Below are 55834 nucleotides of genomic sequence, written 5' to 3'. Positions count from 1 at the left end.
ATCAGTGGCGCCGAAGTCGACAGTGCGGGCCACAAATTGCTGACGGCCAGCGCCGCTCCCCACCGATTGGTAGTTGACTTGGATGTTGGGGTTTTTCTTGCCAAATTCTTGGGCCCACGTTTGGTAGAGGGGGGCCGGGAAGGTAGCTCCAGCGCCGTTGATGGTTATCGTCTTCTGCTGGGCAAACACTCGCTGCCAGCCGGCCTGACTTGCCGCAAAACTAGCAGCAACTGCCGACAAGGACTTGAGGAAAGAACGACGACCCAAGGAATGCGACATCGACATACAGAGATCTCTCCACTGAAGAGCGTGTCCTAGCCCAGGTCAAAAAGCTGCAACTGTGAAACCTAACTCCAAGAGTTCAGTCCACCGGGCCGAAGAAAGCACAGGATCTCGTTGAGACCGCAGCCTTTGCAACTCAGCCGTTAAATGTAACGTAAGGTCAACCCTTTTTTGGTTAACAAGAGGTTAAATTCAGGTTATTTCTAGGTTATTTCTAGGCCCAGCAGCCGAGGTCGCGACTGTCGGGCTTAGTCAGGGTAGAGACCCCAGGGGGAGGCTGGGGCTGGGCTGACATTGGTCGGGGGAATGCCTAGAATAGAGGACTGTCAAGAGAGTGGGTGCCTTCCTCCTATGGCAAAAGATGTGCAGGTGATGCTGCGCCAGGCGGTTCCTGGGCTCGGCAAGCCGGGAGAGGTGGTGAGTGTCAGGCCGGGCTATGCCCGCAACTACCTTTTCCCGCGGCAGATGGCGGTGCGGCTTACGCCTGGACTTCTCAAGGAGCAGCAGATGCGGCGGGAGCAGGAAGCAGCCCGCAAGCTGGCTGAGAAGCAACAGGCGGAAAACTACAAAAAGGCTTTGGAGACGATTGGCCGTTTTGTCATCCGCAAGAAGGTGGGCGAAAAAGACCTGCTCTTTGGACAGGTAACTGCCAGCGATATTGCCGAGGTGGTGCTGGCTACCAGTGGCCTCGATATCGACCGCCGCAATGTCCTACTCGATGAGGAGATCAAGAAAACTGGGGTTTACCTGGTGCAGGTGAAGTTACACCCCGAGGTTACCGCTACGCTGCGCATTCAGGTCACGCCTGAGTAGAAAAGAGGTTCTGGTTCAGACGGCTATGCCCACTTGGCCCGCTGCGCTAGGGTGTGCAGCCTAGCAGTCGGAGAGCGGGGGAGAGCTTGGTTTTTCTACCCTGGCTGGTGGTGATTAGCGATTACGACCTGACCGGTGGGGATCGGCTTCCGCCTCAGAACATAGAAGCTGAGGAGGAGATCTTGGGCGGCATCCTCCTTGACCCTGAGGCGATGGCGCGGGTGGCGGAGCTCTTGCGGCCTGAGATGTTCTACCTCTCCGCCCACCAGGAGATCTACCGGGCTGCTCTGCAGTTGTACAGCCAGGGCCAGCCCACTGACCTGACCACTGTTTCTGCCTGGTTGGCAGATCACCAGCTCTTGGAGCGGGTGGGAGGAACGGCGGCAATTCGCCGCCTAGTGGAGCAGACGGTTAGCAGTGTCAACATTGACCAGTATGCCCGTCTGGTGGTGGACAAATACATGCGCCGCCGGCTGATTCAAGTCAGCAACACCTTGGCGCGTCTGGCCTACGACACTAGCCAGCCTCTCCCTCAGCTCCTGGATCGAGCCGAGCAAGAGGTGTTCAGCCTCACCCAGGAACGGGTGCAGCGCAGCCTTGTTCCAGCCTCGGAAGTTTTGGTAAACATCTTCTCAGAGTTGGAGGAGAGGTTCCAGAGCGGGGCTCAGATCCCTGGGATCCCGACCAAATTCATTGACCTCGACAACCTGACCCAGGGCTTGCAGCGGTCGGATTTGGTCATCCTAGCCGGCCGTCCCTCGATGGGAAAGACCAGCCTGGCTCTTAACATTGCCCAAAATGTGGCTGCCTACGTCAAGCAACCGGTGGCCATCTTCAGCCTGGAGATGTCGCGGGAGCAACTGGTGCAGCGGCTCTTGGCCAGCGAGGCGCGCATTGATAGTAGCCGTCTGCGATCCGGGCGCATCAGCGAGAATGAGTGGCAACGCCTGGGGCAGGCGATTGGCTTTTTGTCGCAACTGCCTTTGTTTATCGACGACACGCCCAACTGCACGGTTACAGAAATTCGCTCTAAGGCGCGGCGTCTGCAGGTGGAGCAAGGAGGGACGTTGGGGTTGGTGTTGATCGACTACTTGCAGCTAATCCAGGGATCTGAGTCCGACAACCGGGTGCAGGAATTGTCGCGCATTACCCGCGGCCTCAAGGCGCTAGCCAAAGAGCTGATGGTGCCGGTGCTGGTGCTATCTCAGCTCAGCCGGGCAGTGGAGTCGCGCTCAGACAAGCGTCCGCAACTGGCAGATTTGCGGGAGTCGGGTTGTCTAGCCGGCGATACCCGCGTGAGGGACGTGGATCGCGGCAAGATCTGGCGGCTGGAGCAACTGGCAGCCCTGCCGCCTTCAGCAGAACTGCCGCGCCTGCTTAGCCTCAATGGGCGCGGGCGGCTGGTGCCCCAACAGCCAGTGAGGGTATTTTGCAGTGGGCGGCAGCCCACATGTCTTCTAAAAACCCGCCTCAACTTTTCCATTCGTGCCACTGGCAACCACCCTTTCCTAACTCGGGACGGCTGGAAAACCCTCGACGAGCTGCAACTGGAAGAGGAGGTGGCGGTGGTGGTGCAGGAGGGGTTGATCTGGGATCCCGTCGTCTTCATTAGCGAGCCGGGGGAGCCGCAACCGGTTTACGACATCGAGATGCCCCGCCACCACAACTTTGTGGCCAACGGCCTGCTGGTGCACAACAGCATCGAGCAGGATGCCGACGTGGTGATGATGATCTACCGGCCCGAGTACTACGATCCCAACACCAGCGATCGCGGAATTGCGGAGGTAATTGTTGCCAAACACCGCAACGGCCCCACGGGCACGGTGCGCCTTTTGTTTGAAAGCCAGTACACCCAGTTTCGCAACTTGGCGGATCCCTATCGGTGAGCGAAAGCCGCAGCAGAAGTAGATCGGGACTCCTTTCAAGGACAGGTCCGGGGTGCGAGGTGTTAGCCTGAGATTGCCCCCCTAGGGCAGGTTGCTGTTGCTGGCTACCTCCCTCTGCCTAAAGCCATATGTTCAAAAGCCTGTTGATCGCCACCGATTGCCGCGATGGACTGCAGCGTTTTGGCAAATGCCTAGAAGAGCTTTACCTGAATGGGATTGAGCGCGTTGCTTTTGTGCATAGCGTTGCTCGGCAGGACGACGACATTGGCCTTCCCGAAGACCTCACCCCCAAAGTGCAGGCGCAACAGGCTCGCTTACAAGAGGTGTTGAGCGCCGTTCCTGCAGGGCTGGAAGTCAAAGTCTTGGTGCAGGCGGGCAAGGCGGTGGATCTGATTTTAAGAGGGATCCAAACCTGCAGCTCCGACTTGCTAATCACAGGCATGGGGATCCACAATCTGCTCACCGAAAAACTGTTTGGAAGCACCACCTTGGAGCTGCTGCCGAAGCTGACCATCCCGGTAATGGTGATGCGTCCGCAACTCATCGCCGCCTTTACTCTGGAAGAATTGCGCCTGCGCAGCCGCCACCTATTTCGCTCCCTCCTAGTGCCTTTTGACTTTGAGGAGCCCCGCCGGCAGCTCCTCAGCCGTCTTGGCCAACTGCTGCCAGGAACTTCCCAGTGTCAGGCCATTACGCTGCTCTATGTGGTGGATCCCAGCGCCCGCCGCAACCAGGGATCGCCGGCAGAAGAGCTCAAGCGCAGGGCCGAGGCCGACTTGGCCCGGTTAGTCGAACCGCTGGCCGAGCAGGTAAAACCGGTGCAGTTGCGGGCCTTGGTGCGGGTGGGATCCCCGCTTCAGGAAATCCTGGCCACCGCTGCTGAGGAGGACATGACCGCCATTGCCACCGCCTCCCCACGGGTGGGGACCTTTTGGGAGTGGTCAATCCGTAGCCTCACCGGCGAGATTCTACGGCAAAGTTGGCATCCGGTGTTGTTTTTCCCGCGCGGTTCCTTAGCGTAGTAGAGCTGCCCAACCCCCCTTCTATGCCGCTTGACCAAACCTTGAAGGAACTGTTCCAGGCGGTGGCTCAGGGGAAGCTCTCTCCCGAGCAGGCCCTGCAAGCCTGTCGCTTCCTGCCTTTTGAGGCGGTAGGAGACTTCGCCCGTGTGGATCACCATCGCCTTCTGCGCACCGGCTTTCCCGAAGCCGTGTGGGGGCCGGGCAAAACTCCTGAGCAGATTGCCCAGATCCTGGAACGGCTCCACTGGCAGGGATCCCTAGCTTTGGCCACCCGCGTCGATCCCTCGGTCTATGCCCAAGTTCGCTGCCGCTTGCCCCAGGCCCAGTATTCTCCTGTAGCGCGCTTGTGCTGGATCCCTCCCCAAAAGGTGCATAGCTATCCCGGCCAGATTAGCGTGATCTCCGCTGGCACTGCCGACGTGCCAGTGGCTGAAGAGGCCGCTCTCACCGCCGAGCTCTCCGGGTTTCAGGTCAACCGCCTCTGGGATGTGGGAGTGGCCGGGATCCACCGCCTGCTGCACCACCGCGCCGCCCTGGAAGCCGATGTGCTCATTGTAGTGGCAGGCATGGAGGGGGCCTTGGCCAGCGTGGTGGCGGGCCTGGCCGATTGCCCGGTGATCGCCGTGCCCACCAGCATCGGCTACGGGGCCAGCTTCCAGGGCTTGGCTGCCCTGCTGACCATGCTCAACTCCTGTGCTCCTGGGGTGGGGGTAGTGAACATCGACAACGGCTTTGGGGCTGCGATTCTGGCCGGCCAGATCCTGCGCTGTGGCCAGCGGCTGGCGTCGCGATTGCCCTCGCCTGCATCCCCTGGAGAGGGAGAAGGTTAAGAAATGTAAAACAATCCTAAGCCAGACAGGCTATACTCAGGCCATGGCTAGGCCGGGATTTTGGCTGTCTCCGCTGGGAGGTTGTTTCCAAGAATTGAGGGGTGGGTTCTTTCCTCAGGTATCATTCTTGGGGCGCTCCCTAACGACCATAAAAACGACCATAAAAATGAAAGCAAATGAAAGGAGTTGTCGATTATAGGATAGCAGTCTGGGGTTGGCTGCACTGAACGAACGATTTTTTAGCCGGGGTACATGAAGCTTGCTGCTATGTCCATCGAGGCAATAAATACCGCTGTGGCTCTTGTTCAGGGGATCGTTCAGTCCTTCACTTGGACGGATCTCTTTTTGGTGGTGGCTCTGGTGTTTTTGGAAGCAGCCCTCTCTGCTGATAACGCCGTCGCCCTAGCTGCTTTGGTCAAGCATTTGCCCACCCCCCAGCAACAGAACCGGGCTTTGCGCTGGGGCATCATTGGCGCCTATGGTTTTCGCATCGCCATTGTGTTTGCAGCGGTTTGGCTGGTGGAGTATCCGCCCGCTCAGTTTCTTGGGGCCTGTTACTTGCTCTGGCTGGCCTGGCAGCATTTTCGCGGGGAAGAAGAAGGACCCGAGCAAGACATCACTCGCCAGGCCAATTTTTGGCAAACTCTGGTGATGGTAGAGCTGACGGATCTAGTCTTTTCTTTCGACAGCATCGCCGCTTCGGTGGGCGTCTCCCGCAAGGCTTGGGTGATCATCCTCGGCGGCATTCTCGGCATCACCCTGATGCGCTACATGGCCTCTTTGTTCTTGCGCTGGCTGGATGAGTTTTCCCGCCTGGAAGATGCTGCCTTTGCCATCATCGCCCTGGTGGGAAGCCTCATGCTGCTGGAGGTGTTTTTCCCCCAAATTGAGCTCCCGGAATGGGGGATGGTGCTGGCTGTGCTGCCTTTGTTTGTCTGGGGCTTTTCGCAGCGCCGCAGTCCTTCTCCTCCAGCCGTGGCCCAGCCAGATTCGACTCTGCCCAGTTCGACGGAAGGGATCCCTGCCGGCTTAGCCGCTCTTGCTGAGGTTGAGTCTGCCGCTGAGCTGGACTAAGGGAGCCCAGGGAGGAATTTCGGATCCCTGGGGCCGGTGAACGCCGGCAGGTTGTTCGGGCAACGGGAGGGCCTTGTAGACTAGTAGTGGAGGCAAGCCACCGGAGGAAGGTATCCTGATTCCGCAGTTTTGCCAGAAGTGGTGGGCAAAGTGCTGCCAGCAAGCCACTGCCACAAGCAGGGACAGCCAGCAGAAGCCGCCAGCAGGGGTAGAGAATGGTCAACCTCAGCCCCTTTCCTCTCCAGCCAAGGTAAACGATCCGATCCCTCTGGTAGAGCTGCGGCAGGTCTCTAAGCGCTTTGGGTCTACGGTGGTGCTGGATGGGATTGACCTCAAGGTGTACCGGGGCGATGCCCTAGGAGTGGTGGGGCCTTCCGGCACGGGCAAGTCGACCCTGTTGCGCATCATCGCGGGCCTAACGGAGCCCGACGCTGGCGAAGTGCTCTGGTGCGGTATTCCTTTGCCAGAGATTCAGGCCGGCCACTGCACTCCTCCTTTGCGGCTGGGCATGGTATTTCAGCAAGCGGCCCTGTTCGACTCCCTAACGGTGGAGGAAAACGTCGGGTTTTTGCTCTACGAGCACTCGCGGCTGCCGCGAGCCCGCATTCGGGAACTGGTAGCGGCCAAGCTGGAGGCAGTGGGGCTGGCGGGTAAGGGGAACAGCCTGCCGGAAGAGCTCTCTGGGGGGATGCGCAAACGGGCTAGCTTTGCGCGCGCCATCATAGAGGATCCCTCTCTGCCCCAAGACGAGCCGCAACTGCTACTTTACGACGAGCCCACAGCGGGCCTGGATCCCATTGCTTCCACCGTAATCGAAGACCTCATCCGGGATCTGCAACAGGTGAAAAAAGCTTGCGAGAGCTACATCGTCGTAACCCACCAGCACAGCACCATCTACCGTGCCACCGACCGCGTTGTGCTCTTGGCCCAGGGGCGAGTGCAGTGGGAGGGATCCGTGCAAGAGATTGAGACGAGCGACAACCCCTTTGTGCGGCAATTCTTCAGCGGTAGTGTAGAAGGGCCAATTCAAGTGGCAGGGCAGGTGTGATGCGTTCGCGAGCCATCCGAGAAGGGGCAGTGGGCCTGTTGATCTTGGCGGGGGCGCTGATCTTTGCCGGGCTGTTTCTGTGGATCTACAACCTGCGCTTTGGCAGCCGCGGCTTTCGGTTTACCGTTACCTATCCCGGCGTGGCCGGCCTGGCGGAGGGCTCTAGCGTGCGGCTGCGGGGGGTAGCTGTGGGCCGGGTGGAGCGCATCGTGCCTCAGGCAGCTCAGGTGGAGGTCCAGGTGGCCATCGACCAGCCCTTGATCATCCCCCGCGATGCTCTGTTTATTACCCAGCAAACAGGGTTGGTGGGGGAGACGGTGGTGGACATCTTGCCTAGGGGGAGTGTCGAGGGGGCAGTGGGATCCCCCCTAGCTGCCGATTGCGACCGCAGCCAAATCATCTGCGATGGCGATGTGGTGGAGGGCAAACCGGGGGTGGATTTTGGCCAGTTGCTGATTCGCCTGGAGCGGTTGCTTGCACGGGTTGACGATGATGAGGTTTTTAGCACCCTTAACGCCACCCTAGAAGGGATCACCCGCGTTGCCGACAGCGTGGCCAACCTCTCGGAAACCCTGGAAGAGCGGGTGGCAGCCCTGCGCACCGAAGATCTGGACTTGTTGCAATTCACCGAGGCGGCTAGAGCAGTGAGCCAAACTGCCGCAAGTCTCCAGGAGGCTGCCGACCAGTTCACGGCCCTGCTTCTAGAAAATCGCGCCTCGCTCCGGGCCGCCCTAGAGAATATCCAGCAGGTGAGCGCCGATCTGGAGGCGATGTCGAGCGCGGTTCGCCCGCTGCTTACCGATCCGCAACTGCAGGAGGAGGTGCGCCAGATCCTAGTAGGGGCACGAGTAACGGCGGAGAACGCGGCCAAGGCCACTGAGGATCTGCGGCAGCTTGCGGCTGCCCTAAGCGACCCGGGCACCCTAGCAACCTTGCGCCAAACCCTGGACTCCGCCCGCATCTCCTTTCAGAACGTGCAAAAGATCACGGCTGACATCGACGAGCTTACCGGGGATCCCCAGTTTCGCCGCGCCCTGCGAGAGCTGGTGTTGGGGCTGAGCAACTTGGTTTCCAGCGCCCCTTCCAACAACGGGATTCAGCCCGCTGCCGTCCAAGTCGCGCCCGTTTCTTTTACCCTCGCCCCTATGGGGCAGCAGCCGGTTCCCCAAGAGGAAGCCAAGATCCCTGCCGAGATCCGCTCCCCTAGCAGCGGCAAAAGCCATTGAAGGGATCCGGAAGCTGGGGTAGGCTTTGCGGATATTCGGGTTGAGGTGTGAGGAATGTGCGGCATTGTCGGCTATGTGGGCTTTCAGTGGGCAGCTCCCATCCTCTTGGAGGGCCTGCGCACCCTGGAGTATCGCGGCTACGATTCCGCCGGCATTGCCACCGTGGATCCAGAAGAGGGCTTGAGGATTGTGCGGGCCACCGGCAAGCTGCACAACCTGCTGGTGAAGCTCACGGCCAACATGCCCACGGCCAAGGTGGGGATTGGCCACACCCGCTGGGCCACCCACGGCGGTATCAGCGAAGAAAATGCCCACCCCCACTGCGACGCGCGCGGGCGCATCGTGGTCATCCAAAACGGCATTGTGGAGAACTACCTGGAGCTGAAGGAGCACCTGCTGCAGCGCGGGATCCCTTTTCGCTCCCAAACCGATACCGAGGTGATCGCCCACCTGCTGGGCCTGTACACGGAGGAGCTGGGCTGCTTTGAGGCAGCTTTTGCCAAAGTCATGGGACAACTGCGGGGAGGCAATGCCGTGGTGGCCTTGGATCGGGAGGCGCCGGATCGTCTGATTGCCGCCCGCCTGGGCAATGCCGGGGCTGTGGTGATTGGCGAAGGGGAAGGGGAAAATTTTGTGGCCTCGGATCTGCCCGCCATCGTCCGCCACACCCGCAGGGTGGTGTTTCTGGAAGATGGGGAGATGGCCATCCTCACCGACTCCAGCGTGCGCTACCTGCGCATTACCGGCGAAGAGCTGCGCAAGACTCCCATCACCGTAGCCTGGGATCCCGTCTCGGCGGCCAAGGGGGGCTACAAGCACTTCATGCAAAAGGAGATCTACGAGCAGCCGCGCACCACCACCGATACGCTGCGGGGGCGGGTGGATCTGGAAGGGGGGCGGGTGACGCTGGAGGGGCTGGCGCTAACAGAAGCGCAACTGGCCCAGATAGAGCAGATCCACGCCGTGGCCTGCGGCACCGCCTGGCACGCCTGCCTGGTGCTCAAGTATTTCATCGAGAGCCTGGCCCGCATCCCGGTGCAGGTGGACTATGCTTCCGAGTTTCGCTACCGCCAGCCGGTGCTGCGCCCCCACAGCCTGCTGGTGGCCCTCACCCAGTCCGGTGAGACGGTGGATACGCTGGCGGCCATGAGCGAGGCCCGCACTCAGGGGATCCCCACCCTGGCCATCGTCAACGCCATCGGATCCCAGGCCACTCGTCTGGCGGATGCCGGGGTGATCTACATCCACGCCGGGCCGGAGATCGCCGTCGCCTCCACCAAGGTGTTTACCGGCATGCTGGTGGCAGGATACCTGCTGGCCCTGCAACTGGCCCAGGCCAAAGGGATCCTCAGCCCGGCCCAGATCCGATCCCACCTGCAAGCTTTAATCGAGCTGCCGGGCAAGATCAGCCTGTTGTTGAAAGACGCCGCCCTCTACGAGCAGTTGGCGGAGCAGTACCACCACGTCACCGACATGCTCTACCTGGGCCGCTGGGTCAACGCCCCCATAGCCCTGGAGGGGGCCTTAAAAATGAAAGAGGTCAGCTACATCCACGCCGAGGGCTACCCAGCAGGGGAGATGAAGCATGGCCCCATTGCCCTCATCGACGAGCGCATGCCGGTGGTGTGTATTGCCACCCGCGATCCCGTCTACGAAAAAATGCTCTCCAACATCGAGCAGGTGCGGGCGCGGGGCGGGCGAGTCATTGCCCTGATCAATCCGGAAGATACCCAGGTCCGGGAAAAAGCCGACCACGTCATCGAGGTGCCCAGCACCACACCTCTGCTGTCGGCGGTTTTGAACGTCATCCCCCTGCAGCTGTTTGCCTACGCCATGGCGCTGCGCCGCGGGGCCGATGTGGATCAGCCCCGCAACCTGGCCAAGTCGGTAACCGTCGAGTAGCGTCTGCCAACCTTGTCACCGCCGGCCTCTGGCTTTTGCAAAATCGGGCAGATCACGTCCTCCTGGGCCGTCGGTTCCGCTGGGATCCGCCAATCGGAAAGGAGGCTTTCAATTTGGCCTTTTAGAGTTTGCAATTCGGCCATGCGCTCTTCGATTTGCCACAGCTTCTCCTGCAGGTGTTGGCGGATTTCTGGGCAGGGCTGCTCCCCCCGGTCGTACAACTGCAGGATCTGGCGAATTTCCTCCAAGCTCAGGCCCAGGCTTTGGCAGCGGCGAATGAAAGCCAGCCGCCCCAGCACTGCCGGATGGAAGAGGCGATAGCTGGACTCCGACCGCTGCACCGTTGGCTTCAGCAGGCCCAGCGACTCGTAGTAGCGCACCGTGCGCACCGGCAACCCCGCCGCCGCCGCCACCTGGCTAATTCTCAAGCTGCCCAATGCGCCATCGGCAACTGCAGGACTGAACATAGCACCACCAGCTCCCCAAGAGCTTCAGCTTAACAAAGCCAGCCCCGCAGCCGGATCCCCTGCCAAGAAAAGCGGGGATCCCTCAGCTTTTGTGGCCCATCTCGGCGGCTTGGATCAAGGCCCTGGCCCGCTGTTGATCCAACTTGGCCTGCAGGCGCTCTTGCTTGTCGCTGCTGGTGTTCAAAACTTGGCTCGCTTTGTCCAAGAGGGCCTGAGCTGCGGCCTTATCCACTTTTTCTCCCCGCTCGGCGCGGTTGACTAGAACGGTTACCTCGTTATTTTCCACTTCCGCAAACCCGCCCATCACGGCAATGGCCGACCACTTGCCACCGGCCTTGACCCGCATCACGCCGTTGCCGATGGCCGTCAAGAGAGGGGCGTGGTTGGTGAGGATGCCCAACTGACCTGAGGTAGCCGGGAGGATCACTTCCTCGGCGGGGGCATCCCAAACCGTGCGGTCGGGGGTGATCACGCGAACCATCAGCGTCACAGCAGGTCTCCTGAAGGGTTGAGCTTGGCACTTCTATCCTACCGGATCGCGGTTGCTCTCGGTTCTGCCCCTCTGCGTGGCGAGACTTAACCTGGGCATAACCTCTCCTTTACTTCCGTCGAAGAGGCAAGCGGTAAGGTGTTGTCGGGAACACTTGTCCTCTACCCCAACTCAGCCGCGAAGCCAACCCCATGCTGTTATTGGTAGGGGAAAGCCCAACGACCAGTGTGCCCAGTTTGCCCTAGCGGAGCTAGCCTATGCCTGAAACGATGCCCGGCCATTTTGCTGCCGGCCTGCCTACACGGGAGCGGCAATTGCTAGAAGACCTCTACCGAGGCCGCAGTTTATCTCCCTACAGTCCCGGCCAGGTCATCCCTTTGTTTCCCGAGGAGTGGGTGATCGTCTGTCGGGGTGTGGTGCAATTGACTACCCTCTATCCCAATGGCGGCGAGGCGCTGTTGGGATTTGCTGGCCCCTCCATGCCCCTGGGATCCCCGCTGACAATGTTGGATCCCTACCAAGCCAAGGCGTTGACGGCGGTTGACGTGTTGCGGCTGCCGGCAGCCGAGGTGGAAGCCTCAGCAACCCTGAGCCAGGGGCTGCTCAAGCAGTTGGTGCGGCGGTTGCGCCAAACCGAAGCGCTGCTGGCCTTGGCCGGGCGGCGGCGGGTGGAGGATCGGCTGCGCCAGTTGCTCTCCCTATTGGCGGTGGAGTTGGGATCCCCAATGGCGACGGGGGTGCGCCTGCAGGTGCGCCTCACCCACCAAGACTTGGCCAATGCCATCGGCACTACCCGCGTCACCATCACCCGTCTTTTGAACCGTTTCCGCCAGCAGGGCTGGATCGCGGTGGACAAAAACCGCCATCTCATCATCAAGCTGGCCCAAACGCCCTGACGGCTTTAAGCCTGGCGTTGGAGCTGTTGGAGGAGCCAGTTGGCGGCGGCGGTGTTGGTCTCGCTGGCCAGGCGTTCCAGCGCCTGCTCAAGCAGAGCTATCTGCAGGCCCGCCAGCACCTCTGACTGGGCAATGGCCCGATAGCGCCTGTCCTTGGCCAGGGCAAAGGCCAAAACGCGCCGCCCCTTGACATCGATGACCCAGTACTCAGGAATGCCCAGGCTGGCGTAGAGCTGCTTTTGCTCGTCTAGGTCAAGAGCCAGGGTGGTGTCGGCAATTTCGCCCACCAGGTCGGGAGGTCTTTGGAAACGCAAATCAATCCGCCGCGGCTCGCCGGCTTGGTATTTGGGGATGTTCTCCCCTTTGTAGAGCACTAGGTCAGGGGCGCAGGCGTGGGTTTCTGGGTACTCAATCAGACAGCGACCATAGGACTGCAGCGGCACATCCGGGTGCAAAAAGGCCCAGGCGAAAAAAATGGCCGTCATCAAATCGCTGACGGAGGCGTGTTCCGGCCCTTCTTTGCCCATGTTGACCCACAACCAACCCCGATGAAAGGAGAGTTTTTGCCACTCCAGGTCAGGATGGCTGCGAATGGCCACATAGTCCTGCCAAGTGGCGTCGTGCCGCTCGAGGATGGGGGAAGTCGAGGTCTTGAGAGAGATTACAGTCATAGTCCATCCTGAAGCTGGGAATCTTAAGCCTGGCGTTGGAGCTGTTGGAGGAGCCAGTTGGCGGCGGCGGTGTTGGTCTCGCTGGCCAGGCGTTCCAGCGCCTGCTCAAGCAGAGCTATCTGCAGGCCCGCCAGCACCTCTGACTGGGCAATGGCCCGATAGCGCCTGTCCTTGGCCAGGGCAAAGGCAAAAACACGCCGCCCCTTGACATCGATGACCCAGTACTCAGGAATGCCCAGGCTGGCGTAGAGCTGCTTTTGCTCGTCCAGGTCAAGAGCCAGGGTGGTGTCGGCAATTTCGCCCACCAGGTCGGGAGGTCTTTGGAAACGCAAATCAATCCGCCGCGGCTCGCCGGCTTGGTATTTGGGGATGTTCTCCCCTTTGTAGAGCACTAGGTCAGGGGCGCAGGCGTGGGTTTCTGGGTACTCAATCAGACAGCGACCATAGGACTGCAGCGGCACATCCGGGTGCAAAAAGGCCCAAAACCCGAAAATGATGGTGATGAAATCGCTGACGGAGGCGTGTTCCGGCCCTTCTTTGCCCATGTTGACCCACAACCAACCCCGATGAAAGGAGAGTTTTTGCCACTCCAGGTCAGGATGGCTGCGAATGGCCACATAGTCCTGCCAAGTGGCGTCGTGCCGCTCAAGGACAGGGGGGGTGGCTGGCTTTGAGGCAAGAACCATCGCTCTTCCCTCAGGGGGTTTCCCTCAAGCCTATCATCAGCCCTCGAGAAGTCGCTCCTCCCGCTCCAGAGAAGCAGGCTAGGGCCGGCCAGAAGCCTCAAAAGGTCAGGAAACCTGCCGGGATCCCTAGACCGACAGCGGGGCTTTGCGCCAGGCCTGGGGCTGTTGGAACTTGTGCAGATCTCGGATCAGCCGCACCCAGCCGTCGGCCATCGACTCGACCAGGAGCTTGCCTTTTTCGGGCGTGGCGGCGGTGGCATCCCCCAGGACGCCGCTCCGGCTGAGGTCGCGGGTTGTCCAGGCAAACGAGATCCGCCCTTCCAGGCTGAGCAAGCTATCTTGCGGCAGATCCGAGGGGTACTCGCAGACCAAGCGGTCGGTGCGCACCGTCTCGGGCAACAGGTACATCAACATGCTGGTCTCGCCGTCTCCGGCGTGAATGCCCAATTCCTGCTCTTTTGCGGTCATCAGCTCCTGGCCTTGGTGGGGAACGCGCCAGACGGACACCGGGAAGAGCAGGAAATCTTCGTACTTCTGGTGCAGGTCGCGGGCCACAATCTGCAGCACCTCGGGCTGGCCGCCGTGGGAGTTGAGGAACACCAGCTTGCGAAACCCAGCCCGGTAAATGCTTTCGGCCACTTCGGTCAACACCGCCATCAGGGTTTGCGCCGAGAGGGTGATGGTGCCGGGGAAATGCCAGTGCTCGTTGGCCTTGCCGTAGCACTGGGTGGGCAGGACATAGGCCGGGATCTCCGGCTCTAGTTTTTCCATGGCCCGCCCGATGATTGCCGTGCCGATGCAGGCATCTACCACCAGGGGCAAATGGGGACCGTGCTGCTCGATTGAGGCCACCGGCTGGATGATGACTACGTTCTCTTTGTCGGGCATGGCCTGGATCTCCGTCCAGGTCAGGTAGGGAAAGAAACGGTGGGGCGGGATAAAGGTGTGCATCATGGCGGGATCCGGTTTCCAGGAATTTGGAGGAGCCTTGCCTGCAAGACTAGCACCATGGGCAATCTGGGATCCCCTCGCAGAACCTGAGAAGGCATCCCTTAAGATCAGGTGTAGTTGGTCTCAACTTTCCTAAGCGGAAGCCAGCCGTTCCATGACTCTGTGGCCCTGTCTGCCCGCTCAATGTGGCTCTGGTGAGGATCTCCCCATTAGGGGACGTCCTCTGCCTGCTGGGAGGACGGAAGTAGGGAGTGTCCTCACCTCACCCCGCCCCATCCTAGCCTTGCCGGGGTCGCAGGCCACCCTCTACGTGGAGCTGATTCAGGTTTCTCTTCACAATCTTGAGGCGGGATCCCCAGCTCTGCTTTGGGTGCGACCCCTGTTGCTCAAGCAGGGATCCCAAGTTTGGAACCTGCGATCCACCTCGGATTTGCTCTGGCCGGCTGCCGGCTTTGTCCCGGCCTACGCCGAGGAGGTGCTGCCGCTGCTGGAGCAGGCCGGGGATCCCCTGCCCCAGGAGGCCCGCCAGCGGCTGCAAGCCTTTTTGCAGCAGGTCTGCCAGGGCTAGGACTCCGTCCCGCTATTGCCAAGGGCCAAGCTCTGCAGAGCCGATTCCAGCCGCGCCAGCGCCTCGTCAATTTCCGCAGGCGTGACGATCAAGGGGGGCACCAAGCGCACCACCTGGGATCCCGCCGGCACCAGCAACAGCCCTCGCTCCAGGGCCGCCCTGACCACCTCAGCCGCCGGGATCCGCATCACCAGGCCCTGGATCAGGCCCCAGCCGCGCACCTCCTGCACAAGCTGCGGGAACTGCTTGGCCAAGCGAGATAGACCCTGGCGCAGATGGGCTCCTGTCTGCTGGGCATTCCAAACCAGGCTCTCGACCATCAGGGTGTGGCAGACCGCCAGGCCAACCGCACAGGCCAGGGGGTTGCCGCCGAAGGTGCTGGCGTGATCCCCCGGCTGGAACACGGCGCAAAAGTCTTTGGCCAGGAGGGCGCCAATTGGGATCCCGCCCGCCAGGCCCTTGGCCAGGGTAAACACATCCGGCTCTATCCCCAGGTTGCAGTAGCCCCAGAGCCTGCCGGTGCGGCCCAGCCCCACCTGTACCTCGTCCAACATCAGCAAGATGCCCCGCTCGCTACAGACCCGGCGCAGCCACTGAAAGTAGGCGGGATCCCCGGGCACAACCCCTCCTTCTCCCTGCAGCGGCTCCAGCAGCACGGCACACACCCGCTCGCCCCAACGCTCCAGCACTGCCGCCGTACCCTCGATATCGTTGTAGGGAACGTAGTCGAAGCCGGGCACCAGCGGGGCAAAGTCTTTTTGGTATTTCGGCTGGCCGGTAGCGGTGAGGGCAGCCAGGGTGCGTCCATGAAAGCTAGCCTGGGCGGTGAGGATCACCGGATCTTGGATCCCGCGCACCGTATGGGCATATTTGCGGGCCAGCTTGATGGCGCCTTCGTTGGCCTCTGCCCCTGAGTTGCAGAAAAAAACCTTATCGGCACAGGAGTGCTGGGTCAGCCATTGGGCCAGTTGCGCCTGGGGCCGGTTGTAGTAGAGGTTGGAAACATGGTGCAACTGTTGCGCTTGCTGAGTCAGCGCCTGGATCCAAGCGGGGTGGGCATGGCCCAGCGTGCAGGTGGCAATGCCAGCCACAAAATCCAGGTACTCGCGCCCTTCTTCGTCCCAAACCCGGCAGCCTTCCCCCCGCACCAGGGTCAAAGGATAGCGAGCGTAGGTGGACATCACATGCCGGTCGAACAGCTCGGCGGTTGTCCCGGAGCCCAAGTCGACAAGAGAAGCGCTTAGCGGCGGCATGGCAGAGGGAGAATGGACAATGTCTCGAGTGTATCACTCTGGGCGGGGGATGATATTCTGGCAAAGCCCAAGGAGAAGGGATCTACACCCATGGGGCGGCGGGGGGTAACGGTCTGGTTTACGGGGCTCAGCGGCGCGGGCAAAACCACCCTGAGCTGCGGTGTCGCCCAGCAGTTACAGGCTTTGGGGTTGCCGGTGGAAGTGCTCGATGGAGACCTGGTGCGGCAACACCTCAGCAAGGAACTGGGCTTCAGCAGGGCGGATCGGGATGAGAACGTTCGTCGCATCGGCTTTGTGGCAGAGATGCTGACCCGCCACGGGGTGATCGTGCTGGTGTCGGCCATCTCCCCCTATCGCGCCACCCGGCAGGAGGTGCGGCAGCAGATCGGCAACTTCATCGAAGTCTTTGTGGACGCCCCCCTGGAAGTTTGTGAACAGCGCGATGTGAAAGGCCTCTACCGCAAAGCGCGGGCAGGCCTCATCCGGCACTTCACCGGCATCGACGACCCCTACGAGCCGCCAGAATATCCAGAGGTGGTCTGCAAAACCGCCGAGCAAAGCATCTCTGAATGTATCGACTTGGTGATGCAAAGCCTGAGAAGCCACGGCTATCTCCAATAGGGCGCTGGGCCTGGCGGGTTTGGGATCCTTGTGGGAAGATGTGAACAAGCATTTCGTTTCTGAGAATCGAGGTAGCTATGGCAGTGACTCGTGCCGGACGAACCTTTGTGATGCGGGGCAGCAGCGAAGGGAACCCTGCCAAGTTTCTGGAAATGGCCAGCTCTCTGATCAACACCCGCACCCGCCAAGGTAGCGGCAAAAAGGTTCAAGATCGCTCCTCCTACGGCAAGGCGGGCAATCCGCAAGAGTTTATACAGATGGCCAGCGAGTTGCGCCGATCCCTGGAGCAGCGGGGGCGGTAGCTGCTCTTTTCCTCTCCTCTAGACTGTAGGATCCCCGTCCGGCTCAGCTAGCCGGACGCTTTTCTTTGTTTTGCCCTCCAGGCAGACAATTGCTGGCCTGAGGCTCCCTGGCTTTCTATTCCACCCTCCCCAACCTTGCTCCTGCGGTTTGCCGCTCACAAAAGAAGAGAGGATGTCAGGATGGGAAAAGTGCTCCTCTGAGCGCTCTTGCCGGTGGACGTAGTGAGGTGAAAAAGCATGAAAAACACGGGCTTTTGGCTGGCCGGGATCCTGGGGTTGCTCCTGGATCAGGCGAGCAAGCGCTGGGCGGTGGAGCGGCTGCTGCCGGGGCCGGAAATCGAGCTGTGGCCAGGGGTGTTTCACCTTACCTATGTGGAAAATACCGGCGCCGCTTGGAGCCTATTTGCCGATTCGGCAGAGTTCCTCAAGTGGGTCTCGCTGGGGGTAGCGGTGGCGCTGGCGCTGCTGGGGATTCGCGGCAGCAGCCTGGGCCGTTGGGAACAGGTGGGCTACGGCTTGGTCTGGGCAGGAGCGATGGGGAACGGCATCGACCGCTTTCTCAACGGCTATGTGGTGGATTTTTTCAACTTCGTCTGGATTGGCTTCCCCGTCTTTAACGTGGCGGACGTGGCCATCAACGTGGGGGTGGCCTGCTTGTTGGTTGGCCTGTGGCAGGGCAGCCCGAAAAAAACGGCGCCGAGACCCTAGGCGACCTACTTCGCCCCCGCCCACTGGCGATCCCCAGCTTCTTGCGCGGCCAACTCAGGCTGCGAGGGAGCCTCAGGATCCGGCGGAGCGCTCCACCACAACCCCACAGCTGGCCCCAATCCCAGCAAGAGCCCCAGCCCTGCTGGCGCGACAATGCCGGATCCTACGCTCATCAGCAGGGCAAAGGCAAAATTGGCTACATAGAGCAGCAGCGGCCCCAGCAACTGGCGGCGGTTCAAGACCGGCTGATCTTTCCCCCAAAGGAGGTTGGCCGCGGTCATAAAGGCAGCTCCGGTGAGCATCCAACCGCCGAAGTTTTGCAGCGGCATGCCGAAAAAGGGCCCCGGCTGGAACCACGTCCAAAAGGGGATCAGGCCGCGGGTCATGGCCGGATCCAGCACGAAGTCCCAGGCGGTGAGCAGCAGCGCCCCCAACAGGATGGCCTCGCAGTGGATCAGCCAATGGCGCCCCGCTTGCAACGCCACCCGCGCCAACAGGTAGGACGACAGCCCCACGTAAAACCAAGACAAAGGGATCGTGAAGGGAACCAGTCCGGCGATCTTGTAGCCCAGCCCGCTCAGGTAGCCGTAGTCGCCAAAAGGGATCCCGGTGCTGGTGCCCAGCAGCTCGCTGGCCAAGGAAATGCCCACCGCCGGGATCAAAAACATCAACAGGCGCCGCACCCCCAACAGCCGGGATCCCATCAAAGCCGCCGCCAGCGCTCCAGACACCATGTAGGCCACGCCGCCATTGCCCATGCTCCAAGAGAAGGCCTGCAGACCAATGGGGGGTAAACTGGCCACCCACTCGGGATGCGGTACTACCCACAGTAGGCCCACCAGCCCGAAGAGCAAGGAGAGAATGTGCAAGCCCAGCGCCAAAGCCTCCAACCGCTGCCAGATTGACCCAAACCCAAGGAGAACACCTCGCCTATCAGAAAACCGGAAAGGCAGGCTAACAAGGACACCAGAGGATAACGAGGAGAACAGCCAACGCATGAGAAGCTCCCGTAGGGTGGTTGATCAGAGCCGCCTCGCTACCCCACCGCTTGAGCAGCGGCTGAGGAGAAAAGCGGATGGCCAAAGCAAACTGCCTGGCCTGACCAGGGTAGGCCTGCTGATATTTTGCTGCCTATTGTATCAATTCGTAAACATCCTGCCTGGTTTTCCGCAGAGCTCCTCTTGGTCAGAGGGATCCCTGAGGGGAGTGTACGCTCAGTTGAGGCGGGCTGTGGAGCGCCGGGACTGGGCTCAGGCCTTGCGCCTGGTGGATCTTCTGCTGCAGCGGTCCCCAGATCCCGCCCAGCGTCAGGATCTGGAGCACTATCGGTTGGCGCTGGAGAGCCATCGCTCTTCTAATGGGGATCCGCCGCCGCCCCAGTGGCCGTTTTTGCACAAGCCCTTTGTCGGGGAATTTCCCGTCACCAACCTCTTCGACCACGACTTGCCCTTGGGGGAGGAGGATGGCAACGGACGGTTTGTCAGTGGGCAAGGCCAAGTCTGGATCCCTGGCCCGCTGCACCCCTGCGGCAAAAGCGATGGCCATGCCGGCTATGACTGGGCCATGCCGGTGGGCACCCCCATCCTGGCCGCCGCCCCAGGACGGGTTACCGTAGCGCGTCCGGAGCCAGCGTTTTTCTGCCCTGCCTTGGGTCGCCCGGTCAGGGGGTTGCGGGTGCGCATTCTGCACGAGCCAGCTGGCTTGGAAACCCTCTACGCCCACCTCAGCCAAATCCAGGTGCAGGAGGGACAGAGGGTAGCCGCCGGGGAGGTGATCGGCCTGTCGGGCGACAGCGGCTGTGCCAGCGGGCCCCATCTCCATTTCGAGGTGCGCCGTCTCAACCCAACCAACTCCGGCCAACCCGCCCCCGTCGATCCCTACGGCTGGTTTGGGCCTGGCCTGGATCCCTGGAGCCTGCATCCCCTGGGAGCCGAAAGCCTGTTTCTCTGGCAGGTGGGCCAAGCGCCCAGCCTAGGCGCCTGCTGGCAGGCTCAACAGCTCTCTGGCCCTCCTCAATAGACTAGAGACATTTCCCGCAGCCCCGACCCCTCTCCCAGTGGGAGTCTCCCCTCACCCCCGACCCCTCTCCCAGTGGGAGAGGGGAGTTGCAAGGGACTGCTTTGTGGCAATTTGGAACGAATCCCAGCGGTCTATTGTCTCGTCGCCAATCGGAAGACTTGGGATGTTACAGATCGCGGCGGACAAAGCCATCTCCCTCCCACTGGTAGAGGGTGGCGCGCGAGTCGCGGTTGGATCCCGGCACGCTGGAGATGACCAGGAGCCCTTGGGAGCTGACCCGCAAGCTGGCATTGCTTAAATCGGTTACGCTCAGCAGCGGCACAAACCCCTCCGGCTGGTGTTCCAAGATCAAGACAGACCGCAGCAGGCTGATTCCCCCTCGCTCGGTGAGCAGTACCAGCTTGGGCTGGGCGCTGGAGGTAATGTCGGTGCGCAGGTGCGCCTCCACCAGCCGTCCGGGGATCGGCTCAGCCGCATGGAGCAGGCGAAAATCGTATCCTCCCTGATGGGCGAAGCTGAGAACGCGCACCACCGGCTCCACTGTCGGCTGCCGCTGGATTTCAAACACGGCCACCACATCCTGCCGATCGGAAGCGGTGAGGCTGGCCGCAAACAGGCGCAGGTTTTGGCCGCGATTGCCGCGGATGAACTCCCACCAGATGGATTGACGAAAGAGGGCAACTACTCCCTCGCGCGCGGTGCCTCCCTCAGAAACAGCCGGCAACAGCGGAAGCAGCGGCTGGGGGTGGGCAGAGTTAACAGCAAGGGGTAGCGCCAGAGCCAAGGCTGCTCCCCAACTTATCCGACCCCAGAAATCCAAGGGCTTTCGCATACTTCCCCACTCCTCGACCCTAAGATTTTAAGAGATTGCCCGGTTTTGCTTAAGAGACAGTTGGCAGTTCCCTCAAGCAGAATCTCTAGAAGTGGGCCAGGGCAAAAAGCGATAGCCCGCCTCTTCAACGGCAGCAACGATCTCCGGCAAAGCTTCTGCAGTATGGGGCCAGCGGTCGTGCAGCAGCAAAACCAGGGGTTGTTCAGAGGCTTTCATCACCGACAACTGGGATCGAACCCGCTGCAAAAGCTGGTCTACTGTTTGGCCGGCATAGGCATCCTCAGGACTAAGGTTCCAGTAGAGAACCTGATACCCTGCCTGTTCCAAAGCGCGACGCAAAGCAGAGTCTAAGCGAAAACCGCCCGGTGGGCGAACCACCAGTTGGGGATCCAAGCCCAACGTCTTGAGCAGTTGGGTTGTCTGATCCACCTCGGCATAGAATATCTCGTCGCTGCTATAGAGGCGTCGATAGTCGTGAGTAAACGTGTGGTTGGCTATAGTGTGGTCGTGGGTTTGAATGGCTTTGGCCAACTCTGGAAAGCGAGAAACGTGATTGCCGATGAGAAAGAAGGTGGCCGGAATCTGTAGCTGATCCAAAACCTCTAAAAGGCGAGGGGTGGACTGCGGCCAAGGTCCATCGTCAATGGTGAGAAAGGCAGAGCGAGGTGGCACTTCCAACAAAGGCCCGAGCGCCTCTTCCAAAGGCAGTTGCAAAGGCCGGCTATTTTCCAGCGGATCGAGCAAAGTGGGATCCGCTGTCCAGCCATGCTGCAAAAAGACCTCTACCTGGGCAGGTGCAGGGGTGATCAGCAGGCGCCCAGTCTGTTCGTCTCGGTTGCCCCAGCTCAGCCGGTAGGGCAGCTCCCTAGGAACCTCAACAGCGGTCGAGGGCGTAATCACCGCATAGGGAATATCGATCAAGTAATGCCCATTTACCCGCTCTTGGTAAACCCAGGCAGCAGAAGGAGCCGATAGGTAAACCAGCAGGTCTTGGGGAGGGCTGCCGCGCACAACCCGAACGCTCTCGATCGGGAGAACAGGATCGTATTCTGAGGTTAGAGTCAGCTTTAGATCAAAAAAAGACTGGGCCTCCACCGCGCAGTACTGCAGCCCCACCAATAGGAAAACCAAAAAAAAGATCGCCGCTTTCAGAGAACGCATGGGAGTTTCTCGGGGCTTCGCAACAATCATAGGGCAAAGGGCCATCCCAGCTCCCTCAAGAGGGCGGAATGAGCCCAAACTAAGAGCGCAGGCGCTCTTCCCATTGACGAGCAGGGGAGGCTCGGCGGATGTCCCGCCAAATGGCTGTGGCCGCCAGCGCTCCGTCAGCAACCGCAATCGCCACCTGATTGAGGCCTTGCTTCAAATCTCCTACCGCGAACAGCCGCGGATGGGTGGTGCGGCACCACTCGTCGGTCACGAGGTTTTCGCCCTGCCACTGCAAGTTGGGGATCCCTTTCAAATAGTCGTTGTGGTACTTGGCTCCCATGGCCACCAGGCCGGTAGTTGCCTCGATGTAGGTGCCATCCGCGAGCTCTACACCGCGCATCTGGTGGTTCTCGCCCAGAAAGCGGCGGATGGGAGATTCGTAAAGGGGATAGCCGTGCTCGGCCAGTTTTTGGCGCATTTCAGGGCCGACCGAGCAGAGGCCGTGAGTCAACACCGAGATATAAGGCGTAAACCAGTTGAGGACAAAGGCAGTGTTGATTTGAGCCTCTGAGCCGACGATTAAAACTGCCTTTTGATCCCGCATTTCGTAGCCATCGCAAATCATACAGACATGCAATGAATAGCCGGCATAGTCGTAAACATTTTGCATGTCCGGCAATTGCGGCAGATGATCGATGATGCCTGTTGCCGCGATCAAATACTTGCTGCGAAAAACGGGGTAGAGGCTGTTGACTTTTCCCACCTTGACCTTGACGGCAAAAAGGTCTCCCTCATCCTTCACATTTTCCACATAGCCCCATAGATAGTCCACCCCCAAGCTGAGGGCGTGCTCCCTTCCCTGTCGCAACAGCTCTCGTCCTGGCGTGTTTGGCGGCAGGCCCAGATAATTGCGCAGATCCTGCATCCAAAAAGATCGGCCTTTGCCTTTTTCCACCACCAGACAACTCAAGCCATAGCGAGTCAGATAGATTGCCGCCGACAGCCCCCCTGCGCCGCCACCGGCGACAATGACGTCGTAGGTTTTGTTCAAGCCAACTTCTAGGTTCTTGCTGTTTAGTTTCATAGACAGACTCCCTTTAGGTGCTTTTCAGTCTTTCCGGTTGCCCCCACCGGTCAATGAGGTATGGGTCAAGACATCAAACCTTAAAATTTTAGGAAAAAGCCAGAAAGAGTCTCCGCCTTCAGGGGCCTCGAGGTCAAGGCCGACAAGCCCAGAGAACAATCGTCTAAGATAAGAGGCAAAGCTTCCACTCAGGAGAGACGTCTTATGCCAGGCATCTTAGCGGCAATCGCCCTGATCTTCCTCGGTTACCTGTTTAACTCCGTCAAGATCATCAGCCAGGGCTATGAGGCGCTGGTAGAACGTCTGGGCCGGTTTCACCGCAAGCTAACACCCGGGCTGCACGTCATTTTTCCTCCCATCGACAGGATTGTGTTCCAGGAAACCATTCGCGAGAAGGTGTTGGACGTGCCGCCGCAGCAGTGCATCACCAGCGACAACGTTTCTTTGATGGCGGATGCGGTGGTCTATTGGCGCATTACGGATATGATCAAGGCTCGCTATGCAGTAGAGGATGTACAGCGGGCTTTGGTGAACTTGGTGCTGACGGCCCTGCGGGCCGAAATTGGCCGCATGGATCTAGATCAGACCTTCTCCTCCCGCGCCGAGATCAACGCCCGCCTTTTGACAGAACTGGACGAGGCCACCGATCCCTGGGGGATCAAGATCACCCGCGTGGAAGTTCGAGATATTCAGCCCTCCAAAACCGTGCAGGACTCGATGGAAAAGCAGATGGCTGCCGAGCGGGAGAAGCGAGCGGCCATTCTCAAATCCGAGGGGGAGCAGCAGGCCAGCATCAACCAAGCGGCGGGGGCTGCCAAGGCGCAGTTGTTGCGAGCAGAAGCTGAGAAGCGCGAGCGGCTGCTCCTAGCCGAGGGCACGGCTGAGGCCATCAAAACCATTGCCGCCACTTTGCAGGAAAACCCAGAGGCAGCCAACGCGCTGCAATACTTGATGGCGCAAAACTACATCGATATGGGTCTCAAGGTGGGCAGTAGCCCCAGCTCGAAGGTGATCTTTATGGATCCCAATTCCATCCCCGCTACCCTGCAAGGGTTGCTCTCTATGGTGGATGTGGCCAAGGGAGAACAGGGATCCCGCGCTTCCGGGGCTTCCCAAAAGTTGGGCAGCTCCACGGCTTTCCCGACCGAGGTGAACTTTCCTCAGCTCGACTAGCAGCGACAGCTATGGTAGCTTCAAGGGATACCGCTTGGCTGCTGGTGGGGCAGGTGGTGGCTGCTCATGGACTGCGGGGCTGGCTGCGGGTTAAGTGCTGGTCGGATTTTCCGGAGCGCCTTACCGAGCCAGGGCCGCGCTGGCTGCAGCGGGATAGCGATCCGGAGCCTCTGTTGCATCCTTTGATCGAGGGGCAGTTTTTTCCCGCCAAGGGCCTATACCTGGTGCGGCTGGAAGGAATTCCCGATCGGACGGCGGCAGAGGCTTGGGTGGGAGCTAAGGTGTTGGTGCCGGCTTCCCAGCGCCTGCCCCTCGAGCCGGAGGAGTACCACTACTCCGATCTCATCGGCCTGGCCGTTTACCATCAAGGGCGGCTGCTGGGGCATGTCTCGGCCATCTGGGCCGCTGGCCAAGACGTGCTGGAGATCGCCACCCCCGACAAGCGGCAGGTGTTGATCCCCTTTGTGAAGGCTCTGGTGCCGGTTGTGGATTTGGAAAAAGGTGAGCTGCAGGTGCAGCCGCCACCGGGATTGGTGGAGAGCTTTCTCGGCCAGGATCGGGCAAGAAACTGATCTCCATCCCTGCATCCCCTGCTAAAGTTTGCCCTCAGAAGCGGCTGTGTGGCCGTTTTAGCCTTTTGTGCTATTATGGGGGCAGGTTTTTGGCATTTGGATTATCTCTGGCTTCTGGCGTCAATTTCTCTGGGTTTAGGTCGGCGGGGGCCGGGATCTCTCTTCGGGATTGGAGTTACGAATGACGGAGAACTACGGTGCAGAGCAGATCCAAGTTTTGGAAGGCTTGGAGGCTGTGCGCAGGCGGCCTGGCATGTACATTGGCTCCACTGGGCCGAAGGGATTGCACCACCTGGTGTACGAGGTGGTGGACAACTCCGTCGATGAAGCTCTGGCTGGCTACTGCAACGAAATTGAGGTTACTCTCCACCCCGATGGCTCGGTATCGGTGCTGGACAATGGCCGCGGCATCCCGGTAGACATCCACCCCAAGACCGGGCAGTCGGCGCTGGTGACGGTCATGACTGTGTTGCACGCTGGCGGCAAATTCGGCGGCGGCGGCTACAAGGTCTCCGGGGGGCTGCACGGCGTTGGGGTATCGGTGGTGAATGCCCTCTCCGAGTGGTTGGAGGCCAGAGTCTGGCGGGAGGGCAAGGTTTACTTCCAGCGCTTCGAGCGAGGGGCGGTGGTGGGATCCCTTCAGTCCGAGCCGCAGCCTGCCGGTGCCCAGCGGCGGGGCACGGAGGTGCGCTTTAAGCCGGATGAGCTCATCTTCCCGGAGCGGGAGTTTGACTACAGCCTGTTGGCGGCCCGCTTGCGCGAGCTGGCCTACCTCAATGCCGGCTTGAAAATCATCTTCAGCGATCTGCGGCGGGATCCGCCTCACCGCGAAGTCTATCAATTTGCCGGCGGCATTAAGGAATATGTGGCCTTCATCAACCACGAAAAAACCCCCATCCACCCCGATATTATCTATGTGCGCGGGGAGCGGGATGGCGTCGAGGTAGAAGCGGCATTGCAGTGGTGCGCGGATGTCTACACCGATACCTTGATTGGCTTTGCCAACAACATCCGCACCACTGAGGGGGGCACCCACTTGGAGGGATTGAAGACCGCCCTTACCCTCACCATCAACAGCCAAGCCCGCAAGCTCAACAAACTCAAGGACTCCGACAGCAACCTGGCGGGAGAAAATGTGCGGGAGGGGCTGACCGCCATCCTTGCAGTCAAGGTGCCCAACCCTGAGTTTGAGGGGCAGACCAAAACCAAGCTGGGCAACACCGAGGTGCGGGGCATTGTCCAGACCCTTGTCTCGGAAGCCCTTACAGAATACCTAGAGTTCAACCCCAACGTGGCCAGGGGGATCGTCGAGAAGGCCATCCAGTCCTTCAACGCGGCCGAGGCGGCCCGTCGGGCCCGGGAGCTGGTGCGCCGTAAGTCTGCCCTGGAATCTTCCACCCTGCCGGGGAAACTGGCCGACTGCAGTTGCCGGGATCCGGCGGAGTCGGAGGTGTACTTGGTGGAGGGCGACTCGGCAGGGGGCAGCGCCAAGCAGGGACGGGATCGCCAGTTTCAGGCGGTGCTGCCTTTGCGGGGCAAGATCCTCAACATCGAGAAGGCGGATCCCGCCAAGATCTACAAAAACGCCGAGATTCAGGCCATGATCACAGCGCTGGGCCTGGGGGTCAAGGGCGAGGAGTTCGATCCCAGCCAACTGCGCTACCACCGCATCATCCTCATGACCGACGCCGACGTGGACGGCAGCCACATCCGCACCCTGCTGCTCACCTTCTTTTACCGCTATCAGAAGGCGCTTTTGGAGCAGGGCTACGTCTACATTGCCTGTCCGCCGCTTTACAAGATCGAGTGGGGCCGCAACAACGTGCGCTACTGCTACAACGAGGCCGAGAAAGAGCAAGTCCTGCGCAGCCTGCCGGCCAACACCAAGTACACCATCCAGCGCTTCAAGGGCTTGGGGGAAATGATGCCGGAGCAGCTTTGGGAAACCACCATGAACCCGGCAACGCGCGTCCTCAAGCAGATCACCATCGAAGACGCAGCCGAAGCCGATCGCATTTTCACCATCCTGATGGGGGATGCCGTCGGGCCGCGTCGGGAGTTCATCGAGGCCCACAGTGCCCAGTTGGATCTGGCGGCTCTGGATATTTGACGGGGGAGATGTGGTAGCTGCCATCGGCCTGCACCCAGGCAATCTCCGGGATCCGGCAGCGGCGGGCGTAGGCCTCGATCTCTTCGGGCGTCCGATCCAGCAACTCCAGCTCCACCGCCTCTGACTCGCGCCAGCGGGCGGCCAAGGCCAGCGCCGCCGGGATCCCTGCCGGCACCAGTGGCACCACCAACCGCTTGCACCCCGTTGCCTCGTCCTGGGGAGTGGGGGGCAAAAGCCGCAGCAGGGTATCCGGCAGGAGGGTAAAGCCGATCCCTGGCTGCTCCAGTTGCTGTGGGCTATAGAGGGCATAGAGCCGGTCGTAGCGCCCGCCTAAGGCGATGATTTCTCCCCCCACCACTGCTTGGAAGACAATGCCGGTGTAGTAGGCCAAGGTTTGCAGCAAGCTCAGATCCAACACCACCCGCACTTGCTGGGCTTCCAGAATCTGGCACAACTGCCGCAGATCTCGCAGCCGCTCCGGCGACACAGGAAGCTGGGCCAGCTGAGGTAGAACCTGTTCCGGCTGGCCACGCAATCCCAGAATCTGCAGGCCAATCTGGCGGGCCGCCTCTGGCAGCGGAGCCGCTTCTAGGTAAACGTAGTCAAGCTGGGCAATGGCACGGCGCACCGCCGCCTGGGCCTTGGGAGTAACAGAGTTAAGCAGGCTCTCAGTCAGGCTCACATCTCCCAACAGCAATGTCCAGTTGCTGAGGCCAACAGCGCGCACGCAATCGGCTAAAAGCAGCAAGATCTCAGCGTCGGCTAGCCATCCGCCCGCGCCGATGAGCTCCACCCCTGACTGGAAAAACTCCTGGCTGCTGTAGGAGCCCTCCTCCCGCCGGCTATTGCGGAACACGTTGCCGTGGTAGTAAAGCCGCAGCGGCAGGGGCCCGCTGGCCAGACGCGTGGCTGCTGCCCGCACGATGGAAGCGGTGAATTCCGGGCGCAACCCCAGCATTGTCCCTTCCCCGTCCCGCAACTGCAGCACTGCCTCGGCGCGGATGGATCCCCCAGCCAGTAGCGTCTCTAGCCGTTCCAGGGTGGGCGTGATGATACGTTGGTAGCCGTAACGGCGAAAAACCTGGGTTAGCTGCGCCCCTAGCCTTTCCCGCCGCTGGACTTCCCGCGGCAAAAAGTCGCGGGCGCCAGTGGGAGGGCGCAGGGAACTGGTTTCCCAAAGCAAATCTGCACCGCCAGGACGATCGTCCACAGGCAAACTCCCACAGCCTGTCCTGCCGCATCCTAGCACTGGGGTAGAGGAGATCAAGTCTTCCGCCACGGAAAGCCAGGCCACGTCCAGAGGGGATCGGTGGAGCGCACCCGGTGCATCCCCGCGGCGGCAAAGCGGGCAAAGGCCGCCTCCGCCTGCTCGCTAAAATCGACTACGCCGGGGATCACCACCGGCGAGGTGCAATCTTCCAGAAGGTAAATCTTCTTGGCCAGGGCGGGATCCCTGGACTGGATCTCCTGCAGCAGGTCGCTTACCGTCCAGGCGACGCAGTGGCTTTTGGCTTGGCCAGCCACGATCAGGGCATCGAATTCCAGTAGGTGGCCGATAAGGGATTCATTTTTCTCGTCGATGGGATCCCCTTCCGGGCCGGTCAAGACTTCCGGGCTGAGGGCGGAGTAGTTTTCCGTCAGGGGGTTGGCCCCCTTGAGCTGCAAGCTGGGCTGGCTGCAGCGGGCAATGGTGTGGAAGAAGATCGCCTCCTCCACCGCCGGCACCAGGGCATGGCCAATCCCACCTAGCATGGAATGGTAGGGCCAGACAATGAGAGGATATTTCCCCCCTTTCTCCAATTGCTCGGCATAGTGGAGGGCGTAGACCTGCAGCCGCGTCAGATCCCCTTGGGTGAGGTTGGCGGCCACCGCGGGGTTGACCCGCCAGCGCCCGGAGCGAATCTCGGCGGCAGAAATGGCTGTAGCTGGCTCGGGATGGGATCCCTGGGCGTCCACCCAGAAGATGGGGTGGAAGATCTGCATGGCGGTGTGGGTGTCCAGGGTAGCCACGATCTGGGTGATGTGGGCGAGGTGGCGGTAGATAAATTGACACAGACGCCGGTTATCCTCCACCGCCCCCAGGCCGCTAGAACCACCCACAAACAGCTCAAAGCCAGGAATGCAGAAGGTATTTTGCACATCGATGAGCAACAAGCCTACCCGCACCTGGTCGGATTCTGCCGATGGGATGCGGTGCTCTTGGGCCCACTGCTCCGCCTCTAGGGCCCGCTGTTGGTAGGGCACCCGCCAAATCTCCCCCACCCGCTCGGGATCAAAATGAACAGGCAAGGGAAGTGTCGGCGGAGCTTGAGTCGTTACTCCCTGGACAGTGGTGTTCATGGCTTTTTAGAGTGCAGTCAAGCTCTTATCGCTGGGGCCACCTCGCCGGGATCCCTGGCAGGCCAAACTTGTTACCATAGTAGCTCCAACTTTGGCAAGGACTTCTTTGCCCGCTCCCCTAGCTTTTCAGCGGCTTGTCCCTTGAGGTTTCCATGGTGAATTCAGACTTCTCCTCCCTGCAGCCCCAGGACTACGGCCTGTTGACGGATCTCTACCAGTTCACAATGGCTGCCTGCTATGTGGGGGAGGGGCTGGAGAATCAGCCGGCGGCCTTTGAGCTGTTTGTGCGGCGCTTGCCTAGCGACTATGGCTACCTCATCGCCATGGGGCTGGCCCAAGCGGTGGAATACCTGCAGCAGTTGCACTTTCCGCCGCAAGCCTTGCAGGCGCTGCGGGAGACGGGCATTTTTGCCGAGGCACCGCAACGCTTCTGGGAGCTGCTGGCTAGCTGCCGCTTCGAGGGGGATGTGTGGGCAGTGCCGGAAGGAACGGCCGTTTTCGCCAACGAGCCGCTGCTGCGGGTAGAGGCTCCTCTGTGGCAGGCGCAACTGGTGGAAACCTACTTGCTGACCACCTTCAACTACCAAACCCTGATTGCCACCAAGGCGGCCCGCATGCGGGATGCTGCCGGGGATGAGGCCATTTTGTTGGAGTTCGGCACGCGGCGAGCCTTTAGCCCCCAGGCGGGCCTGTGGGCAGCGCGGGCAGCGCTGGCGGCGGGGTTCAACGCCACCTCCAACGTCTTGGCAGCTCTCAAGCTGGGGCGCAAGCCGGCAGGCACGATGGCCCATTCTCTGGTGATGGCCATTGCCGCCCTCTCCGGCGATGAGACCCGCGCTTTTCAAGCCTTCCGGCGCTACTTTCCCCAGGCGGTTCTGCTCATCGATACCTACGATCCCATCCAGGGAGCGCGCACAGCGGCCCAGCTCTTTGCAGCCACCCATCCGGATCAACTGGGATCCCAAGGCGAGATCGGCGGCGTGCGCATCGACTCCGGGGACCTGGAGGCCCTCTCCCACCAGGTCAAGGCCATCCTGCCCCAGGGGGCGCCGGTCTTTGTCAGCGGCGATTTGGACGAGTACGAGATCGAACGGCTGCACCGCTCCCAAGCCCCTATCAGCGGCTATGGAGTGGGGACGCGGCTGGTGACCGGCGAGGGCGTGAACGGAGTGTACAAATTGGTGGAGATTAACGGGATCCCAGTGGCCAAGGCCTCCTTTGCCAAAGCCACCCTGCCGGGGCGCAAGCAGATCTTCCGCGGTCCCACAGGGGACTTGCTCGGCCAGGCCGACGAGAGCCCGCCCCCTGGCTACCAGCCGCTGCTGCGCCCGATCCTGCGCAAGGGTGTGCTGTTGGAGCCCCTGCCGGATCTGGAGGCGATTGCCCGCACCAGCCGTGCCTCGGTCCTGCGCCTGCCCCAGGCAGTGCGGCAACTGCGCCAGCCGGCTCCCTGGCCTATGGCCCTGACCCCTGCCCTGCAGCAGGTTAAGGATCGTCACCTGGGCTCTTCCTAAGCAAGCAGAACCCCAGAGAAGGGGTTCCCGCTGCTCTATAATATTCTGGCTTTGGGGTTTCAGCTTTGCGAGTTTGTGCTTGGCAAGGCGCTGAAGTCCCCGCTCTGGCTGAAGTCTTACAAGTGCTTGTTTTCGCCTCCAGCTCTATGACCCAACGTGCCTTAATTACCGGCATCACCGGCCAGGATGGCTCTTACCTGGCCGAGCTGCTGTTGCAAAAAAACTATGAAGTCCACGGCATTGTCCGCCGCGCCAGCACCTTCAATACCGACCGCATCGACCACATCTATGTGGATGCCCACGATCCCAACGCCCGGCTGTTTCTCCACTATGGGGATCTCACCGATGGCACCACCCTGCGCAAGATCCTGGAACAGGTGCAGCCGACGGAGGTGTATAACCTGGGGGCCCAATCCCACGTGCGGGTCAGCTTTGAGGCGCCAGAATACACCGTCGATGCGGTGGCTATGGGCACCCTACGCCTCCTGGAGGCCATCCGCGACTACCAGCAGCGCACGGGGATCCGGGTGAAGTTTTACCAGGCGGGATCCTCGGAGATGTTCGGCCTGGTGCAGGAGATCCCGCAAAAGGAGACCACCCCCTTCTACCCCCGCAGCCCCTACGCCTGCGCCAAGGTGTACGCCTACTGGCAAACAGTCAACTACCGCGAAGCCTACAACCTCTTTGCCTGCAACGGCATTTTGTTCAACCACGAGAGCCCACGGCGAGGAGAAACCTTTGTTACCCGCAAGATCACCCGCGCCGTCAGCCGCATCGTGGCCGGCAAGCAGGACAAGCTCTACCTGGGCAACCTGGATGCCAAGCGGGACTGGGGCTACGCCAAAGACTACGTCGAGGGAATGTGGATGATGCTGCAGCAGCCCCAGCCAGATGACTACGTGCTGGCTACTGGCGAAACCCACAGCGTGCGGGAGTTTGCCGAACGCGCTTTTGCTTTGGTGGGCATGCCCATTACCTGGCGGGGATCCGGACTGGAAGAACAGGGACTCTACAAAGATCGCGTGCTGATCGAGATCGATCCCCGCTACTACCGCCCCACGGAGGTGGATCTGCTCCTGGGGGACGCCTCCAAGGCCAAGCGGGTACTGGGGTGGCAGCCCAAGGTGACCTTTGCCCAACTGGTGGAGCTGATGGTGCTGGCGGATCTGGAGGCCATCGGCTTGGATCCGGATCCCATCCTGGGGGAGCGGCGCACCCTCAACGGCCTGCTGAGCGAGGATCGCGCCTTCATCCGCACCCAACTGGGGGTTCGCTACGACTAATGGCACCGCTCCCCAAAGTCAGCTAAAAAACGGCTCTCACCCCTTGCTTAAAGGCCGGGCTAAGACCTTAATATAGGAGATCGCCAATTCTTTTGGCGCACGGCCAATGTTTTCGCCTGTGCTCTTCTGCTGAGTATCTTTGCCGATTTCGGAGAAACGCCCGCATGTCCCGCTACACAGGTCCCCGCCTCAAGATCATTCGTCGCTTCGGGGGACTTGATCTGCCCGGTTTGACGCGCAAGCGCCCCAAAAATACCAATCCACCTGGTATGCACGGGGCCGAGCGCAAGAAAAAATCCGAGTATGCCATCCGCCTAGAAGAGAAGCAGAAGGTGCGCCTCAACTACGGGGTGAGCGAGCGCCAGATGCTCCGCTACATGCGCAAGGCGCGGCGCTCCAAGGGATCCACCGGGCTAGCCTTGCTGCAGATGCTGGAGATGCGGCTGGATTGCATCGTCTTTCGCCTCGGCATGGCTCCAACCATTCCGGCGGCTCGGCAGTTGGTAAGCCACGGCCACATCGAAGTCAACGGCCGCAAAGTCACCATCCCCAGCTATGGCTGCAAAGTTGGGGATGTGATCACGGTAAGGAACAAGGAGTCTTCTCGCAAATTGGTGGCCGCCTACGCTGAGTATCCGGGGCTGTTCCTGCCCGATTACCTGGAATTTGACAAAGAGAAGCTGCGCGGGCGTATCAAAGAACTGCCTCCCCGAGAGCAGATCTGCGCACCAGTGAACGAGCTGCTGGTTGTCGAGTTCTATTCCCGTAAACTCTAGGCCTCTCTTTTGCCGTCATTGCGGATCGTGAGGAAACCTCAGGGGCTAAGCCCAGAGGGGGCGATTTTTCTCAGTTCGTCGCGTTTCTTCTGCTGGCGCCAGCGGTACTTGGCACCATGGCTATTTCGAAACGTTTCTCCACATCTTTATTACTACGCAACGCTGTCGCGAACGAGCTGCCCTAGCTCCCCTCTCCCAGAGGGAGAGGGGTTGGGGGTGAGGGAGAAAGAACCGAGCAGAGATCAAAGCCTGCCGACGGCCCGCTGCAGTTGTACCAGGGCGCGGTTGTAGGCGATTACAGCATTGGAGAGGTTGCCACGGGCGGTGGTGAGGGCAGTTTCGGCGTTGATCACCTCTGTTTGCGTGCCCACCCCGGCCTGAAGGCGCAGCCGCGCCAGGCGCAGGCTCTCCTCTGCCGAGGCAATCGCTACCTTGGCTGAGTCGATCTGTTCGCGGCTGGAGCTGAGCGTGAGGAAAGCCTCTTCCACACTGCGTCGGATTTCGTTACGGCTGCCGATGAAATTGTTCACGGCCACCTGCCCGTCGATCTCGGCTTGGCGAGCCTGGGCGGCCGCCTTACCCCCGTCCAGCCAAGTCAAACTGAAATTGGCGCCGACCGAGTAGCCGATATCGAAGCTGTCGCGGCTGGCCTTGAAATCGTTAACCGCATCGAGGGTGGCGAACAAACCAATCTGGGGACCGTTGCTGGCTTGCGCCAGGCGCACACGAGCTTGGGCTTGTTCCAACTCTCGGCGTTGGCGCTCCAGCTCTTGCCTTTGGGCAAAAGCGGCAACAATAGTCTCTTCTAGGCTCAGGTCCCACTCTCCCACAGGCTCGATGGGATCCCTGGCCAGCACATCAGTGGGACTGGGAAAGTTCAGCAGCTCGGCCAGGCGGCGGCGGCTCAGTTGTTGGGTGTTTTGGGCCACCAGTAGGGTTTGTCGATTGTTGGCCAATTCGGTCTCCGCCTGGAGAATCTCGAAGCGGGTACCCACCCCAGCCCGCTCTCGGGCTTGGGCATCCCGCAGGGTGGCTTCAGAACTTGCAACGGCAGCCTGGCTGATGGCCACTCGGGCATCGGCGCTCTGCAGATCGTAGTAGGCGTTGGCCACAGCTTGTTTCACTGTCTGCAGGGTTTGCTCCAGTTGCAGTTGGGCGACGCGCAGAGCTTCTTGGGCCAGTCTTAGGTTTTGTTCTCTGATCCCGTTGTCGAAAGCGGTGTAGTCCACCCGCACCACGCTAGCTGAGAGAGTGTGAACTTCGCGGCTTGGCCTGCCACCAGGCGAGGGAGGTTCGCTGTATTGGTAACTGGCTCGAGTGGAGAGGGTGGGGGCAAAAGCTGCCTGCGCCAGGGCAACCCCAGCCTCAGCCCGTTCTACAGCCAGCCTTGCCTGCTGCACCGCTGGGTTTTGGGCAACAGCAATCTCCAGGGCTTCTTGTAAGGACAAGCCCTCCGTCCGCTCGATGCGCACCTCCAAAGGGGATTGAGGCACCACCAGTTCTTCGGCCCTAGCAGCCCCCTGCGAGACCGGGGCAGGAGTGGCAGGGCGGGCCTCGGGCGGGATCGACAGGGTGGGAGGCAGGTTGGGGGTGCGGATGGCTCGGCTATCTGGGAGAACCAAGGCGGCAGGATCAGGCGCTTTCGTTTCTTGGGCAAAGGCAGGCACAGCCCAGAGCAGGCTGAACAGGAGGCCGCAGGGGGCAAACCGGCTAAGGGACGACCGGGATCCCGCCGAGCTTGGCTGTCGTTGAGGACGTCGAAGCTGGCCCCTGGCTAGATGCTGCATCGCCATCGCGTTATCACTCTCAACATCACCTCTAGCAGTATCGCAAAGGAAGGGACGAAGATAAGACGGTTTTCCACAGGCTTGATTGCCGCTCTGTTTGGGCCGGTGGCAGGAAGCCGAACCTTCAGACAGCCCGCAGGAAAATCTTCTGCGCCATCAGGGCCCCTCTTTACCAGCCCCAACAGGTCTCGAGACACAAAAGGATAGCTTGGTAGCCCCGCACTTGAGTGCGCGCCGGAAAAGCCCGCTAGCGACTTTGGTCGCTTACCCATGATGGGGGTCGTTGATATAGTTTCATAGCTCAAACAACCTCTTCCTGACTTCTCCTACCAAGACCTTTTTCCTTCTCTTTGGCCAAAAAATGAGATAAACAACCGCTAGCCCCACACCATGCTTGTAGTGATTGTACCGTTGACTTTCCTCTCGCATTATCGCTTGCCCATGTCAGACTGCGGTTGTCATGCCGCTTGCCAACAATGATGGAGTACGGCTGTCAGCAGGTTCGAGTCAGGAACAGGAAGCTAGTCCCCCTATCAGAGTACTTGTGTCAACAGTCTAATAAGGTGTACAACTGTGCTTTGTACTATGCGAGACAAGTCTATTTCAAAACGAAGCGATGGGCAAGCTATGGTGAGCTTTGCGCTGAGATGGCGAGAACCCGCACTTCATCGCGATGTATGTTTCCGCCGTACAACAGACCTGTAAGTCTGTAGCTGGAGTGGGTCTATGCCAAGCCTGCCCAGCCCCAATCGCTGGATCCGAGAAAAGCTCTAGCAATTGACCACGGAGTCAACAACTGGCTCACGTGCGTTAGCAACTTAGGACATAGCTTCATCATTGGTGGCCGCAAAGTCAAGTCCTTTAACCAGGGGTACAACAAGGAGCTGGCTAGGCTCAAGACTCACAAGCTGCGGGGGTTTTGGTTGCAAAAGCTTCGTCGAATTACGGAAACCGGAGAATGCAATCCACAAAGCTGCGGGCAAGGTCATTGACTTCTGTTTGCACCACTCAATTGGGAGAATAGTCTTTGGTTGGAACAAAGAATGCGGTTTAGGGAAGGTCAATAACCAAAACTTTGTTTTCGTCCCAACAGGTCGGTTCAAGGAGCGTATTGCGCAATTATGTCGGCATTATGGCATGGAGTTTATTGAGGTAGAGGAAGCGTACAGCTCTCAGGCAAGCTTCCTAGATGGAGATGAGCTACCTAATTATGGTGAAAAACCCCACGGGTGGAGACCCTCTGGAAAGCGTGTCAAGCGGGGCCTGTACCAAACGGCAAAGGGGTGGTTGGTCAACGCTGAGGCGAATGCTGCCGCCAACCTGCTTAAGAAAGTCAGAAGAACCTTGGGGCTTTGCCTTCAGGAACTGTCTAGAGGCGCTTTGACAACGCCTTTGCGACGACCGTGTAAGAATCCCCCGCCTTCAGGCCGGGGAGGATGTCAATTGGTTAAGTCGTCAACCCAGGGATCCCATTGCCCCAAGGTGGTTGGCCAGCGCCCCCAGGCTGGCATAGACACCCTGGAGAGAGGCAAGGGCTTGATCCCAAAGGGTGTGGGTCAGCGACCACCTGTCCAACCCCATGGCACCGCACAACAGCAGCAAGTAGAGGTTGGCAAAGGTGAAGAGGGAGGCTGCCCGCTCCCGGCTGTGCGGCTCCTGGAGCAACTGCACCGCCTTCCAAATTAGAAGGGATCCCAGCAGGGTCGCCGCGCTCAAGTAAAAGGATCCCAGCACGTGCAAAGGGTAAACCAGCAGTAGACTGACCGGCACCAGCAACAGGGCGTAGAGAAGAATCTGGGCGGCAGTCGGCCTTTCTCCGGCCACCACCGGCAGCATCGGCACCCCGGCGCGGGCATAGTCTTCTCGCTTTAAAATCGCTAGGGCCCAGAAGTGGGGCGGGGTCCACAAAAAGATGAGGGCAAACATCACCCAAGCAGCCCAGCTCAGCTCGCCCGTAGCCGCTGCCCAGCCCACTAAAGGGGGGATCGCCCCCGCTGCTCCGCCGATGACGATGTTCTGGGGGCTGGAACGCTTCAGCCAGTGGGTATAGACCCCTACATACACCAGGATCCCCGCCATGGCCAAGCTGGCAGCCAGCAAATTGGTAAAACAGGCCAGCAAGCCAAAGGACATCACAGCCAGGATCCCGGCAAACCTCAGGGCATGGCGTGCCCGAATGCGGCCAGAAGGCAAAGGACGATGGCGGGTTCGCTCCATCATCCGATCAATATCGGCGTCGTACACCATGTTGATGACATTGGCTGCTGCCGCCGCCATCCCCCCCCCCAAGAGGGTGACGCCAAACTTGAAAGGATCCGTATTGCCCGCCATCCACATGGCTCCAGCCGTGGTCATCAGCAAGAGGGCGATGATCTTCGGCTTCACCAACTGGCTATAGCTGCGCAAAACCTGCGCAAGACTTTGGTGATGGCCAAAAGGGATCCCTGTCACCGTGTTCTGACAAGGATCTGGACGGTAGGTTTGAAGGATATCTGCCATGGAACTACTTGCCGTTGATTTCTGCGGCCGCGGCTACCCTCCGAGGGCTCCGGGGAGAGCTTCCTTCCTCCTGGCTTTCAAGGCTGTTGCTCGTACGCCAGGCCAGCACCGTAAAGCCCAGCAAGCACCCCAGCAAAGCTGCCCCAATCATCTGGTGGGCTACCGTCAAGGGCTCCACCTGCAGCCGGTAGCGATAGGTAAGAACGCCAACCCCTACTTGCGCCAGCAAAAGGCCCACCGAACCATGGCCCAGCAGCTTGAGAATCCGCGGGAGCTGCCGGCGTCGCCAACTTGTGGCCACCGCCACCACCAACACCGCCAGTGTGGCCGGAGCCACCCCCAGCAAGTGACCGTTCATCACCCCGCACAGCTCGCCAGCAGCTAAGCACTGGTGCAACGCCCATTGGGAAGCCACCAAAGCTCCGAGAAGGCTCTGGACGTACACCAGCAGCACTGCCCCCAAGCCGAGCCAGGGCAAGTAGCCAACAGAAGCTCTCCCCTCCTCCGAAGGAGCGACGCTTGGCAGGGCCAGCAATCCCAAGGTGAGCAGCGTGGCAAAAAACAGCAGGCCCGTGCCCAGGTGAGCCGTCACAATGTCAAAGCGCAACAGCTCCGTTACCGTCAGCCCGCCCAGGATCCCTTGGGCCACGACCAAGACAAAAGCCCAGCTCAGGCCCCAGGGCAGCCAAGCGGGCAAGGCCTTGCGCTTCAGCCAGGCAAACCCCGTTAGCAGCAGGGTGGCCAAGCCCACCCCAGCAGCCACCAGGCGGTGAAACCACTCCAGAAACACCTGCAGGTTCATCTGCTCAGTGGGGACAAGCTCTCCATAGCAGAGGGGCCAATCTGGACAGGATAAGCCAGCATTCATGACTCGAGTGGCACTGCCCAGTCCCATCAACAGCCAAGTGGCCGCTGCTAAACCCAGCAAGGCTTGCCCCATGCGCAGGGAAAGCTCCCTAGACGGCAAGGGATGAGCGTGAGATTGGGAAATCGAAGAGTCCATCGCCGTTGAAAAAGTTATTGCAAGTCAATCCAAGCTCGGAATAATCTGCATAAAAAATAATCGAGATCGATACTTAAGCTATCCATTTCAGTTAGCGAGCTTAATTCAATAGGTCTTTGAGGTCTAACTGGCTCAGCATCTAGCTATAGGCAGACAAGGAGACTGACTCCCCTGTAACGGATCCTAAATGCAGACTTGCGGCTGGCGAAGGCTTTTTAAGAATTTCTTTGTGCTGAGCCACGCCTCCTCTGCATGCATCGTTCATCTTCCAGAAGCTCTGTCGATCCTGCCAATCAAGCCGCTCCCCTCTACCAATTCCCAGCGATGAAGATTCTGAAGAGATCCCTAAGCCTGGGCAATCCTCTCCAGCTCCCGTGACCTAAATGGATATGAAGGATGGGTGTGGCCCGCTTCGGCTCTGTTCGCAGAACAGATTTTGTCTAGGGCGGGCGTGCCTTGCATTTGCAGTGGGGAAGAGCAGTCGTGAGTGCGCTCAGTAACATCATTTTGGTGGGTATTGGGGTTCTGCTGACCCTGGCCAGCCTCTGGTATGGCCAGAATCACCATCTGCTTCCCGAAGCAGCGGCCAACTCGGCTCCTCTGTTCGATAGCCTCTTCAACAGCACGATCACCATCGCCACGGGGATCTTTTTGGTGGTGGAGGGGGTGCTTCTCTACTGTGCCATCCGTTACCGCAAGCGGCGGGGCGACCGTGGGGATGGGGATCCCAACCACGGCAACGTGCTGCTGGAGATCGTCTGGACAGCGGTGCCAGCAGTGATCATCCTCTGGCTGGGCCTGGCCAGCCTCGATGTCTATCAGGCGGTGTATGGGGGCGCCGATGTGGGCGGTCACATCCACACGGCCATGGCGATGGAGCCCTCCCAAGACTCAGCAGCAGGGGATCCGGACTATGCCTACACTCCCGCGCTGCTGCCCGGAAAGGAGATGGGCCAGCCGGAGCTGGTTGTCCAAGTTCAGGGCATGCAATATGCTTGGGTATTCACTTATCCGGAGTCGGGTTTGGTGGCTGGCGAGCTGCACCTTCCTCTTAACAAGCGGGTGCGCCTTAATATGACGGCTCTGGATGTCAACCACGCCTTCTGGGTGCCGCAATTTCGCCTCAAGCAAGATCTCATTCCGGGCCGAGAAACCCACTTGGAGTTTGTGCCCACGCAGTTGGGAACTTACCCCATCGTCTGCGCCGAGTTGTGTGGCCCTTACCATGGGGTGATGGCCGGGCAACTAATTGTGGAGACGCCGGAAGAGTTCGAGCGCTGGCAGCAGGAGCAAGTTTTGGCCGCCGGTGGAGAGGGTGGCGCCCTTGCCCTGGCGGCGGACTCGCCGTCACTGCCTCTCCAGCACGGGCATCGTCTGGAATTTTCTCCGTCGGAGTCTGCCTTTGTCCAAGTTCACCGGCAACGTTTGGGCCTCTCGCCGGCTGAGCTGGCCTCTCTCCAACTCCCCCTTGACGCACATTCTGGTGACGCCAGTAGGAGCTTCTTGCCATGACCCAGCTACAGGACAATCCCACCCTTGCCGCTGCCCCCAAAGCCAGCCTGGATCCTCCCGCCGAGCCTTGGTGGCGCTTTTTTACCTTCTCCACCGATCACAAGGTCATTGGGATCCAGTATTTGGTGACCACCTTTTTCTTCTACTTGGTGGGGGGAGCGCTGGCCACAGCGGTACGGGCGGAGCTGGCTACCCCAGAGGCGGACTTTCTCGGCTTTGAGCGCTACAACGGGGCCTTTACCCTGCACGCCACGATCATGATCTTTTTGTGGATCGTGCCGGCTTTGATGGGGGGCTTTGGCAACTACCTGGTGCCGCTGATGATCGGGGCGCGGGACATGGCCTTTCCCAAGCTGAACGCCGTCGCCTTTTGGCTGGTTCCACCCAGTGGCCTTTTGCTGCTGGCCAGCTTGTTTATCGAGGCCCCCTCAGCTGGCTGGACCTCGTATCCGCCGCTGAGCCTCATCAGTGGCAAGGTGGGAGAAGAGCTCTGGATCTTGAGCATTTTGCTGGCCGGAACCTCTTCGATCCTGGGGGCCGTGAACTTCATCACCACCATCCTCAAGATGCGCCTGCCCGGCATGAAGATGGAGGATATGCCCTTGTTCTGCTGGGCGATGCTGGCCGCTTCCATCATCACGCTCATTGCAACGCCGGTTCTGGCGGGGGCGCTGATCCTGCTCAGCTTTGACCTGTTGGCGGGCACGGCTTTCTTCAACCCCAGCGGCGGCGGGGATCCGGTGGTGTACCAGCACATGTTCTGGTTTTACTCCCACCCGGCGGTGTACATCATGGTTTTGCCGGTGTTCGGCATGATCTCGGAGATCTTGCCGGTGCACGCCCGCAAGCCCATCTTTGCCTACAAAGCCATTGCCTACTCCAGCTTGGCCATCTGTTTTTTGGGCTTGATTGTCTGGGTTCACCACATGTTTACCAGCGGCACTCCCGACTGGATGCGGGTGTTTTTCATGATCGCCACCATGGCCATTGCCGTTCCCACCGGGATCAAGGTGTTTAGCTGGCTGGCGACTCTCTGGGGCGGCAAGATCCACTTCCGCTCGGCCATGTTGTTTGGCATGGGCTTTATCTCCATGTTCGTCATCGGCGGCTTGAGCGGGATCATCCTTGCTTCGGTGCCGTTGGATATCCACGTCCACGACACCTACTTTGTGGTGGCCCACCTACACTACGTGTTGTTTGGCGGCAGCGTCTTTGGCATCTATGCCGGCCTCTACCACTGGTTCCCCAAGATGACCGGGCGGCTGCTGAACGAGTTCTGGGGGCGGGTGCATTTTGTGTTGACCTTTGTCGGCTTCAACATGTGCTTTTTGCCGATGCACAAGCTGGGCCTGATGGGCATGCCCCGCCGCGTGGCCCAGTACGACCCGCAATTTGCCGACCTCAACTGGATTAGCTCCGTGGGGGCTTTTGTTCTAGCCATTTCCACGCTGCCCTTCTTGGTGAACGCCATCTACTCCTGGGTGGCCGGGCCCAAGGCCGGCGACAACCCCTGGCAGGCTCTAACCCTGGAGTGGGCGACTTCTTCCCCGCCGCCTGCCCACAACTTCTACGGGGATCCCATTCTGCTGACCGGCCCCTACGACTACGGCCTGCACAGCAAGGAGACTTTGGATTACTTTGCCGCCCAGTTGCAGAGCTTGCGGGAGCTGGCGTTGGCGGAAGCAGAGCCTACGACTTCTTCTTAGCAGGGGGTCTCCATCTTCTACTCACCGGGCATTCCAGTCTTGATCCCGGCTGGGCTGGCCACACGGTCTCAGGAATTCTAAGGTTCGATTGGTTTATTTTTTGAGTGGAGAAGAATATGCAAGGATCCCTTGCTGCTGATGCCTTGATAGCCGGCCACACTCAGGCCCACACCGCTCACGCTGAGCACCCAGATCATCGCATTTTTGGTCTGCTGATGTTCTTGGTGGCGGAAGGCTGCTTATTCTTGGGCCTGTTCATGGCCTACTTGGCTTACAGCCTCACGGCCCCCGTCTGGCCGCCGGAAGGGACGCCGGAGCGGGAATTGCTCTTGCCTGGGATCAACACGGCGATTTTGCTCGCCAGCAGCTTGGTTATCCACCAGGCCAAGCCCGCCATCCAGGCCAATAACGTCAAGGGGCTACGGCTGTGGTTTGCCCTCACTGCCCTGATGGGTGCGATTTTCTTGGCCGGGCAGCTCTACGAGTACAGCCACCTGGAGTTTGGCCTTACCACCAACTTGTTTGCCAGCACCTTCTATGTCTTGACCGGGTTTCACGGGCTACATGTGGCGGCGGGGCTGCTGTTTATTTTGGCGGTGCTTTGGCGCTCCCTGAAGCCGGGTCACTACAGCGCCCAACACTACTTTGGCGTCGAGGCTGCTGAGATCTACTGGCACTTTGTGGATGGGGTTTGGATTGTGCTGTTTATCCTGCTCTACCTACTCTGAGTTCCGAAGAGGGATCCTCCCTGGTGAAGGATCTGATCCCGGTGGGTAGGCTGCCCGTTGCTAGAACTGTCCCTGAACGAAAAGGCTCAGGATTTCTGGAGAATGGCCACAATCTGGATCAGAGCCTCTTGAAACACTTCTCGCTCCGGTTGACCTTGCTTGAGCTGATACTCCAGTTGTAAAAGTTGCTGCATCACCTGCAGCAGCGCCGAGCTTTTTAGGGATCCCACCTCTTTCTGTAAGAAGTAAACCCGGTTGGGATTGGCGATCTCTGCTTTTTGGGCGATGACTTTGGGATCCCGTTCTCCTTCTTCAAGCAGCAGCCGCACCCACAGCCAGGTGCGGAATTGGCCCACCAAAACCGCTAGAATCTTCAGGGCTGGCTCGTTGGCATCCAGCAGATGGGTCAGGATCTGCAGGGCCCGATCCAAGTTGCCCTGGCGCAGGGAGGCGGCTAGTTGAAAGCTGTTGTAGGCGCTAGCAGGAACCAGGGCCTCGATTTGCTCAGGGGAGATGGGATCCCGTTGGCCTGCCGTAAACAAAGCCAGCTTTTCCAATTCCATTGCCAATCGGCGACTATCGTTGCCCACCGCCTCAGCTAACTTCTGGGCTGCCTCTGGGCTGAGCTTGAGATCCCGCTGCTGGGCCTCGCTGTGTACCTGCTTGAGAATGCCCTCTTCATCCCAGGGGGCCAGTTGGGAAAACTCGCGGACAATGGCCACTTTTTTTAGGAGCTGGGTAGATTTGAGCCGACCGTCCGGCTTGCTGCTAGTGGTCAAGAGCAAATGGGTGGTGGGAGGCAAATAGGCTAACGTCCGCTCCAGTTCTTTGGATAGCTCTTCCGGGCAATGCTGGGTAAGCGTTGTCTCTTCCAGCCAAACCAAGCGGGCATTGGATCCCAGGGGCGGGGTCATGGCCAGCTTAAGTCCGGCCAGTGTGGACTCCGGCGGCAGGCGATCGTAGTTAAAAGCGGCCCAGTCGGGATCCAGCACTTGCTCCCGCAACTGGTGCACCGCCTGCATCAGCCGATAGGTGTCATCTCCCCAGTAAAGGTAGACAGGCATACTCCCCCAAGTCCCCTCAGCTTGGTCTCCAGCTTTTTTCCGTAGTTTCTCTAGGCGTTATTTTGCTTACGTTAATCAGCGGCAGGTTCCGGGTCTTTATCCGGGATCTTCCGGAGAAAGCCTGGCCAAGTTTCAGCTTCTTTTCTCTCTAAAAAAACGCCAGCTTTGCATGATCTAGCTTGGCAAATTCTGTATTCCCACTGAAGAACTATCATCAATCTTCTCCTAAGCTGGGCTTAGAGACGGGGTTGGAGGGGGGGCTGCAAGCGTATGGACACCATTGGCGAACTGGAGTTCAAGGTGCAGGTTTTAGCCCGCTGCCTGGGATCTGCTCTGGGTTTAGGCCGGCCTATTCGTGTGCAAATTCATTATTGTAATCCCCAAGTCTTCAATGCAGGCCAGTTGGGAGCAGGGGTTTCCCCTTTCAACTCTGAAGAGGTTGGGAAATCCCAGCCCCACCCGCTAGCCTCGTTTGCCTAAAGGGCGCTTCGAGGTCGGCGAGGCAGCTAACTCTAGCAATGAGTCTGCGAGTTCTAGAAGGGGGATCCCGCTTGCCTTCCCGCCCTTGCCCCTGTTCGCTGGGGAGATAAACTCGGAAGATAGGCCTGAAGCACAAGTGCCCAGGGCGCTGGAAGGAGCGATGGAACGAGCAACGCGACTGTGGCGCGGCCTGCTGCTGCGGGATTTTCCTATCGAGTCCTGGTGGCAGGGCAGCCTTTTAAGCCGAGTGTCGGGATCCCTGCGGAGTTGGGGCAAAAGCAGCCTACTGGTGCAAACCTCTGACTGGATCGGTTTGGGCCTGGTGCTGCTGTATTGGGTCTTTTCGGCGCAAAGCTCCACCGGCATCCTAGGTCTGATTTTGCTGGCCATGGCGGCGCTTGTGGTCTTGGGCTGGCTGGTGGAAACCCCAACTTGGCTGCCCGTCCATCTGCCCCTAGGCCTGTTTTGGGGAATTGCCACCCTGGCCACGATCCTTTCGCCGGTTCCCTATGCAGCGCGGGAGGGCTGGCTGAAGTTGACGCTCTACCTGGCCGGCTATCTGCTGCTGCAGCGTCTGCTTCGCCAACTGCAGTTTCGGGATTGGATTGTCGGATCCCTGCTTTTGGTCAGCTTGGCGATGGGGGTCTATGGCCTGCGGCAATACTTTTACGGGGCTGCCGAGCTGGCCACCTGGGTGGATCCGGAATCGGGCTTGGCAGGTCTGACGCGGGTGTACAGCTATCTGCGCAACCCAAATCTGTACGGGGGCTACTTGATCCCGGTCATTCCTCTGGGGCTGGCCGCCACTTGGATTTGGCCCAGTTGGGGGGCGAAACTCCTGGCCGGGTTTACGACGGCGGTGAACCTGATTTGCCTGTTGCTCACCTACAGTCGTGGCGCCTGGATTGGGGGGCTGGCCACGCTCACCCTGATGGCCGTGCTGTTGGCACAGTGGCATTCTGTCGATTTGCCAGCCCGCTGGCGGCGTTGGGCCTTGCCGGCCCTGTTGGGCGGAGGGGGGGCTGCTCTGTTGCTCGGGATCCTGACGGTACGCTCCCTGCGGCTGCGGGTGCAGAGCATTTTTTGGGGGCGGTTGGATACCAGCAACAACTTTCGCCTCAATGTCTGGGCGGCGGTGCTGGAGATGATCCGCGACTTTCCCATCTTGGGGATCGGCCCCGGTAATGTCGCCTTTAACCGCGTCTACCCCCTTTACCAACGAGGCAACTTCAGCGCCCTCGGAGCCTATTCGGTGCCGCTGCAGCTCACCGTGGAGACTGGCTTCATCGGATCTTTAACTTTCGCCTGGTTCCTCTTGGTGCTCTGGGATCACGGCTGGAGATGCTGGAAAACTTTGCTCAACTTGCGGGATCCCCAGGGTCTGTGGGTGGCAGCGGGCTTGGCCGCTTGCACCGGCATGATGGTCCACGGCCTGGTGGACACCATCTGGTACCGCCCTCAGGTGCAGATGCTGTGGTGGCTGGCGGTGGCTCTCGTTACAGCCAAGCTGGCTTCCTCCAGGAATGTCCCAGAGGGAAGCTCCTCTCGCCGTCACAAGACTGTATCTGAAGTTACAACTTGCGGGGGATAGCGATGCTAGAAGTGAGCCGAGCTATCTGGGGCAGAGAAAGCAAATGAAGAAGATTGAAGCTATCATTCGGCCCTTCAAGCTTGATGAGGTGAAGGTAGCCCTGGTTAATGCCGGAATTGTCGGCATGACCGTAACCGAGGTGCGGGGGTTTGGTCGGCAGAAAGGACAGACTGAGCGCTATCGGGGATCCGAGTACACGGTAGAGTTCCTACAAAAGCTGAAAGTGGAGATCGTGGTCGAAGATGACCTGGTGGATACGGTGGTGGAGAAGCTGATTGCAGCGGCTCGCACTGGCGAAATTGGGGACGGCAAGATTTTCATCAGCCCCGTCGAAAAAACCATCCGCATCCGAACTGGCGAGCTCAACCAAGATGCCCTATGAGAACGAATCACGTTCAGGGTTTGGGTTGCCCGGCCTGAGCCTCGTGTGAGTTTGCTTCATGTCTCTTTTGCTGTATATCTGATGAGGTGTTCTTGCCCTACTTTTCGGGTAATGTGTTGCGAGAAGTACTGTCACTTTAGGTGAGTCGAAAAGCATGAGTACAACAATGATCCAAAAGCTCAAGAGCCAGGTGCCCCAGTGGCTTTGGCGACCGGCCAAGTGGAGTCTGACTGCCGCTCTAATGGCTGCGCTGGTTTTTCTATTCGGCCAGGGAACTGCCTTTGCTCAAGAGGCCGAGGAAGTTCAGAAACACGCTGACGTTGTTTGGACGATCGTGGCAGCAGCCTTGGTGTTCTTCATGCAGGCGGGGTTCGCCATGGTAGAGACGGGCTTTACCCGCGCCAAGAACGCCGCCAACATCATGATGAAGAACTTGATGGACTTCTGCATGGGCTGTTGCGCTTTCTGGTTCATTGGGTTTGGCCTCATGTTCGGCAAAAGTGGTGGCTTCTTCGGCACTGACTGGTTTGCTTTTGGCTGGCAGCAGGCTTACGAGGCAGATGGCTGGCCCTTTACTTTCTTTGTCTTCCAGATGGTGTTTGCCGCTACCGCCGCCACCATTGTTTCCGGAGCGATGGCAGAGCGCACCAAGTTCTTGGCCTACTTGATCTACTCCATCGTTATTTCTGGGCTAATCTACCCCATCTCTGGGGGTTGGGCCTGGAACGGGCTGTTCGGCGACTACAACGGCGGCACCAAGGGCTGGTTGGAAAACCTGGACTACATTGATTTCGCTGGATCGGGGGTGGTGCATTTGGTAGGCGGCGCTGCGGCCTTGGCAGGTGCGATTGCGCTTGGCCCTCGCATTGGCAAGTACGGCCCCAATGGAGAGCCGCGGGCTATTCCCGGCCACAACCTGCCGCTGGGGATGTTGGGGGTGTTTATCCTCGCCTTGGGCTGGATCGGGTTTAATGCCGGTTCCACCACTGCAGCCTCTGTCGATATTGGCTGGATTGCCATGAATACGCTGCTGGCAGCTTCGGCTGGAGCAATTGGGGCGATGTTCACCTCTTGGGTTCATTTTGGCAAGCCGGATATGACCTTTGCCGCCAACGGTGTCCTGGCCGGCTTGGTGGGGATCACTGCCCCTTGCGATAGCGTCCATCCTTTGGGTGCTCTGATCATCGGCTCGGTGGCCGGGATTCTGGTGGTGATTTCGGTGGTGATCCTGGATACGGTGCTGAAAATTGATGACCCGGTGGGCGCGATTTCGGTACACGGCACCTGTGGTATCTGGGGGGTGTTGGCAGCCGGGATCCCTTGGTTTGCCCACGCCAATTCAGGGGTTACCTGGGCACAGTTCGGCGTGCAGGTGGTGGGGGCTTTGGCCTATTTCTTCTGGCCCTTTATCACCTGCTTGATCCTGTTTTTGATCCTCAAGGCAACCGTTGGCCTGCGCACCAGCGCTGAAGAGGAGCTGGCCGGCTTGGATGTGGGCGAGCACGGCAACATAGCCTACCCCGACTTCGTTACTGCTGCCACCGAGGTGGAGGGAGCTTGAGCTTTTGCGCTCGGTTCGACGGGAGGCTGTCGGATCTGAGCGACACAGGACTGAAAATCAAGAGAGGGGGTCAGGTCTGGCCCTCTCTTTTGTGGCTTGTTGACCTCAAGCAGTACACTGGGATCCGGTTGAATGCGCTTTTGGATCCCATGCACCTTCTGATCCCGGCGGCTGGCAGCGGCAAGCGAATGGGAGCTGCGGTCAATAAGCTGTTGCTGCCGCTCTTGGGTCAGCCAATTTTGGCTTGGACGTTGCAGGCTGCGGATCGAGCCAGCTCCATCGAGTGGATCGGCATTCTCTCCCAACCCGGCGATTGGCCGGCCATCGAGCAGATCCTGGCGTCCATCGAGCTGGCCACGCCGGTGCAGCTTCTGCAAGGGGGGGCGACGCGGCAGGAGTCGGTTTACAGGGGGGTGGAGTATCTCTATGGGCGGGGAACGGTGGAGCGGGTATTGATTCACGATGGGGCCCGCTGCTTGGCCACCCCTGAATTGTTCGATCGCTGCAGCGCTGCCTTGGAGCAGGTGGACGGCTTGATTGCGGCGATCCCCGTCAAGGACACGATCAAGGTCACCGAGACCGGCCCCAAGGGGATCCAAATCCAATCGACACCGGAGCGCAGCCGACTGTGGGCAGCGCAAACGCCCCAGGGCTTTCGCCTGTCTTTGCTGTGGCAAGCCCATCGGGAGGCGCTGGCCCAGGGGTGGCAGGTAACCGATGACGCAGCCCTATTCGAGAAGCTGGGTTGGCCGGTTTACATCGTGGAAGGGGAGGAGTCTAACCTGAAGTTAACCACCCCCTGGGATCTGGTGCTGGCCGAGCAAATTCTCCAGCAGCGCCTTGAGCTGGCGCGCTAGCTCAACTCACTATGGCGATGGCCCTGACGCAGAGCCGCCTTTTGCCACACCCGACTGCGCCAGCGGCTGAGCAACAGGCCGGCCAAGCCGGCGACATAGATCAGCATGGCCAACCAGCCCCCCACAGCCCCCCATCCCAACCCCGGCAGGAAGGGGATCCAACTGTGGGAAAAGATCAGCATCTGCGCCAAAGGCAAGAAAAAGAGCCAGCTCATCCCGAGCATGATCGCCATGGGGGCCCGCACGTCTCCCGCGCCGCGCAGGGATCCCGCGGCAGAGAAGTTGATGCCATCGAAGAGAAACGAAACCGCGATGATCTGCAAAAGCCTCCCCCCCAACTCCACAATCGCCGCGGCGTTGGCATCTGTCCCGGCCACGAACAGGCCGAGCAAGGCTTCTCTAAAAAGCGCCAGCCCGCCGCCGATCACGGCCATGTACCGACCGTCCAGGCTATCACCGCATTCCCCAAGCGCATCGCCCAAGCCGGCTGCCCGGCGCCAACGGCCTGGCCCACCAGGACGGTTGCCGCCTGTTCCAAGCCGAGGGCCGGCAAATAGGCAAAGCGAGACAACATCAGACACAGGTGGGCCGTTGCCCCCTCCACAGCCCCCAACTGGCCCAGCAGCAACTGAAACACCGTGAAAGAGCTCATGTCCGCCAAAGCGTAGATCCCCATCGGCAGGCCCAGCCGCAGCAAGGGCCGCAGGGACTTGTGAGCCAAAAGCCAGGTTTGCCGCGTAGCGTAGTCGCGCTGGATCCAGGCCGAGAGAAACAGCAGCAGGTAAAGGGCCAGCTCCCCGTATTCCGACAGGATCGTGCCCCAGGCGGCTCCGGCAATCCCCCAGCCCAGGCCGAAAATGAACAGGGCATTGAGGATGCCGTTGAACAGCACGCTCCAGCCACTCACAGGGTGATCCAGGTGCAACCAATGCCGTTAAAAAAACCCGCCAAGGCAAAGCTGCCCAAGAGAGCGGATCCCCCCCAAACGCGAACTTGCCAATAATCTGCCGCTTGCTCCGCCACCCCCGCCGGCAGGGGCAGCCCTAAATACAGCAAGCTCCCCAACAGCGACAAGAGGCCACAAAGGGGCAATAGGCCCAACCCCAGCTCAACTCCCGACCAGGCATAGCGAGAGGCCCCCTTCGGATCTCCGCCGGCGTAGGTTTGCGCCACCAAGGTTTGCACTGCTCGCCCCAGACTCATGAAAGGGGTCAAGGCCACTTGGGTGGGCAACCAAGCGGCGTTCATCCCGGCCAAGGCTTGGCTGGAGATCTGGCCGATAAACCAGGTGTCGGTTATGCCCATCAGCGCCTGAATGCCAGCGCTGAGCGCCAAGGGCATCGCCAACCTCAGCACAACCCCATGATCCACCCCTGGGATCCCGCGGGCATCCAGCCGCTGCGCTACAACTCCCATGTCCTCCCTGCTCGCCCGTGGCACGCAAAAGCGCGCAACCCTCTGCCCAGGCAGCCTGTATTCTATTGTACTACACATAATACAGGCCAGGTCAAGGGACAGAGTCTGCAGGGGATCCCATCCTCGGGGGTAGCCCTCTGCTGCTAGGATGGGAAGAAACCCGATGAGCCAACCGACTTCGTCCTACTGGCCGGTGCACATTGTCGGCGCCGGCCCTGGGGATCCTGAGCTGATTACCCTGCGCGGCCAGAGAGTACTCTCAGAAGCAGATGTAGTATTCTATACCGGCTCTTTGGTGCCGGAGGGGCTGCTGGCCCATTGTCGCCCCGACGTGGAGGCCATCGACACGCGCTCCCTCACCTTGGAAACGCTGCTGCCCCAGATGGTGGAGCGGGTTAAGGCGGGGCGGCGGGTGGTGCGGCTGCAGGATGGGGATCCGTCTCTTTACGGCGCTCTGCACGAGTTGCTGATTCGGCTGGCGGAGGCCGGGATCCCCTTTGAGATCGTGCCGGGGGTGAGCGCCTTTCAACTGGCAGCCGCCCGTTTGCAGGTGGAGCTAACGGTGCCGGAGCTGGTGCAGACGGTCATCCTCACCCGCGCCAGCGGTCGGACGCGCGTGCCGGAAGCAGAAGCCCTGGCCAGCCTGGCGGCCCACCGCGCCTCTTTGTGTCTGTATCTGAGCGCCCGCCATGTGGAACAGGCCCAGGCGGATCTAATGACCCACTATCCCGCCGATACCCCTGTGGCCATCTGCTACCGTCTGGGCTGGCCGGACGAGCGGATCTGGCTGGGATCCCTGGCGGAGATGGCGGCCCTCACCCGGCAAGCCGGCCTAGAGCGCACCGTGCTCTACCTCATCAGTCCCGCCCTACGGGGCTTGGCAGGAGCCGGCTCGGCCCGCTCGCGGCTCTACAGCCCTGACCACGCCCACCTCTTCCGTCCCAAACGGCACCGTTAGACTCTACTGCAACTGGCTTTTTTAGGACTTGCCTTGGAGGCCCCCGGCCTCTCGCAGCTACTTTGGGCACCTGGGCGTGTTGCCCTGCTGGTCAGCGAAAAAGGCCGCCAGCCCCCGCCCAAGACCTACCCTGCTGCCGGTGGAGGGAGCAGGTTCCGGCAGAACTGGGCGGGGCAGCCGTCGAAATCCACCCGCTTGATCTGGGAGATGAGGAGGCCCTGCCTTGCCCCGCCGTTGCAGCCCAGAGAACAGGGTTAAGATTAAGTTAGTTAGCTTGGGCCTAGCCAGATTGGCCGGAAGGAGCCGTAGCCCCTGGAGGGTGGGGATAGGGCTCTGGCCCAAGCAGCGACCAAGCGGGAACGACAATGCCTCTCGACAACCTGCGCGGACTTTATCAGCAAGTCATCCTGGAACGCTACAGAAAGCCCCGCAACTTCGGCAGGGTCGATCCGGTTCATCGTCGCCAACGCGGCCATAACCCCTCCTGTGGCGACACCATCGACCTCACCTTGCAATTGGATCCCGGCCAGGAGCGGATTGCCGATATCAAATTTGAGGGAGAGGGCTGCGCCATTGCCCTGGCTTCTGCCGATCTTATGGCCGATGCCGTGCGCGGGCGCACCATCCCCGAAGCGCTGCAGTTGGTCGAGCGCTTCCAGGCCATGATGCGCGGCGGCGAAGAGTTTCCGCGGGAGTACCGCTCCCTCAATGCCATGAAGGGAGTTGCCCAGTTCCCGGTACGCATCAAGTGCGCCAACCTGGCCTGGCATGCCCTCAAACACGCCCTGGAATCGCCCGCACCCAGTGGATCCCCGGACAACCCAGGTTTTGTGAGCAACGAAGACGCCGACTAGGTTCCGACCTCCGGGCGGCAATGGAGGGGATCCCTGTAATCCAGAGAACTCCTGGGATCAGGGATGCCCAGGCTGCCTCTTTGCTCGGCTGGGAGCCAATGACCTCACCAGCAAGCCCTTCAACGCCGCCACCCTGGCCGCCGCAACCGCGGCTCTGCTGAGCTGGGATCCCTGAACTCACCCCACAGCTCCGTGGGATCCCCGCCGCTATCCGCCAAATGGCGTAGAAAAATCCTAGAAATCGCGTACGTGGATTCTCGGTGTTTTCCGTTTTTTTACGGATATTTGGGCTATGATGGGGACGTAAACGTTGGAAATGCGGAGGAAATACAGATGCAAGCTGGTGTAGATCTAACGCTAGATTACCGTACTTACCGCTTGGCGGCGTTGCTGAGCGAGCACTTTCCCATGGGGGAGCTACTGGGGGTTTCCCTCAAGTGGCAGGACGATGCTTCTGCTGTAGACAAGCTGCAGACTGAGGTCGCCCGTTCCTGGAGGGAGCAGATCGAGCAGCGCTATCTCGTTCCTCGGCACAAGTAATCGGGAACTCTCGAACGAACCCTCTCAAACGGAAACGACCCTGAATGCCTCTTTGAATTCTCTCCCTGTTGCTCCGGCCCTTAGTATCGAAGCAATCGTGGAGCAAGTTTTCCGCAGCGGCTTTCTCAGTTTGCAGCAAGAAAACCTCATCAACGAGCTGCTCTTTCAGCGGCGCTACTCTGAGGCCGACTTGGAAATGCTGGATCGCCTGACTTTGGCGTTGCTGAACCAGCAAGTCGAAGCGGACAAACCTTCTGTAGCAAAAGCTGCCTGACCGGCAAAACGCATCAAGTTCCTCCAAAGCAAAAGGGGATCCACAAAGGATCCCCTCACCTGTCGATATTGAGTTAGAACCTTTGGGCTGCAGCGGCTGGGTGTGAGGGCTAGACCGCAACCGTCTTCTTCACCTGAGCCGCCAAAGCGCCAGAAGCATACTTGGCCGCCATCTCGTCCAGGGTAACCACCGGGACTTTGGTGCCGTGGCCGGCACAGCCGAAGGCGATGTAGCGCTCGGCGCACACTTTTTGCATTTCCTTGATAGAAGGCTTGAGGAAAGAGCGGGGATCAAAGTCCTTCGGATTCTCGGCCAGGGCCCGGCGCACCGCAGCCGTGATGGCCAGACGGTTGTCGGTGTCGATGTTAACTTTGCGCACTCCGTTTTTGATGCCCCGCTGAATTTCTTCCAGCGGCACACCGTAGGTTTCGGGAATGGAGCCGCCGTACTGGTTGATGATGTCGATGAGCTCCTTGGGCACCGACGAGGAACCGTGCATCACCAGGTGGGTGTTGGGCAGGCGGCGGTGGATCTCGGCGATGCGCTCCATGTCGAGAATGTCGCCCGTGGGCTTGCGGGAGAACTTGTAGGCGCCGTGGCTGGTGCCGATGGCCACAGCCAGCGCATCCACTTGGGTTTGCTCCACAAAGTCCACGGCTTGATCCGGATCGGTGAGCAGTTGGTCGTGGCTGAGGGCCCCTTCAGCGCCGTGGCCATCTTCTGCTTCCCCGCGGCCTGTCTCCAGGGATCCCAGGCAGCCCAGTTCTCCTTCCACGCTCACGCCGACAGCGTGGGCCACCTTCACCACCTCGGCAGTAACGGCCACGTTGTACTCATAGCTGGCCGGCGTTTTGGCGTCTTCTTTGAGGGAGCCATCCATCATGACGCTGGTGAAGCCGTTGCGGATGGCGGAGTAGCAGGTGGCGGGGCTGTTGCCGTGGTCTTGGTGCATGGCGACGGGAATGTGGGGATAGGTTTCCACTGCCGCCAGGATCAGGTGGCGCAAAAAGTGCTCGCCCGCATACTTGCGCGCCCCTCGAGAGGCTTGCAGGATGACTGGACTGTTGGTTTCATGGGCAGCTTGCATGATTGCTTGAATCTGCTCCATGTTGTTAACGTTGAAAGCCGGAATGCCGTAGTCATGTTCGGCGGCATGATCCAGCAGGATCCGCATGGGAACGAGAGCCATCGGTTACCTCCTGAGGTGCTGACCTGATGCGTGTGAGATTTGCTTACCGTTAATCTTAAGGTATCTTTTACGTTTTGCGGGATGTGACCCCGGAGATTTGGGGATTTCGCCAAAGCCTCCTTGCCACTATTGGCCGCAATGCTCGCGCTGAGGCGCAACGATCCCGCTGCGCTCTCCAGATACACTAGACATGGGTAGAGCGGGGTGCGCTCCGAGGTAAACGTCGCCTTGTCTACGCCCGCCTGTTAACTTCTAGCTTTTTGTGGACATTATTTTCGCCTTTCGTTTTGCATTTTGTCTTGTTTGTCCGGAGGATTGAGAAGGTGCATTGTAATCCGTGGCCAATCCTGGGCGCGAGCTGGGGAAGGACTTTGTCGGGCCGGGGTAGAAGACTGCGTCCCGACGACGCGAAAGGACTCCGTCCCGCTGACGCAATCGGTTTGGCCATAGCCTGCTGGGCAGTGGTGGGCCTTCCATCGGCGGCATGGGGGATCCCTGGGCAATCGCCGGATCAAGCGGCGGCCTGGGTGAGAAATAATCCTGTGCTGCGGCCCCGCCCGGGCGAAACCTTGAACATTCACCGCGTGGAGCCGGATGGATCCCGATTTACCTTTTTGGCCTCGGTGGCCCCGCCGGGCCGGATCATCAACCCGCTGGATCGGGAGACGATTCGCTCGGAGCGCATGACCTTCTTTCGCCCGCAAGGGCTGACGGCAGAGGATCTTTTCCAAGCCATTCGCGAGATCTACGGGCCGGAGATCGCCGCCGATTTGGATCGGGCGGTGGAGGTGATCCGCTACCCGGCCCCTGAAGCCTTGGCCAACAATCCCGGCTACAGTCTTGCCCTGGCCACCCAAGGCGTGGTGCTGCGGGGGGATCAGTTTGTCTATTGGCTGGAGCTAACACAAAACCCGGATGGCCGCGTGCAGCAGGGCCAGGTGTGGGTGTTCCAAGAAGAATGGCTACCCAAGGTGGAAGGGGAGTTGGCCGAACGCTTTCCCCTACAGGTGATGAGCCGCTGAGCTGGGTTTGCAACTTCCCTTGGGCGGGCGGAGGTTCGCGGCTGCTGGGATCCGCCCCTGAATCCAGCACCGGCATCCAAGCTTCTTAGAACTGACAGCCAGGGGTTGGGGGCACGGTTGTGGTTTTGCTGGTTGGCCTCACGTTGTTCGGCAGCGCCTTTTGCCTTTTTTGGGGGCAGTTGTTGGTGGGCAAATTGCTGCTGCCGCTCTGGGGGGGATCCCCCCTGGTTTGGAATACCTGCCTGGTCTTTTTCCAGCTCGCTTTGCTGCTGGGCTACCTGTGGGCAGACCGGCTGGGGCGAGGGCTCGCTCCCGGCTGGGGCGTGCTGCTGCACGGGATCCTCCTGCTGGCGGGGCTGAAGTTTTTGCCCTTTCAGTTTGGGATCCCTGGCCAACTGGAAGGGGTCTTCCCTTCCCTAGCTCTGTTGGCTGACTTGACAGCAAGGGCGGGAGTACCCTTGCTTCTCCTGTCGGGGACGACGCCGTTGCTGCAGCGGGCGCTGGGAGAGGCGAAAAGGGATCCCTACGGGCTCTACGTGGCCAGCAATGCCGGCAGCCTAGCGGGGCTGCTGGGCTATCCGCTGCTCTTGGAGCCGCGGTTGTCTCTGTCGGGGCAAACCCACCTGTGGACGGGATCCTACGCTCTGGTCGCAGCGCTGGTGCTGCTGGGTGGGGTGGGGCTCATGCTGAACGGGCGGGAGGTGACTTTCCCGAGGGGAGATCCCGTGGAGGAGATCCCCCCCGTCTCCTGGCGGGAGCGTTGGCGCTGGGCCGGCTGGGCCTTTTTGCCGGCGGGCCTGTTGGTGGCGGCCACCACCCTCTTGACCACCGACGTGGCGGCGGTGCCCCTGCTGTGGGCCGTTCCCCTGAGCCTTTACCTCATGACCTTCATACTGGCCTTCGGCGGCCTCTACCCCAATGACTTGGCTTTAGGGACAACGGCTCTGCTGGCCTGTGGAGCGCTAGGGGCCCAGGTTCTGGGCTGGGCGAGACCTTGGTTTTGGGTGTTGCCGCTACATCTGGGGGCTTTTGGCCTGGTGAGCTGGGCCTGTCACAGTCAGTTGGCCAGATCCCGTCCACCCGCCCAGCAGTTGACGCAGTTTTACCTGTGGCTGGCTGTGGGAGGCAGCTTGGGAGGGCTGTTCTCCGCTTTGCTGGCGCCGCAGATGTTTGAGACCTTACTGGAGTACCCCCTGCTCTTGGGGGTGTCGCTGGCGGCCTTAGCGGCACGGGGAGGGCGGCTGGGCCTGTCGCTAGGGCTGGGGTTGCTCTTGCCTTTGTTGCTGTTGGGCTTTCGTCCTCAGGCGCTCTTTCGCCTTGGAGCCGCTGGGGGCTTGGCTCTGGGGATGGCCCTTCTGGGGTCTGTAGGAGAAGGCAGCAGAAGGCGCTGGGTGGGAACAGGGATGGGTCTAGTGTTGCTGCTAGGACAAACCTGGCTGCCGCCGGGGCTCCAGGTGGTGGCCGAGGAGCGCAGCGCCTTTGGCCTCCACCGGATTGTGGAATACCACGCTGAGGACGGATCCTTCCGCAGCCTGCTCCACGGCACCACCCTGCACGGCAGCCAAAACCTGGATCCCCAAAAGGCCCTGGAGCCGCTCACCTATTTTTCCCGCGAGGGGCCGGTGGGTCAGGTGTTCCAGCGGTGGCGGGCGCAGCCGCCCTCTTCTCCGGCCCAGGTGGCGGTGCTGGGGCTGGGGATCGGCACCTTGGCCGCCTACGCCGAGCCAGGGGATGAGTGGACGTTTTTCGAGTTGGATCCCACCGTGGCCGACTGGGCGGGCCGCTACTTCCCCTATCTCGATTGGGCCAGCCGGCGGGCGCAGGTGCGGGTGATCTTGGGCGATGCCCGGCTCCGCCTGCAAG

General features: G+C 60.3%; 55 protein-coding genes and 1 pseudogene (2 of these 56 running past the window's edge). 34 read left to right on the top strand and 22 right to left on the bottom strand.

All coding sequences use genetic code 11. From position 1 onward, the window contains the following. Window positions 1-279 carry the 5' end (the start) of a phosphate ABC transporter substrate-binding protein PstS gene (pstS, locus tag ACVWXC_RS00780; protein WP_457391234.1) on the bottom strand. 795 nt of this gene lie to the left of the window's left edge, so 279 of the gene's 1074 nt are visible here — the first part of the coding sequence; it begins with the start codon at window positions 277-279; the stop codon falls past the left edge of the window. 354 nt (window positions 280-633) lie between these two features. On the opposite strand from pstS, the gene rplI reads away from it, so the two are divergent. The 8 genes from rplI to glmS all read left to right on the top strand — a co-directional run bounded on the left by rplI (window position 634) and on the right by glmS (window position 10083). After that, window positions 634-1095, top strand: a complete 462-nt coding sequence (gene rplI / locus ACVWXC_RS00775) for a 50S ribosomal protein L9 (RefSeq protein WP_011430393.1) — start codon at window positions 634-636, stop codon at window positions 1093-1095. 110 nt (window positions 1096-1205) lie between these two features. After that, the gene (gene dnaB, locus ACVWXC_RS00770; RefSeq protein ID WP_011430392.1) at window positions 1206-2981 is read left to right on the top strand and encodes a replicative DNA helicase; all 1776 of its coding nucleotides are present in this window, start codon (window positions 1206-1208) and stop codon (window positions 2979-2981) included. 128 nt (window positions 2982-3109) lie between these two features. Then, the gene (locus ACVWXC_RS00765; protein ID WP_457391231.1) at window positions 3110-4003 is read left to right on the top strand and encodes a universal stress protein; all 894 of its coding nucleotides are present in this window, start codon (window positions 3110-3112) and stop codon (window positions 4001-4003) included. Between the two features lie 23 nt (window positions 4004-4026). Continuing rightward, window positions 4027-4833, top strand: coding sequence for a nickel pincer cofactor biosynthesis protein LarB (larB, locus tag ACVWXC_RS00760; protein WP_457391229.1), 807 nt, complete (start codon window positions 4027-4029; stop codon window positions 4831-4833). Between the two features lie 252 nt (window positions 4834-5085). Beyond that, window positions 5086-5907, top strand: coding sequence for a TerC family protein (locus tag ACVWXC_RS00755; RefSeq protein ID WP_228375215.1), 822 nt, complete (start codon window positions 5086-5088; stop codon window positions 5905-5907). Between the two features lie 310 nt (window positions 5908-6217). Further along, complete coding sequence (locus ACVWXC_RS00750; RefSeq protein WP_457391227.1) at window positions 6218-6955, top strand: ABC transporter ATP-binding protein; 738 nt, start codon at window positions 6218-6220, stop codon at window positions 6953-6955. Then, complete coding sequence (locus ACVWXC_RS00745) at window positions 6955-8181, top strand: MlaD family protein (RefSeq protein WP_457391268.1); 1227 nt, start codon at window positions 6955-6957, stop codon at window positions 8179-8181. The genes ACVWXC_RS00750 and ACVWXC_RS00745 overlap by 1 nt, the downstream gene beginning before the upstream one ends. Window positions 8182-8235: 54 nt before the next feature. Further along, complete coding sequence (gene glmS, locus ACVWXC_RS00740; protein ID WP_099835917.1) at window positions 8236-10083, top strand: glutamine--fructose-6-phosphate transaminase (isomerizing); 1848 nt, start codon at window positions 8236-8238, stop codon at window positions 10081-10083. Here glmS and ACVWXC_RS00735 read toward each other — a convergent pair. Together ACVWXC_RS00735 and atpC are read right to left on the bottom strand one after the other, a co-directional pair. Then, complete coding sequence (locus ACVWXC_RS00735) at window positions 10044-10550, bottom strand: heavy metal-responsive transcriptional regulator (RefSeq protein ID WP_206336901.1); 507 nt, start codon at window positions 10548-10550, stop codon at window positions 10044-10046. The two genes, glmS and ACVWXC_RS00735, sit on opposite strands and share 40 nt — an antisense overlap. Window positions 10551-10632: 82 nt before the next feature. Beyond that, window positions 10633-11040, bottom strand: a complete 408-nt coding sequence (gene atpC, locus ACVWXC_RS00730; protein ID WP_011430385.1) for an ATP synthase F1 subunit epsilon — start codon at window positions 11038-11040, stop codon at window positions 10633-10635. 257 nt (window positions 11041-11297) lie between these two features. Between atpC and ACVWXC_RS00725 the strand changes: the two genes are divergently transcribed. Further along, a complete protein-coding gene (locus ACVWXC_RS00725; protein WP_011430384.1) occupies window positions 11298-11936 on the top strand; it encodes a Crp/Fnr family transcriptional regulator in 639 nt (212 codons plus the stop codon). 5 nt (window positions 11937-11941) lie between these two features. Here ACVWXC_RS00725 and ACVWXC_RS00720 read toward each other — a convergent pair whose 3' ends face one another. The 3 genes from ACVWXC_RS00720 to ACVWXC_RS00710 all read right to left on the bottom strand — a co-directional run bounded on the left by ACVWXC_RS00720 (window position 11942) and on the right by ACVWXC_RS00710 (window position 14244). Beyond that, on the bottom strand, window positions 11942-12607 hold the full coding sequence (locus ACVWXC_RS00720; protein WP_457391223.1) for a Uma2 family endonuclease: 666 nt from the start codon (window positions 12605-12607) through the stop codon (window positions 11942-11944). 23 nt (window positions 12608-12630) lie between these two features. Then, window positions 12631-13293, bottom strand: coding sequence for a Uma2 family endonuclease (locus ACVWXC_RS00715; protein WP_457391221.1), 663 nt, complete (start codon window positions 13291-13293; stop codon window positions 12631-12633). 126 nt (window positions 13294-13419) lie between these two features. Then, complete coding sequence (locus ACVWXC_RS00710) at window positions 13420-14244, bottom strand: creatininase family protein (RefSeq protein ID WP_011430381.1); 825 nt, start codon at window positions 14242-14244, stop codon at window positions 13420-13422. A gap of 154 nt (window positions 14245-14398) precedes the next feature. Here ACVWXC_RS00710 and ACVWXC_RS00705 point away from each other — a divergent pair, with 154 nt between their 5' ends. Next, window positions 14399-14812 carry a hypothetical protein gene (locus ACVWXC_RS00705; RefSeq protein ID WP_011430380.1) on the top strand — a complete coding sequence of 138 codons (414 nt, stop codon included), beginning with the start codon at window positions 14399-14401 and terminating at the stop codon, window positions 14810-14812. Here the strand turns inward: ACVWXC_RS00705 and ACVWXC_RS00700 are convergent. Further along, complete coding sequence (locus tag ACVWXC_RS00700) at window positions 14809-16065, bottom strand: aspartate aminotransferase family protein (RefSeq protein ID WP_099812087.1); 1257 nt, start codon at window positions 16063-16065, stop codon at window positions 14809-14811. The two genes, ACVWXC_RS00705 and ACVWXC_RS00700, sit on opposite strands and share 4 nt — an antisense overlap. Window positions 16066-16155: 90 nt before the next feature. On the opposite strand from ACVWXC_RS00700, the gene cysC reads away from it, so the two are divergent. From cysC to lspA, 3 genes are all read left to right on the top strand, one after another. Continuing rightward, window positions 16156-16686 carry an adenylyl-sulfate kinase gene (gene cysC, locus ACVWXC_RS00695; protein WP_011430378.1) on the top strand — a complete coding sequence of 177 codons (531 nt, stop codon included), beginning with the start codon at window positions 16156-16158 and terminating at the stop codon, window positions 16684-16686. 77 nt (window positions 16687-16763) lie between these two features. Beyond that, window positions 16764-16988 (top strand): hypothetical protein, encoded by a 225-nt coding sequence (locus tag ACVWXC_RS00690; protein WP_011430377.1) that lies wholly within the window; start codon window positions 16764-16766, stop codon window positions 16986-16988. A 237-nt stretch (window positions 16989-17225) separates the two neighbouring features. Beyond that, on the top strand, window positions 17226-17696 hold the full coding sequence (lspA, locus tag ACVWXC_RS00685) for a signal peptidase II (protein ID WP_457391218.1): 471 nt from the start codon (window positions 17226-17228) through the stop codon (window positions 17694-17696). Window positions 17697-17701: 5 nt separating this feature from the next. Here lspA and ACVWXC_RS00680 read toward each other — a convergent pair whose 3' ends face one another. Next, entirely contained in the window at window positions 17702-18586 is an 885-nt protein-coding gene (locus ACVWXC_RS00680; RefSeq protein ID WP_228375211.1) for a carotenoid biosynthesis protein, read from the bottom strand. A 244-nt stretch (window positions 18587-18830) separates the two neighbouring features. On the opposite strand from ACVWXC_RS00680, the gene ACVWXC_RS00675 reads away from it, so the two are divergent. Continuing rightward, window positions 18831-19715 (top strand): M23 family metallopeptidase, encoded by an 885-nt coding sequence (locus ACVWXC_RS00675; protein WP_228375209.1) that lies wholly within the window; start codon window positions 18831-18833, stop codon window positions 19713-19715. 166 nt (window positions 19716-19881) lie between these two features. Here the strand turns inward: ACVWXC_RS00675 and ACVWXC_RS00670 are convergent, their stop codons facing one another. From ACVWXC_RS00670 to ACVWXC_RS00660, 3 genes are all read right to left on the bottom strand, one after another. Next, entirely contained in the window at window positions 19882-20499 is a 618-nt protein-coding gene (locus ACVWXC_RS00670) for a hypothetical protein (protein ID WP_228375208.1), read from the bottom strand. Between the two features lie 120 nt (window positions 20500-20619). Next, window positions 20620-21708, bottom strand: coding sequence for a polysaccharide deacetylase family protein (locus ACVWXC_RS00665; protein WP_099887460.1), 1089 nt, complete (start codon window positions 21706-21708; stop codon window positions 20620-20622). Between the two features lie 79 nt (window positions 21709-21787). Next, window positions 21788-22780, bottom strand: coding sequence for an NAD(P)/FAD-dependent oxidoreductase (locus ACVWXC_RS00660; RefSeq protein WP_457391215.1), 993 nt, complete (start codon window positions 22778-22780; stop codon window positions 21788-21790). Window positions 22781-22984: 204 nt separating this feature from the next. Here ACVWXC_RS00660 and ACVWXC_RS00655 point away from each other — a divergent pair, with 204 nt between their 5' ends. The 3 genes from ACVWXC_RS00655 (at window position 22985) to gyrB (ending at window position 26635) form a co-directional block, all read left to right on the top strand. Then, a complete protein-coding gene (locus ACVWXC_RS00655) occupies window positions 22985-23953 on the top strand; it encodes an SPFH domain-containing protein (protein WP_011430369.1) in 969 nt (322 codons plus the stop codon). Window positions 23954-23964: 11 nt separating this feature from the next. Continuing rightward, entirely contained in the window at window positions 23965-24525 is a 561-nt protein-coding gene (gene rimM / locus ACVWXC_RS00650; RefSeq protein ID WP_011430368.1) for a ribosome maturation factor RimM, read from the top strand. Between the two features lie 181 nt (window positions 24526-24706). Next, window positions 24707-26635, top strand: coding sequence for a DNA topoisomerase (ATP-hydrolyzing) subunit B (gyrB, locus tag ACVWXC_RS00645; RefSeq protein WP_011430367.1), 1929 nt, complete (start codon window positions 24707-24709; stop codon window positions 26633-26635). On the opposite strand, the gene ACVWXC_RS00640 is transcribed toward gyrB, so the two are convergent. Together ACVWXC_RS00640 and ACVWXC_RS00635 are read right to left on the bottom strand one after the other, a co-directional pair. Beyond that, window positions 26586-27845 (bottom strand): ATP phosphoribosyltransferase regulatory subunit, encoded by a 1260-nt coding sequence (locus ACVWXC_RS00640; RefSeq protein WP_457391212.1) that lies wholly within the window; start codon window positions 27843-27845, stop codon window positions 26586-26588. The two genes, gyrB and ACVWXC_RS00640, sit on opposite strands and share 50 nt — an antisense overlap. A gap of 53 nt (window positions 27846-27898) precedes the next feature. After that, window positions 27899-28975, bottom strand: coding sequence for a cysteine hydrolase family protein (locus tag ACVWXC_RS00635; RefSeq protein ID WP_099812090.1), 1077 nt, complete (start codon window positions 28973-28975; stop codon window positions 27899-27901). 152 nt (window positions 28976-29127) lie between these two features. Here ACVWXC_RS00635 and ACVWXC_RS00630 point away from each other — a divergent pair, with 152 nt between their 5' ends. The 3 genes from ACVWXC_RS00630 (at window position 29128) to rpsD (ending at window position 32548) form a co-directional block, all read left to right on the top strand. Then, complete coding sequence (locus ACVWXC_RS00630; RefSeq protein ID WP_011430364.1) at window positions 29128-30489, top strand: nicotinate phosphoribosyltransferase; 1362 nt, start codon at window positions 29128-29130, stop codon at window positions 30487-30489. A 146-nt stretch (window positions 30490-30635) separates the two neighbouring features. Then, window positions 30636-31772 carry a GDP-mannose 4,6-dehydratase gene (gene gmd / locus ACVWXC_RS00625; protein ID WP_011430363.1) on the top strand — a complete coding sequence of 379 codons (1137 nt, stop codon included), beginning with the start codon at window positions 30636-30638 and terminating at the stop codon, window positions 31770-31772. A 164-nt stretch (window positions 31773-31936) separates the two neighbouring features. Continuing rightward, a complete protein-coding gene (gene rpsD, locus ACVWXC_RS00620; protein WP_011430362.1) occupies window positions 31937-32548 on the top strand; it encodes a 30S ribosomal protein S4 in 612 nt (203 codons plus the stop codon). Window positions 32549-32790: 242 nt separating this feature from the next. On the opposite strand, the gene ACVWXC_RS00615 is transcribed toward rpsD, so the two are convergent. Beyond that, window positions 32791-34341: a TolC family protein gene (locus tag ACVWXC_RS00615; protein WP_457391208.1), complete on the bottom strand. Its 1551-nt coding sequence runs from the start codon at window positions 34339-34341 to the stop codon at window positions 32791-32793. Window positions 34342-34632: 291 nt separating this feature from the next. Beyond that, window positions 34633-34764 (bottom strand): annotated as a pseudogene (locus tag ACVWXC_RS00610) (IS200/IS605 family transposase); the annotation flags it as partial. 284 nt (window positions 34765-35048) lie between these two features. Between ACVWXC_RS00610 and ACVWXC_RS00605 the strand changes: the two are divergent. Continuing rightward, entirely contained in the window at window positions 35049-35327 is a 279-nt protein-coding gene (locus ACVWXC_RS00605; RefSeq protein WP_228375527.1) for a transposase, read from the top strand. 463 nt (window positions 35328-35790) lie between these two features. Here ACVWXC_RS00605 and ACVWXC_RS00600 read toward each other — a convergent pair whose 3' ends face one another. Beyond that, complete coding sequence (locus ACVWXC_RS00600) at window positions 35791-36786, bottom strand: heme o synthase (protein ID WP_099813179.1); 996 nt, start codon at window positions 36784-36786, stop codon at window positions 35791-35793. 52 nt (window positions 36787-36838) lie between these two features. Then, the gene (locus ACVWXC_RS00595) at window positions 36839-37774 is read right to left on the bottom strand and encodes a COX15/CtaA family protein (RefSeq protein WP_011430359.1); all 936 of its coding nucleotides are present in this window, start codon (window positions 37772-37774) and stop codon (window positions 36839-36841) included. A 546-nt stretch (window positions 37775-38320) separates the two neighbouring features. On the opposite strand from ACVWXC_RS00595, the gene ACVWXC_RS00590 reads away from it, so the two are divergent. From ACVWXC_RS00590 to ACVWXC_RS00580, 3 genes are all read left to right on the top strand, one after another. Further along, the gene (locus ACVWXC_RS00590) at window positions 38321-39349 is read left to right on the top strand and encodes a cytochrome c oxidase subunit II (protein ID WP_011430358.1); all 1029 of its coding nucleotides are present in this window, start codon (window positions 38321-38323) and stop codon (window positions 39347-39349) included. Next, on the top strand, window positions 39346-41055 hold the full coding sequence (gene ctaD, locus ACVWXC_RS00585) for a cytochrome c oxidase subunit I (protein WP_414388584.1): 1710 nt from the start codon (window positions 39346-39348) through the stop codon (window positions 41053-41055). Before ACVWXC_RS00590 ends, ctaD begins: the two co-directional genes overlap by 4 nt. Before the next feature lie 116 nt (window positions 41056-41171). Beyond that, complete coding sequence (locus ACVWXC_RS00580; protein WP_011430356.1) at window positions 41172-41783, top strand: cytochrome c oxidase subunit 3; 612 nt, start codon at window positions 41172-41174, stop codon at window positions 41781-41783. An 86-nt stretch (window positions 41784-41869) separates the two neighbouring features. Here ACVWXC_RS00580 and holA read toward each other — a convergent pair whose 3' ends face one another. Beyond that, window positions 41870-42847 (bottom strand): DNA polymerase III subunit delta, encoded by a 978-nt coding sequence (gene holA / locus ACVWXC_RS00575; RefSeq protein ID WP_457391205.1) that lies wholly within the window; start codon window positions 42845-42847, stop codon window positions 41870-41872. 640 nt (window positions 42848-43487) lie between these two features. Between holA and ACVWXC_RS00570 the strand changes: the two genes are divergently transcribed. The 4 genes from ACVWXC_RS00570 (at window position 43488) to ispD (ending at window position 47718) form a co-directional block, all read left to right on the top strand. Beyond that, window positions 43488-44918: an IctB family putative bicarbonate transporter gene (locus ACVWXC_RS00570; protein WP_457391203.1), complete on the top strand. Its 1431-nt coding sequence runs from the start codon at window positions 43488-43490 to the stop codon at window positions 44916-44918. Between the two features lie 43 nt (window positions 44919-44961). Next, window positions 44962-45300 (top strand): P-II family nitrogen regulator, encoded by a 339-nt coding sequence (locus ACVWXC_RS00565; protein WP_414395514.1) that lies wholly within the window; start codon window positions 44962-44964, stop codon window positions 45298-45300. Between the two features lie 154 nt (window positions 45301-45454). After that, a complete protein-coding gene (locus ACVWXC_RS00560) occupies window positions 45455-46861 on the top strand; it encodes an ammonium transporter (protein WP_457391200.1) in 1407 nt (468 codons plus the stop codon). Between the two features lie 149 nt (window positions 46862-47010). Then, complete coding sequence (gene ispD, locus ACVWXC_RS00555; RefSeq protein WP_457391198.1) at window positions 47011-47718, top strand: 2-C-methyl-D-erythritol 4-phosphate cytidylyltransferase; 708 nt, start codon at window positions 47011-47013, stop codon at window positions 47716-47718. Here ispD and ACVWXC_RS00550 read toward each other — a convergent pair. The 3 genes from ACVWXC_RS00550 to ACVWXC_RS00540 are packed head-to-tail and all read right to left on the bottom strand — an operon-like array spanning window position 47715 to window position 49134. After that, window positions 47715-48200: an MATE family efflux transporter gene (locus ACVWXC_RS00550; protein ID WP_457391196.1), complete on the bottom strand. Its 486-nt coding sequence runs from the start codon at window positions 48198-48200 to the stop codon at window positions 47715-47717. The genes ispD and ACVWXC_RS00550 overlap by 4 nt on opposite strands. Further along, window positions 48143-48625, bottom strand: a complete 483-nt coding sequence (locus ACVWXC_RS00545; RefSeq protein ID WP_457391194.1) for an MATE family efflux transporter — start codon at window positions 48623-48625, stop codon at window positions 48143-48145. The genes ACVWXC_RS00550 and ACVWXC_RS00545 overlap by 58 nt, the downstream gene beginning before the upstream one ends. Further along, a complete protein-coding gene (locus tag ACVWXC_RS00540; protein WP_457391192.1) occupies window positions 48622-49134 on the bottom strand; it encodes an MATE family efflux transporter in 513 nt (170 codons plus the stop codon). Before ACVWXC_RS00540 ends, ACVWXC_RS00545 begins: the two co-directional genes overlap by 4 nt. 163 nt (window positions 49135-49297) lie before the next feature. On the opposite strand from ACVWXC_RS00540, the gene cobM reads away from it, so the two are divergent. From cobM to ACVWXC_RS00520, 4 genes are all read left to right on the top strand, one after another. Continuing rightward, window positions 49298-50092, top strand: a complete 795-nt coding sequence (gene cobM / locus ACVWXC_RS00535; RefSeq protein ID WP_099835925.1) for a precorrin-4 C(11)-methyltransferase — start codon at window positions 49298-49300, stop codon at window positions 50090-50092. A gap of 365 nt (window positions 50093-50457) precedes the next feature. Continuing rightward, on the top strand, window positions 50458-50946 hold the full coding sequence (gene sufU / locus ACVWXC_RS00530; RefSeq protein WP_011430348.1) for a Fe-S cluster assembly sulfur transfer protein SufU: 489 nt from the start codon (window positions 50458-50460) through the stop codon (window positions 50944-50946). A gap of 333 nt (window positions 50947-51279) precedes the next feature. Continuing rightward, window positions 51280-51486 carry a hypothetical protein gene (locus tag ACVWXC_RS00525; RefSeq protein ID WP_099834884.1) on the top strand — a complete coding sequence of 69 codons (207 nt, stop codon included), beginning with the start codon at window positions 51280-51282 and terminating at the stop codon, window positions 51484-51486. Between the two features lie 97 nt (window positions 51487-51583). Beyond that, on the top strand, window positions 51584-51760 hold the full coding sequence (locus ACVWXC_RS00520; RefSeq protein ID WP_240527365.1) for a hypothetical protein: 177 nt from the start codon (window positions 51584-51586) through the stop codon (window positions 51758-51760). Between the two features lie 109 nt (window positions 51761-51869). Here ACVWXC_RS00520 and fba read toward each other — a convergent pair whose 3' ends face one another. After that, the gene (gene fba, locus ACVWXC_RS00515; protein ID WP_011430345.1) at window positions 51870-52949 is read right to left on the bottom strand and encodes a class II fructose-bisphosphate aldolase; all 1080 of its coding nucleotides are present in this window, start codon (window positions 52947-52949) and stop codon (window positions 51870-51872) included. Between the two features lie 464 nt (window positions 52950-53413). Here fba and ACVWXC_RS00510 point away from each other — a divergent pair, with 464 nt between their 5' ends. Continuing rightward, window positions 53414-53971 carry a hypothetical protein gene (locus tag ACVWXC_RS00510; protein WP_228375204.1) on the top strand — a complete coding sequence of 186 codons (558 nt, stop codon included), beginning with the start codon at window positions 53414-53416 and terminating at the stop codon, window positions 53969-53971. Window positions 53972-54090: 119 nt separating this feature from the next. After that, window positions 54091-55834: the 5' portion of a fused MFS/spermidine synthase gene (locus ACVWXC_RS00505; RefSeq protein ID WP_011430342.1), read on the top strand. Its footprint extends 533 nt past the window's final position; the window shows 1744 of its 2277 coding nt (coding positions 1-1744); it begins with the start codon at window positions 54091-54093; its stop codon lies off the right edge, out of view.

It is taken from the genome of Thermostichus sp. OS-CIW-20, from assembly GCF_054061455.1.
This window is presented reverse-complemented; position numbering and strand designations above follow the sequence as displayed.

Coding starts and splice junctions, on each gene's coding strand:
- ACVWXC_RS00580 (WP_011430356.1), top strand. CDS start 41,172: ATGCAAGGATCCCTTGCTGCTGATGCCTTGATAGCCGGCCACACTCAG.
- glmS (WP_099835917.1), top strand. CDS start 8,236: ATGTGCGGCATTGTCGGCTATGTGGGCTTTCAGTGGGCAGCTCCCATC.
- rimM (WP_011430368.1), top strand. CDS start 23,965: ATGGTAGCTTCAAGGGATACCGCTTGGCTGCTGGTGGGGCAGGTGGTG.
- ispD (WP_457391198.1), top strand. CDS start 47,011: ATGCACCTTCTGATCCCGGCGGCTGGCAGCGGCAAGCGAATGGGAGCT.
- ACVWXC_RS00690 (WP_011430377.1), top strand. CDS start 16,764: ATGGCAGTGACTCGTGCCGGACGAACCTTTGTGATGCGGGGCAGCAGC.
- holA (WP_457391205.1), bottom strand. CDS start 42,847: ATGCCTGTCTACCTTTACTGGGGAGATGACACCTATCGGCTGATGCAG.
- ACVWXC_RS00660 (WP_457391215.1), bottom strand. CDS start 22,780: ATGAAACTAAACAGCAAGAACCTAGAAGTTGGCTTGAACAAAACCTAC.
- ACVWXC_RS00525 (WP_099834884.1), top strand. CDS start 51,280: ATGCAAGCTGGTGTAGATCTAACGCTAGATTACCGTACTTACCGCTTG.
- ACVWXC_RS00735 (WP_206336901.1), bottom strand. CDS start 10,550: ATGTTCAGTCCTGCAGTTGCCGATGGCGCATTGGGCAGCTTGAGAATT.
- ACVWXC_RS00655 (WP_011430369.1), top strand. CDS start 22,985: ATGCCAGGCATCTTAGCGGCAATCGCCCTGATCTTCCTCGGTTACCTG.
- ACVWXC_RS00615 (WP_457391208.1), bottom strand. CDS start 34,341: ATGGCGATGCAGCATCTAGCCAGGGGCCAGCTTCGACGTCCTCAACGA.
- ACVWXC_RS00705 (WP_011430380.1), top strand. CDS start 14,399: ATGACTCTGTGGCCCTGTCTGCCCGCTCAATGTGGCTCTGGTGAGGAT.
- ACVWXC_RS00700 (WP_099812087.1), bottom strand. CDS start 16,065: ATGCCGCCGCTAAGCGCTTCTCTTGTCGACTTGGGCTCCGGGACAACC.
- ACVWXC_RS00720 (WP_457391223.1), bottom strand. CDS start 12,607: ATGACTGTAATCTCTCTCAAGACCTCGACTTCCCCCATCCTCGAGCGG.
- ACVWXC_RS00665 (WP_099887460.1), bottom strand. CDS start 21,708: ATGCGTTCTCTGAAAGCGGCGATCTTTTTTTTGGTTTTCCTATTGGTG.
- ACVWXC_RS00710 (WP_011430381.1), bottom strand. CDS start 14,244: ATGCACACCTTTATCCCGCCCCACCGTTTCTTTCCCTACCTGACCTGG.
- ACVWXC_RS00635 (WP_099812090.1), bottom strand. CDS start 28,975: ATGAACACCACTGTCCAGGGAGTAACGACTCAAGCTCCGCCGACACTT.
- ACVWXC_RS00765 (WP_457391231.1), top strand. CDS start 3,110: ATGTTCAAAAGCCTGTTGATCGCCACCGATTGCCGCGATGGACTGCAG.
- sufU (WP_011430348.1), top strand. CDS start 50,458: ATGCCTCTCGACAACCTGCGCGGACTTTATCAGCAAGTCATCCTGGAA.
- fba (WP_011430345.1), bottom strand. CDS start 52,949: ATGGCTCTCGTTCCCATGCGGATCCTGCTGGATCATGCCGCCGAACAT.
- ACVWXC_RS00715 (WP_457391221.1), bottom strand. CDS start 13,293: ATGGTTCTTGCCTCAAAGCCAGCCACCCCCCCTGTCCTTGAGCGGCAC.
- ACVWXC_RS00560 (WP_457391200.1), top strand. CDS start 45,455: ATGAGTACAACAATGATCCAAAAGCTCAAGAGCCAGGTGCCCCAGTGG.
- ACVWXC_RS00595 (WP_011430359.1), bottom strand. CDS start 37,774: ATGGGGCAAGCCTTGCTGGGTTTAGCAGCGGCCACTTGGCTGTTGATG.
- rpsD (WP_011430362.1), top strand. CDS start 31,937: ATGTCCCGCTACACAGGTCCCCGCCTCAAGATCATTCGTCGCTTCGGG.
- ACVWXC_RS00630 (WP_011430364.1), top strand. CDS start 29,128: ATGGTGAATTCAGACTTCTCCTCCCTGCAGCCCCAGGACTACGGCCTG.
- ACVWXC_RS00565 (WP_414395514.1), top strand. CDS start 44,962: ATGAAGAAGATTGAAGCTATCATTCGGCCCTTCAAGCTTGATGAGGTG.
- gmd (WP_011430363.1), top strand. CDS start 30,636: ATGACCCAACGTGCCTTAATTACCGGCATCACCGGCCAGGATGGCTCT.
- ACVWXC_RS00725 (WP_011430384.1), top strand. CDS start 11,298: ATGCCTGAAACGATGCCCGGCCATTTTGCTGCCGGCCTGCCTACACGG.
- cysC (WP_011430378.1), top strand. CDS start 16,156: ATGGGGCGGCGGGGGGTAACGGTCTGGTTTACGGGGCTCAGCGGCGCG.
- ACVWXC_RS00540 (WP_457391192.1), bottom strand. CDS start 49,134: ATGGGAGTTGTAGCGCAGCGGCTGGATGCCCGCGGGATCCCAGGGGTG.
- rplI (WP_011430393.1), top strand. CDS start 634: ATGGCAAAAGATGTGCAGGTGATGCTGCGCCAGGCGGTTCCTGGGCTC.
- gyrB (WP_011430367.1), top strand. CDS start 24,707: ATGACGGAGAACTACGGTGCAGAGCAGATCCAAGTTTTGGAAGGCTTG.
- ctaD (WP_414388584.1), top strand. CDS start 39,346: ATGACCCAGCTACAGGACAATCCCACCCTTGCCGCTGCCCCCAAAGCC.
- ACVWXC_RS00755 (WP_228375215.1), top strand. CDS start 5,086: ATGAAGCTTGCTGCTATGTCCATCGAGGCAATAAATACCGCTGTGGCT.
- ACVWXC_RS00745 (WP_457391268.1), top strand. CDS start 6,955: ATGCGTTCGCGAGCCATCCGAGAAGGGGCAGTGGGCCTGTTGATCTTG.
- larB (WP_457391229.1), top strand. CDS start 4,027: ATGCCGCTTGACCAAACCTTGAAGGAACTGTTCCAGGCGGTGGCTCAG.
- lspA (WP_457391218.1), top strand. CDS start 17,226: ATGAAAAACACGGGCTTTTGGCTGGCCGGGATCCTGGGGTTGCTCCTG.
- cobM (WP_099835925.1), top strand. CDS start 49,298: ATGAGCCAACCGACTTCGTCCTACTGGCCGGTGCACATTGTCGGCGCC.
- ACVWXC_RS00570 (WP_457391203.1), top strand. CDS start 43,488: ATGGAACGAGCAACGCGACTGTGGCGCGGCCTGCTGCTGCGGGATTTT.